The 44339-nt window shown below is 71.8% G+C and carries 44 protein-coding genes (1 of these 44 only partly in view); 31 read left to right on the top strand and 13 right to left on the bottom strand.

Annotated elements, in window-relative coordinates; all coding sequences use genetic code 11:
• Positions 1 to 2096 carry the 3' portion of an ATP-dependent Clp protease ATP-binding subunit gene (locus ACIBF8_RS23945; RefSeq protein ID WP_030327930.1) on the top strand. It extends 448 nt beyond the left edge of the window, so the window shows 2096 of its 2544 coding nt (coding positions 449-2544); the start codon falls outside the window, past its left edge; its stop codon occupies positions 2094 to 2096.
• A 253-nt stretch (positions 2097 to 2349) separates the two neighbouring features.
• Here ACIBF8_RS23945 and ACIBF8_RS23950 read toward each other — a convergent pair whose 3' ends face one another.
• Positions 2350 to 3261, bottom strand: coding sequence for an A/G-specific adenine glycosylase (locus ACIBF8_RS23950; protein WP_396785750.1), 912 nt, complete (start codon positions 3259 to 3261; stop codon positions 2350 to 2352).
• A 96-nt stretch (positions 3262 to 3357) separates the two neighbouring features.
• On the opposite strand from ACIBF8_RS23950, the gene ACIBF8_RS23955 reads away from it, so the two are divergent.
• The 3 genes from ACIBF8_RS23955 (at position 3358) to ACIBF8_RS23965 (ending at position 5256) form a co-directional block, all read left to right on the top strand.
• Positions 3358 to 3870 carry a glycine cleavage system protein R gene (locus tag ACIBF8_RS23955; RefSeq protein ID WP_396785751.1) on the top strand — a complete coding sequence of 171 codons (513 nt, stop codon included), beginning with the start codon at positions 3358 to 3360 and terminating at the stop codon, positions 3868 to 3870.
• Positions 3867 to 4433 (top strand): peptide deformylase, encoded by a 567-nt coding sequence (locus ACIBF8_RS23960; protein WP_396785752.1) that lies wholly within the window; start codon positions 3867 to 3869, stop codon positions 4431 to 4433. Before ACIBF8_RS23955 ends, ACIBF8_RS23960 begins: the two co-directional genes overlap by 4 nt.
• Before the next feature lie 118 nt (positions 4434 to 4551).
• Complete coding sequence (locus tag ACIBF8_RS23965; RefSeq protein ID WP_396785753.1) at positions 4552 to 5256, top strand: hypothetical protein; 705 nt, start codon at positions 4552 to 4554, stop codon at positions 5254 to 5256.
• Positions 5257 to 5262: 6 nt separating this feature from the next.
• Here the strand turns inward: ACIBF8_RS23965 and disA are convergent, their stop codons facing one another.
• The 4 genes from disA to ACIBF8_RS23985 form a co-directional block, all read right to left on the bottom strand.
• The gene (disA, locus tag ACIBF8_RS23970) at positions 5263 to 6447 is read right to left on the bottom strand and encodes a DNA integrity scanning diadenylate cyclase DisA (RefSeq protein ID WP_030327921.1); all 1185 of its coding nucleotides are present in this window, start codon (positions 6445 to 6447) and stop codon (positions 5263 to 5265) included.
• 131 nt (positions 6448 to 6578) lie between these two features.
• Positions 6579 to 8036 carry a DNA repair protein RadA gene (radA, locus tag ACIBF8_RS23975; RefSeq protein WP_396785754.1) on the bottom strand — a complete coding sequence of 486 codons (1458 nt, stop codon included), beginning with the start codon at positions 8034 to 8036 and terminating at the stop codon, positions 6579 to 6581.
• An 86-nt stretch (positions 8037 to 8122) separates the two neighbouring features.
• Positions 8123 to 8902, bottom strand: coding sequence for a hypothetical protein (locus ACIBF8_RS23980; RefSeq protein ID WP_396785755.1), 780 nt, complete (start codon positions 8900 to 8902; stop codon positions 8123 to 8125).
• Between the two features lie 140 nt (positions 8903 to 9042).
• Complete coding sequence (locus tag ACIBF8_RS23985) at positions 9043 to 9882, bottom strand: UbiA family prenyltransferase (RefSeq protein WP_396785756.1); 840 nt, start codon at positions 9880 to 9882, stop codon at positions 9043 to 9045.
• Between the two features lie 46 nt (positions 9883 to 9928).
• On the opposite strand from ACIBF8_RS23985, the gene ACIBF8_RS23990 reads away from it, so the two are divergent.
• The 4 genes from ACIBF8_RS23990 to ACIBF8_RS24005 all read left to right on the top strand — a co-directional run bounded on the left by ACIBF8_RS23990 (position 9929) and on the right by ACIBF8_RS24005 (position 13722).
• Positions 9929 to 10702: a class I SAM-dependent methyltransferase gene (locus ACIBF8_RS23990; RefSeq protein ID WP_396785757.1), complete on the top strand. Its 774-nt coding sequence runs from the start codon at positions 9929 to 9931 to the stop codon at positions 10700 to 10702.
• Positions 10703 to 10742: 40 nt separating this feature from the next.
• Positions 10743 to 11909, top strand: a complete 1167-nt coding sequence (locus tag ACIBF8_RS23995; RefSeq protein WP_396785759.1) for an acyl-CoA dehydrogenase family protein — start codon at positions 10743 to 10745, stop codon at positions 11907 to 11909.
• Positions 11910 to 12003: 94 nt separating this feature from the next.
• Positions 12004 to 13053 carry a type III polyketide synthase gene (locus tag ACIBF8_RS24000; protein ID WP_396785760.1) on the top strand — a complete coding sequence of 350 codons (1050 nt, stop codon included), beginning with the start codon at positions 12004 to 12006 and terminating at the stop codon, positions 13051 to 13053.
• A gap of 24 nt (positions 13054 to 13077) precedes the next feature.
• Positions 13078 to 13722, top strand: a complete 645-nt coding sequence (locus ACIBF8_RS24005) for a hypothetical protein (RefSeq protein WP_396785761.1) — start codon at positions 13078 to 13080, stop codon at positions 13720 to 13722.
• A gap of 10 nt (positions 13723 to 13732) precedes the next feature.
• On the opposite strand, the gene ACIBF8_RS24010 is transcribed toward ACIBF8_RS24005, so the two are convergent.
• Complete coding sequence (locus tag ACIBF8_RS24010) at positions 13733 to 14425, bottom strand: hypothetical protein (protein ID WP_396785762.1); 693 nt, start codon at positions 14423 to 14425, stop codon at positions 13733 to 13735.
• Positions 14426 to 14753: 328 nt separating this feature from the next.
• On the opposite strand from ACIBF8_RS24010, the gene ACIBF8_RS24015 reads away from it, so the two are divergent.
• Genes ACIBF8_RS24015 through ACIBF8_RS24030 form a run of 4 tightly spaced genes read left to right on the top strand, consistent with a single transcriptional unit; the run spans position 14754 to position 17529 of the window.
• Positions 14754 to 15239, top strand: coding sequence for a CarD family transcriptional regulator (locus ACIBF8_RS24015; protein WP_007073334.1), 486 nt, complete (start codon positions 14754 to 14756; stop codon positions 15237 to 15239).
• A gap of 56 nt (positions 15240 to 15295) precedes the next feature.
• Positions 15296 to 15991 (top strand): 2-C-methyl-D-erythritol 4-phosphate cytidylyltransferase, encoded by a 696-nt coding sequence (gene ispD, locus ACIBF8_RS24020; RefSeq protein WP_396785764.1) that lies wholly within the window; start codon positions 15296 to 15298, stop codon positions 15989 to 15991.
• Positions 15992 to 16007: 16 nt separating this feature from the next.
• Positions 16008 to 16490 (top strand): 2-C-methyl-D-erythritol 2,4-cyclodiphosphate synthase, encoded by a 483-nt coding sequence (gene ispF, locus ACIBF8_RS24025; RefSeq protein ID WP_396785765.1) that lies wholly within the window; start codon positions 16008 to 16010, stop codon positions 16488 to 16490.
• Between the two features lie 10 nt (positions 16491 to 16500).
• Positions 16501 to 17529, top strand: coding sequence for a tetratricopeptide repeat protein (locus ACIBF8_RS24030; protein WP_396785767.1), 1029 nt, complete (start codon positions 16501 to 16503; stop codon positions 17527 to 17529).
• Here the strand turns inward: ACIBF8_RS24030 and ACIBF8_RS24035 are convergent.
• Positions 17526 to 18692, bottom strand: a complete 1167-nt coding sequence (locus tag ACIBF8_RS24035; RefSeq protein ID WP_396785768.1) for a homogentisate 1,2-dioxygenase — start codon at positions 18690 to 18692, stop codon at positions 17526 to 17528. The two genes, ACIBF8_RS24030 and ACIBF8_RS24035, sit on opposite strands and share 4 nt — an antisense overlap.
• 94 nt (positions 18693 to 18786) lie before the next feature.
• Here ACIBF8_RS24035 and ACIBF8_RS24040 point away from each other — a divergent pair, with 94 nt between their 5' ends.
• The 6 genes from ACIBF8_RS24040 (at position 18787) to ACIBF8_RS24065 (ending at position 23439) form a co-directional block, all read left to right on the top strand.
• Positions 18787 to 19656, top strand: a complete 870-nt coding sequence (locus ACIBF8_RS24040; protein WP_396785770.1) for a hypothetical protein — start codon at positions 18787 to 18789, stop codon at positions 19654 to 19656.
• Complete coding sequence (gene fahA / locus ACIBF8_RS24045) at positions 19653 to 20849, top strand: fumarylacetoacetase (protein WP_396785771.1); 1197 nt, start codon at positions 19653 to 19655, stop codon at positions 20847 to 20849. Before ACIBF8_RS24040 ends, fahA begins: the two co-directional genes overlap by 4 nt.
• 175 nt (positions 20850 to 21024) lie before the next feature.
• Positions 21025 to 21234, top strand: coding sequence for a DUF397 domain-containing protein (locus ACIBF8_RS24050; protein ID WP_030327888.1), 210 nt, complete (start codon positions 21025 to 21027; stop codon positions 21232 to 21234).
• 143 nt (positions 21235 to 21377) lie between these two features.
• Positions 21378 to 21857 carry an SRPBCC family protein gene (locus ACIBF8_RS24055; protein WP_396785773.1) on the top strand — a complete coding sequence of 160 codons (480 nt, stop codon included), beginning with the start codon at positions 21378 to 21380 and terminating at the stop codon, positions 21855 to 21857.
• A 102-nt stretch (positions 21858 to 21959) separates the two neighbouring features.
• Complete coding sequence (locus ACIBF8_RS24060; RefSeq protein WP_396785775.1) at positions 21960 to 23216, top strand: PQQ-binding-like beta-propeller repeat protein; 1257 nt, start codon at positions 21960 to 21962, stop codon at positions 23214 to 23216.
• 100 nt (positions 23217 to 23316) lie between these two features.
• A complete protein-coding gene (locus ACIBF8_RS24065; RefSeq protein ID WP_396785776.1) occupies positions 23317 to 23439 on the top strand; it encodes a hypothetical protein in 123 nt (40 codons plus the stop codon).
• A gap of 232 nt (positions 23440 to 23671) precedes the next feature.
• On the opposite strand, the gene hisC is transcribed toward ACIBF8_RS24065, so the two are convergent.
• The 3 genes from hisC to hppD form a co-directional block, all read right to left on the bottom strand.
• Positions 23672 to 24775, bottom strand: a complete 1104-nt coding sequence (gene hisC / locus ACIBF8_RS24070) for a histidinol-phosphate transaminase (protein ID WP_396785778.1) — start codon at positions 24773 to 24775, stop codon at positions 23672 to 23674.
• Positions 24772 to 25737: an RDD family protein gene (locus ACIBF8_RS24075; protein WP_396785779.1), complete on the bottom strand. Its 966-nt coding sequence runs from the start codon at positions 25735 to 25737 to the stop codon at positions 24772 to 24774. The genes hisC and ACIBF8_RS24075 overlap by 4 nt, the downstream gene beginning before the upstream one ends.
• Positions 25738 to 25929: 192 nt before the next feature.
• Positions 25930 to 27135: a 4-hydroxyphenylpyruvate dioxygenase gene (hppD, locus tag ACIBF8_RS24080; RefSeq protein WP_396785781.1), complete on the bottom strand. Its 1206-nt coding sequence runs from the start codon at positions 27133 to 27135 to the stop codon at positions 25930 to 25932.
• A gap of 131 nt (positions 27136 to 27266) precedes the next feature.
• On the opposite strand from hppD, the gene ACIBF8_RS24085 reads away from it, so the two are divergent.
• The 5 genes from ACIBF8_RS24085 (at position 27267) to ACIBF8_RS24105 (ending at position 35763) form a co-directional block, all read left to right on the top strand.
• Positions 27267 to 27770, top strand: coding sequence for an Lrp/AsnC family transcriptional regulator (locus ACIBF8_RS24085; protein ID WP_396785782.1), 504 nt, complete (start codon positions 27267 to 27269; stop codon positions 27768 to 27770).
• Between the two features lie 78 nt (positions 27771 to 27848).
• Positions 27849 to 29288, top strand: coding sequence for a PQQ-binding-like beta-propeller repeat protein (locus tag ACIBF8_RS24090; protein ID WP_396785784.1), 1440 nt, complete (start codon positions 27849 to 27851; stop codon positions 29286 to 29288).
• Positions 29289 to 29413: 125 nt separating this feature from the next.
• Complete coding sequence (locus ACIBF8_RS24095) at positions 29414 to 31081, top strand: fumarate hydratase (RefSeq protein WP_396785786.1); 1668 nt, start codon at positions 29414 to 29416, stop codon at positions 31079 to 31081.
• 258 nt (positions 31082 to 31339) lie between these two features.
• The gene (locus ACIBF8_RS24100; protein WP_396785788.1) at positions 31340 to 34318 is read left to right on the top strand and encodes a BTAD domain-containing putative transcriptional regulator; all 2979 of its coding nucleotides are present in this window, start codon (positions 31340 to 31342) and stop codon (positions 34316 to 34318) included.
• A gap of 35 nt (positions 34319 to 34353) precedes the next feature.
• The gene (locus ACIBF8_RS24105; protein WP_396785790.1) at positions 34354 to 35763 is read left to right on the top strand and encodes a class II fumarate hydratase; all 1410 of its coding nucleotides are present in this window, start codon (positions 34354 to 34356) and stop codon (positions 35761 to 35763) included.
• Positions 35764 to 35784: 21 nt separating this feature from the next.
• Here ACIBF8_RS24105 and ACIBF8_RS24110 read toward each other — a convergent pair whose 3' ends face one another.
• Positions 35785 to 36075 carry a hypothetical protein gene (locus ACIBF8_RS24110; RefSeq protein ID WP_396785792.1) on the bottom strand — a complete coding sequence of 97 codons (291 nt, stop codon included), beginning with the start codon at positions 36073 to 36075 and terminating at the stop codon, positions 35785 to 35787.
• A gap of 343 nt (positions 36076 to 36418) precedes the next feature.
• On the opposite strand from ACIBF8_RS24110, the gene ACIBF8_RS24115 reads away from it, so the two are divergent.
• The 3 genes from ACIBF8_RS24115 (at position 36419) to ACIBF8_RS24125 (ending at position 38167) form a co-directional block, all read left to right on the top strand.
• A complete protein-coding gene (locus tag ACIBF8_RS24115; RefSeq protein WP_396785793.1) occupies positions 36419 to 37231 on the top strand; it encodes a Scr1 family TA system antitoxin-like transcriptional regulator in 813 nt (270 codons plus the stop codon).
• Complete coding sequence (locus ACIBF8_RS24120; protein WP_396785795.1) at positions 37222 to 37404, top strand: DUF397 domain-containing protein; 183 nt, start codon at positions 37222 to 37224, stop codon at positions 37402 to 37404. Before ACIBF8_RS24115 ends, ACIBF8_RS24120 begins: the two co-directional genes overlap by 10 nt.
• Positions 37405 to 37567: 163 nt before the next feature.
• Positions 37568 to 38167 (top strand): GNAT family N-acetyltransferase, encoded by a 600-nt coding sequence (locus ACIBF8_RS24125; RefSeq protein WP_396785797.1) that lies wholly within the window; start codon positions 37568 to 37570, stop codon positions 38165 to 38167.
• Here ACIBF8_RS24125 and ACIBF8_RS24130 read toward each other — a convergent pair.
• Positions 38134 to 38679, bottom strand: a complete 546-nt coding sequence (locus tag ACIBF8_RS24130) for a CGNR zinc finger domain-containing protein (RefSeq protein WP_396785798.1) — start codon at positions 38677 to 38679, stop codon at positions 38134 to 38136. The two genes, ACIBF8_RS24125 and ACIBF8_RS24130, sit on opposite strands and share 34 nt — an antisense overlap.
• Positions 38680 to 38764: 85 nt before the next feature.
• On the opposite strand from ACIBF8_RS24130, the gene ACIBF8_RS24135 reads away from it, so the two are divergent.
• The 4 genes from ACIBF8_RS24135 to ACIBF8_RS24150 all read left to right on the top strand — a co-directional run bounded on the left by ACIBF8_RS24135 (position 38765) and on the right by ACIBF8_RS24150 (position 42723).
• Complete coding sequence (locus tag ACIBF8_RS24135; RefSeq protein ID WP_396785800.1) at positions 38765 to 39736, top strand: EamA family transporter; 972 nt, start codon at positions 38765 to 38767, stop codon at positions 39734 to 39736.
• 176 nt (positions 39737 to 39912) lie between these two features.
• A complete protein-coding gene (locus ACIBF8_RS24140) occupies positions 39913 to 40644 on the top strand; it encodes an HAD family hydrolase (RefSeq protein ID WP_396785801.1) in 732 nt (243 codons plus the stop codon).
• Positions 40645 to 40742: 98 nt separating this feature from the next.
• Entirely contained in the window at positions 40743 to 42437 is a 1695-nt protein-coding gene (locus ACIBF8_RS24145) for a S8 family serine peptidase (RefSeq protein ID WP_396785802.1), read from the top strand.
• A 79-nt stretch (positions 42438 to 42516) separates the two neighbouring features.
• Complete coding sequence (locus ACIBF8_RS24150) at positions 42517 to 42723, top strand: hypothetical protein (protein WP_396785804.1); 207 nt, start codon at positions 42517 to 42519, stop codon at positions 42721 to 42723.
• A 6-nt stretch (positions 42724 to 42729) separates the two neighbouring features.
• Here ACIBF8_RS24150 and ACIBF8_RS24155 read toward each other — a convergent pair whose 3' ends face one another.
• The gene (locus ACIBF8_RS24155; protein ID WP_396785805.1) at positions 42730 to 43092 is read right to left on the bottom strand and encodes an endonuclease domain-containing protein; all 363 of its coding nucleotides are present in this window, start codon (positions 43090 to 43092) and stop codon (positions 42730 to 42732) included.
• A gap of 597 nt (positions 43093 to 43689) precedes the next feature.
• Between ACIBF8_RS24155 and ACIBF8_RS24160 the strand changes: the two genes are divergently transcribed.
• Positions 43690 to 43830, top strand: a complete 141-nt coding sequence (locus tag ACIBF8_RS24160) for a hypothetical protein (RefSeq protein ID WP_396785807.1) — start codon at positions 43690 to 43692, stop codon at positions 43828 to 43830.
• Positions 43831 to 44339 lie beyond the last annotated feature (509 nt).

Consider the following 44339-nt stretch of genomic DNA (forward strand, 5'->3'; position numbering starts at 1 on the left):
CCGCCGCGGCGGGCGCCGCGCCGGGTGAGGCCGCGCCGTCGACCAGCCTGGTGCTGGACCAGTTCGGCCGCAACCTGACTCAGGCCGCCCGCGAGGGCAAGCTCGACCCGGTCATCGGGCGCGAGAAGGAAATCGAGCGGGTCATGCAGGTGCTCTCCCGCCGTACCAAGAACAACCCGGTCCTGATCGGTGAGCCCGGCGTCGGTAAGACCGCCGTGGTGGAGGGGCTGTCCCAGAAGATCATCAAGGGCGAGGTGCCCGAGACTCTGAAGGACAAGCAGCTCTACACGCTCGACCTGGGCGCGCTCGTCGCCGGTTCCCGCTACCGCGGTGACTTCGAGGAGCGCCTCAAGAAGGTGCTCAAGGAGATCCGCACCCGCGGTGACATCATCCTGTTCATCGACGAGATCCACACCCTGGTGGGTGCGGGTGCCGCCGAGGGCGCGATCGACGCCGCGAGCATCCTCAAGCCGATGCTGGCCCGTGGTGAGCTGCAGACCATCGGTGCCACCACGCTGGATGAATACCGCAAGCACCTGGAGAAGGACGCCGCTCTCGAGCGCCGGTTCCAGCCGATCCAGGTGGGTGAGCCGTCGCTGGCCCACACCATCGAGATCCTCAAGGGCCTGCGTGACCGCTACGAGGCTCACCACCGCGTCTCGATCACGGATGCCGCTCTCGTGGCTGCCGCGACCCTGGCCGACCGGTACATCTCCGACCGCTTCCTGCCGGACAAGGCGATCGACCTGATCGACGAGGCCGGTGCCCGGATGCGGATCCGTCGGATGACCGCGCCGCCAGACCTGCGTGACTTCGACGAGCGCATCGCCCAGGTGCGTCGCGACAAGGAGTCCGCGATCGACGCGCAGGACTTCGAGCGCGCCGCGCAGCTGCGTGACAAGGAGAAGCAGCTGCTGGGTCAGAAGGCTCAGCGGGAGAAGGAGTGGAAGGCCGGTGACCTGGACGTCGTCAGCGAGGTTGACGACGAGCAGATCGCCGAGGTGCTCGGCAACTGGACCGGCATCCCGGTCTACAAGCTGACCGAGGAGGAGACCTCACGCCTGCTGCGCATGGAGGACGAGCTGCACAAGCGCGTCATCGGCCAGGAGGATGCGGTCAAGGCGGTCTCGAAGGCGATCCGGCGTACCCGGGCCGGCCTGAAGGACCCGAAGCGCCCGTCGGGCTCGTTCATCTTCGCCGGCCCGTCCGGCGTCGGTAAGACCGAGCTGTCCAAGGCGCTCGCCGAGTTCCTCTTCGGCAGCGAGGATGCCCTCATCCAGCTGGACATGTCCGAGTTCCACGACCGTTACACGGTCTCCCGGCTCGTGGGTGCCCCTCCCGGCTACGTCGGCTACGACGAGGGCGGGCAGCTGACCGAGAAGGTGCGGCGTCGGCCGTTCTCGGTGGTCCTCTTCGACGAGATCGAGAAGGCCCACCCGGACGTGTTCAACACGCTCCTGCAGATCCTCGAAGACGGTCGGCTCACCGACGGCCAGGGTCGGATCGTGGACTTCAAGAACACGGTCATCATCCTGACCACCAACCTGGGCACCCGTGACGTCGCCAAGGCGGTGTCGCTGGGCTTCCAGCAGTCGGAGGACTCCGAGTCCAACTACGACCGGATGAAGCAGAAGGTCAACGACGAGCTCAAGCAGCACTTCCGGCCTGAGTTCCTCAACCGGATCGACGACACCATCGTCTTCCACCAGCTGCGCCAGACCGAGATCCTCTCGATCGTGGACATCATGATCCAGCGGATCGAAGGCCAGCTGCGCAACAAGGACATGGGTCTGGAGCTGACCGACAACGCCAAGAAGTACCTGGCCGCGAAGGGCTTCGACCCGGTGCTCGGTGCCCGTCCGCTTCGTCGCACGATCCAGCGCGACATCGAGGACAACCTCTCCGAGCGCATCCTGTTCAACGAGCTGACCCCGGGTCAGATCGTCGTGGTGGACTGCGAAGGCGACCCGGACGACATCGACAAGTCCAAGCTCGTCTTCCGGGGCTCGGACAAGCCGGTCGAAGTTCCGGACGCCGTCCCGGCCGACCTCGGTGGCACTGCCGCTGGCACCGCCGCCGCAGGCGTGGACGAGTAGCACAACCAGCAAGAGGCGGGGCCCCGACGGCGCAAGCCATCGGGGCCCCGCCCTTTCTGCATCCCCCACAGGTCATGCCCGCCGCGCTGGCTCGTCGCGGTGGCCGACGCACAGGTCAGAGCCGCTGCGTTGGCGCGCTTGGCGCCGCACAGGCCATACCCGCCCCCGCGCGGTGCGTCGGCGACGGCCATTGGGTGCTGAGGGGTGCCCGTGCGCCGTGGGGCCCTTGGGTCCGGTGGGCAGAGTGGGGTCGTCAGGTGGTCAGGTCGGCGGTGGGGAGGGACGGATTGTCGCCGGCCAGCCGGAAGGAGTCGGCGCCGGCCGGTTCGACCAGCCCGTCCTGCACCAGGCCAGCGAGGGCGCGGGCGCGTTGTACGTCGTCGGTCCAGACCTGGTCGAGCCGCTGGTGCGGGACCGGCTCGGTGCTCTCCCGGAGCACTCCGAGCAGCAGGCCGCGTACCTGCCGGTCGGTGCCCGCGTACCGCTGGGGTCGGCGGCTTGGCCCCGTCGGCGCCCGCCGGCCGGACGCCCGCCACGCGCAGATCGCCTCGACCGGGCAGGCTGGGCAGCGCGGTGACCGGGCCGTGCAGATCACCGCGCCCAGTTCCATGAACGCGGCACTGGCCAACGCCGCCGCGGCCGGTTCGATCGGAAGCAGTTCTTCGGTGGCGACCAGGTCGGCTGGTCGGGTGACCGGCCCGGCGTCCGGTTCGCCGGCCACCGCCCGGCAGACGACCCGGCGCACGTTGGTGTCGACCACGGGGTGCCGCTGGCCGTACGCGAACGCGGCCACCGCCCGTGCCGTGTAGGTGCCGACGCCCGGCAGGGCCAGTAGCTGCTCCAGCCGGTCCGGCACCTGCCCGCCGTGCCGGTCGACGATCGCGACCGCGCATTCCCGCAGCCGGACCGCCCGACGGGGGTAGCCGAGGCGTCCCCACATCCGGATCGCCTCGGCCGGGGTGTCCGCCGCCAACGCGGCCGGGTCCGGCCAGCGGGCCAGCCACGCCTGCCAGGCCGGCACCACCCGGACCACGGGCGTCTGCTGGAGCATGACCTCGCTGACCAGGATGGCCCACGGGGTGACCCCGGGCTCGCGCCACGGCAGGTCACGGGCGTGTTGTTGGAACCATCGGCTGACCAGGGTGGCGAAATCGGGTGAAGTCATGGCGTCGTCGATGATGTCACGGGTGGCGTTCCCGTTGGGTGGGCGGCTCGGGCGGGGTGCCGCGTCGACGTTCGCCGGACGGGGGAGAATGCCCGAATGAACGAGCTCGCGATCACCGTCATCGGTCGGGACCGGCCGGGCATCGTGGCCGACGTCGCGGAGGTGCTGGCCGGACTGGGCGCGAACCTCACCGACAGCACGATGACGCGGCTGCGGGGGCATTTCGCGATGACCCTCATCTGCACCGGGCCGGCCGCTGCCGAGGTCGAGGCCGCGCTGGCGCCGCTGGCCGCCGAGGGCCAGCTGCTGGCGACGGTACGCGCGGTAACCCCGGATGGGGAGGTGCCTGCGGCGGGTGAGCCGTACGTGATGGCGGTGCACGGTTCGGACCGGATGGGGATCGTCGCGGCGATGACGCGGGTGCTGGTGGACGCCGGCGGGAATGTCACCGATTTGAGCACCCGGTTGACCGGTGCGCTCTACGTGGTGGTGGCGGAGGTCGAGTTGCCGGCGGGCGTGGCGGACACGCTGATCGACCGGCTGCACCGGACGGCTGCCGAGCTGGGCGTGGAGGTCACGCTCCGGCCGGCGGACTCGGACCTGTTGTGACCGGCGAGGGGCCGCCCGCCGGTCTGGGGGACTGGACACCGGAGTCGTTGGACGTGCCGGGCGAGGTGCGGGCGGTGGTGTCCGCGCCGCATCCGGTGTTGAGTCGGGCCGCTGACGAGGTCGACCCCACCGCGAAGGAGACGGTCCAACTCGCGGCCGACCTGGTGGCCACGATGAGAGTCTCGCCGGGTTGCGTCGGGTTGGCCGCGCCGCAGGTGGGGGTTGGCGCACGCGTCTTCGCCGTCGACGTGACCGGGCACCCGAAGGCGGTCACGGTGCACGGCACGTTCGTGCTGTGCAACGCCCGCGTGGTCGAGGCGACGCGGTGGAAACCGGGCCGCGAGGGCTGCATGTCCGTGCCGGACCTCACCGGGGACGTGAAGCGGGCCAGCCGGCTGGTGGTGGAGGGTGACCTGCCGGGCACCGGTGAGCCGGTCCGGCTGGTGACCGACGGCTTCGAGGCTCGGGCGTTACAGCACGAGATCGACCATTGCGCGGGGCTGCTCTTCCTGGATCGGGTGGCCGGCGCGCACGCCGTCTACCAGCGCAAGGTCTATCTGTGACCGGGTGCCGGGCGGTTGCGCCCTCCGTCCCTTGTGGAGGGTGGGGCGCGCGCCCGAAAGCGGCCCCGGCGCGTCGCGCCGCACTCGCGGCTGGGGCGCGACTACGGTGGAGGGCATCATGCGTCTGACGGTCGGCCCCCTGCCACCCGCCGTGTACTGGCGGCGTCGCGCCGTCGTACTCGGAGCGGGGTTTCTCTTCCTGATTGTCCTGCTCTACTCCTGCACCGGTCCGGGTCGTTCCGGGGGTCAGCAGCCGAAGGCGGGGGGTTCGCCGTCGGCGACGTCTGATCCCGGCGGACCGGTGCTGACACCGCAGACCGGGGGCCCGTCGACGTCCGCGTCAGCCGATTCGGGCCTGACGAATCCGACCCCCGCGATCACCAGCAACACGCCTCCGTTGAGTGCGGCCGCCGGTTCGGAGGACGACAGCACCTGCACCGACGACGAGATCAGCGTGGTCTCGTCGGCGAGTGCGACCTCGGTTCAGCGAGGAGCGGTGGTCGAGCTGGAACTGAAGATCAAAAACACGTCGGACCGGACGTGCAGTCGCAACGTCGGCGCCGATCTTCAGGAGATCTTCATCAAGTCCGGTGCCGAGAAGGTCTGGTCGTCGGACACCTGCGCCAAGGCCACCGGGTCGGACGTGCAGGCGTTCACGCCGGACTTCGTGCGTTCCTACCAGGTGCCGTGGAACGGGCGGGACACCAGCCGCTGTGACGGTGCGCTTGCCGGCGGACCGTTCGCGCCGGTCGGGTCGTACCAGGTGTTCGCCCGGGTCGGCACGAAGCTCAGCGACCCCGTGAAGCTCACCGTCACCGGCTGAGTCGGGTCAGACGTAGCGTTCCAGGATGGATGCCTCGGCGAGCCGGGACAGCCCTTCCCGGACGCCCCGGGCCCGGGCATCGCCCACGCCCTCGACGGCCTGCAGGTCTTCCACGGTCGCGCCGAGCAGCCGCTGGAGGCTGCCGAAGTGCAGCACCAGCCGATCGACCACCGCCACCGGCAGTCGGGGCACCTTCGCCAGCAGCCGGAAGCCACGCGGGCTGACGGCCGCGTCCAGTGCGTCGGACGCGGCCGGGTAGCCGATCGCCTTGGCCACCGACACCAGGTCGATCAGCTCGGTGGCACCGAGCAGGTCCAGCTCGACAAGCGCCTCGTCGAGGGTGCGCGACTTGCGGCCGACCGGGAGGTAGTCCCGGATGACAAGCGTCCGGTCGGCGTCGACCCCGGCCATCAGCTCGTCGAGTTGCAGGGCGAGCAGACGGCCGTCGGTGCCCAGCTCCACCACGTAACCGGCGATCTCGTCGGCGATCCGGCGAACCATCTCCAGCCGCTGCACCACGGCCACCGCATCCCGCACGGTGACCAGATCCTCGATCTCCAGGGCGGAGAGCGTGCCGGAGACCTCGTCCAGCCGGAGCTTGTAGCGCTCCAGGGTGGCGAGCGCCTGGTTGGCCCGGGAGAGGATCGCCGCCGAGTCGTCGAGCACGTGCCGTTGGCCGTTGACGTAGAGGCTGATGATCCGCATGGACTGACTGACCGAAATGACCGGATAGCCGGTCTGTCGGGCCACCCGCTCGGCCGTGCGGTGTCGGGTGCCGGACTCTTCGGTTGGGATGGACGGGTCGGGCATCAGGTGCACGGCCGCCCGGACGATCCTGGTGCCGTCGCTGGAGAGCACGACGGCGCCGTCCATCTTGCACAGCTCGCGCACCCGGGTCGCGGAGAACTCCACGTCCAGCGGGAAGCCGCCGGTGCACAGGCCCTCGACCACCTTGTCGTAGCCGAGCACGATGAGAGCGCCCGTGCGACCCCGCAGGATGCGCTCCAGACCGTCACGCAGGGCGGTGCCCGGGGCCATTAGGGCGAGATTGGCCCGCAGCGGATCCCCGGCGCTCCCGGCGGCTCCCGCGGTCACGCTCACGCTGATCGGGCGGGCGGGCGAGCCCACGGCGCCGGTGCGGGCCTGGGGCGGCGCGCCGGCTGGCTTGGTGGTATCGCGGTCGATCGGCACGGGCACAGTCTACGGACTGCCGTGCGGTGGGTGCTGTCGTGGTTACTGTGATGTGTCACGATGCCGCCCTTTCCAACGTTTTCCGCTTGCGACGTGCTGTCCGGTTTCGCCGCCCTCGTCGGCACGGTGGGTCACTCGGCGGACGCGCGGGCCGCATGGTGCAGCGCCGAACGGACGTCGGTGACCTCGGTCACCCGCATCTGCTCGGGGCCGGCGCCGGTGCTGGCCGGGCCGCAACCGGGCGGCACGAGGGCCACCTTGAACCCCAGCCGGGCCGCCTCGGCCAGCCGGCGAGGCACCGCCCCGACCCGGCGTACCTCACCGGTCAGCCCCACCTCACCGATCGCCACCAGGTGCGGCGCGATCGCCAGGTTGAGCCCGCCGGAGGCGACCGCCAGCGCCACCGCGAGGTCGGCGGCCGGCTCCACCACCCGGATCCCGCCCACCGTGGCGGCGAAGACCTCCCGGTCGTGCAGGGTCAGCCGCTCGGTGCGCCGTTGCAGGACCGCGAGCACCATCGCCAGTCGCGCCGAGTCGAGACCGGAGACGGTGCGTCGGGGAGAGCCCGCCACGGTCGCGCCGATCAGCGCCTGCACCTCGGTGACCAGCGCCCGCCGCCCCTCCATGGCCACCGTCACGCAGGTGCCCGGGACCGGTTCCGCGTAGCGGGTCAGGAACAAACCGGACGGGTCGGCCAGGCTGCTGATGCCGCCCTCGTGCATCTCGAAGCAGCCGACCTCGTCGGCTGCGCCGAACCTGTTCTTCACGCCGCGCACCAGGCGCAGCGACGAGTGCTTGTCGCCCTCGAAGTGCAACACCACGTCGACCAGGTGCTCCAGCACCCGAGGCCCGGCGACCTGGCCGTCCTTGGTGACGTGCCCGACCAGCACGGTCGCGATGCCCCGCTCTTTGGCGACCGAGACCAGCGCGGCGGTGACCGCGCGGACCTGGGTCACGCCACCGGGCACCCCCTCGGTGCCGGTGGTCGAGATGGTCTGCACCGAGTCGAGCACCAACAGGCCCGGCTTGACCGCGTCGAGGTGACCGAGCACCGAGGCCAGGTCGCTCTCCGCGGCGAGGTAGAGCTGCTCGTGCAGGGTGCCCATCCGCTCGGCGCGCAGGCGCACCTGACTCACCGATTCTTCGCCACTGACCACCAGCGAAGGGCTGCCAGCGCCGACCGCCCACTGCTGCGCCACGTCCAGTAGGAGGGTGGACTTGCCCACGCCGGGCTCGCCGGCGAGCAACACCACGGCTCCGGGGACCAGGCCGCCGCCGAGCACCCGGTCGAGCTCGCTCACCCCGGTGGGACGGGCGCGTGCCGGAGCGGCGCTGATGGTGGCGATCGGTCGGGCCGGCTCGGCCGGCATCCGGGAGCTGACCACCCGACCGGAGACGGTCGGGCCGGTCACCGTGCTCTCGACCACCGCCCCCCACTCGCCGCACTCTGGGCAGCGCCCCACCCACTTGGGTGGCTGGTGCCCGCAGGCGTCGCACTGGTAGGCCGGACGCGGCTCGCGGGCGGCGGACCGACCACGGGCGGCACCGGCCGTGCCGCCCCGCGGAGGGGTCGATCGGGAGGTGGTCACATCAGGACGCTAGTCCTCGCGTACGACGAAAACACCCCGGCGTGGTGGTCACCACGCCGGGGCGTTTGTCGATGTGCGGGGTCGGGTCACTCGTGGGTCGTGCCGCCCTCGTTGCCCTCGTAGCCACCCTCGCGCTCGATGATCGGCGACGGAGGGGCCGCCGGGGTGAGCGGCACCGCGATCGGCGCCTGGCCGGTGACCGTGTTGCCGTTGCCGAAGTCGAAGGTCACCACGACGTTCTGGCCGGAGCGCAGCGCCTCGGTCAGGCCGATCAGCCGGAGCTGACTGGTGGCCTCCGAGTTGAACTGGATGTAGCTCAACGGCGCCAGCTCGATCCGGGCCGGCTGACCCGGAGCGGCCGGGCTGGCCGAACCCGACGCCCGCGCCGACTCGGGGGCGGACGGGGTGGCCGAGGACGACCCGGTCTCGGAGGGCGTGGCCGAGGGGCTCGCCGAACCGGACGTCGAGGTCGACGGGCTGGCCGAGCCGGACGGCGACGGGCTCGTCGAGGCGGACTCGGAGGCGGACGGCGACGGGCTCGCCGAGCCGCCGCTGATCACCACCTCGCGGGCGCTCTCGGTGGTGACGGTGACCGTCACGGTCTCCTTGGAGTCGTTGTAGATCACCGCGCTGAGCCCGGCGTCCTGGCCGGTCCGGTAACCCTCGGTGCCCGGGAAGTCCACCAGCAGGCCGCGCACGGAGAAGGAGCCGTTGCTGGTCGTGAGGTTGACGCCCTGGACCGACGGCTCCTTCAACGCGGTCTCGGCGATCTGACCGGTGCCGCATCCGGAGGTCAGCAGGCTGGCTGCCGCAACTCCGGACAGCAACAGGGCCGCCCGCCGGGATCCCCTGATCGAGCGCGTCACGTCGGTCCTCCTCGTCACAATCCCCACCCGGGCCGTACGCCGGGCGCGGTGGCCATACCCGCGCAGACCGCGCTCCAGGGTAGTTGGGGCTGATCGAGGCCCGCACGCGGACCCGGCAATGCCACCTCACCGGGTGGCTGTCACACCACCCGACCGCTCGCCACCAGCAGAACCACGTCGATGAGGGCCACCAGCATCACCGCCCGGAAGGCCGCCACCGGCCGCCGGCCGGCCCGGATCGCCGAGCGCCCGGCGTACCAGCTCAGCGGCGGCACCACGGCGGCCGTGCCGACCGCCGCCCAGCCGATCGCCGACGGTGGCCCCGGAGGGCCGAGGGCCAGGGCCGCCGTCGCCGCGAGGAGGAGGCCGGCCGCGGCCACCCGGCTGCCGGCGGCGCCCAGCCGGTGCGGCAGGCCGCGCACGCCGGTCCGGGCGTCGTCGGCCAGGTCGGGCAGCACGTTGGCGAAGTGCGCGCCGGCGCCCAGGCACGCCGCCGCCACCACCAACCAGACGGGCGGGGTCGGCTGACCGGGCAGTGCCAGCACCACGAAGGCGGGCAGCGCGCCGAAGGACACCGCGTAGGGCAGCACCGAGAACAGGGTGGCCTTCAGCGGCCAGTCGTAGAGCAGGGCGGAGACCAGGGCGAGCGTCAACCAGAACGCCGCCGCCGGGTTCGTGGTCAGCGCCAGCAGCGGGCAGGCCACCGCGGCCGCCGCGGCGGCCCAGGCCGTGGCGCGCCGCCCGACCGCGCCACTGGCGACCGGCTTGTCGGTACGCCCCACAGTGGCGTCCCGCTCGGCGTCCAGCGCGTCGTTGGTCCAGCCGACGGCGAGCTGACTGGCCAGCACGGCAAGCACCACCGAGGCGATTCCGGCCGGTCGGTGGCCCACTCCCCACGCCAGCAGACCGGCCACCGTGGTCACCGCTGCGGCCGGTTCCGGATGGCTCGCTCTGACCAGCCCTAACACCCTCGACGACATAAGGGAAGTCTGGTCGTTACCGAGCAGTCGTGCCACGCTCGGTGCCATGCGAGACGTGGCTGCGGCCGGGGCATCCAGCGGTGCGAGGGTGCTGCCGCGAAACGATCCGCGTCAGTACGACGACCTGGCCGGTGAGTGGTGGCGACCGGATGGCGCGTTCGCGATGCTGCACTGGCTGGCGGAGGCCCGTGCGGCGCTGGTGCCACCGGCCACCCGCCCCGACGCGCTGCTCGTCGACCTGGGCTGCGGCGCCGGTCTGCTCGCGCCGCACCTGACCGGCAAGGGCTACCGCCACATCGGGGTGGACCTGACCCGCTCGGCACTGGTGCAGGCGGCCGAGCACGGGGTGCGGGTGGTCCAGGGTGATGCCACCGCGGTCCCGCTGCCCGACGGCTGCGCCGACGTGGTCTCCGCCGGAGAGTTGCTGGAGCACGTACCGGCCTGGCCGCGCGCGGTGGCCGAGGCGTGTCGGCTGCTGCGCCCCGGTGGCGTGTTGGTGTTGGACACCCTGAACGACACGGCGCTGGCCCGACTCGTCGCGGTACGGATCGCCGAGCGGCTGCCGACGGTGCCACGCGGTATCCACGATCCCCGGTTGTTCGTGGACGCGCGGGCGCTGGTGGCCGAGTGCGCCCGACACGGTGTCGACCTGCGGCTGCAGGGCATCCGTCCGCAGGTCGGCGGCATGCTCGCCTGGCTGTTGCGCCGCGCCCGCGCGGGCGGCGCGTCCGCTGCGACGCCGGCCGGTAATGCGCCGCGCATCGTGCCGACCCGGTCCACCGCTGTGCTCTACCAGGGCCGGGGGGTCCGCAAAGGATAGTCAGGCCGTGGCGGGGTATGGAACGCCGAGGAGGAACGAGATGACGGTGCACGCGCTTGAGGCAGCACGCCGGTTGGCACCGCGGTTCGCCGCGCGGGCGGCCGAGCACGACCGGGACGGTTCCTTCCCCGTGGACGACTTCGCCGACCTGCGCGAGGCCGGCCTGTTCGGGTTGATGGTGCCCCGGGCCCTCGGCGGTCTGGGAGCCACCTTCGCCGAGTACGCCGCGGTGGCCACTGAGCTTGCCCGGGGCAACGGTGCGACCGCCCTGGTGTTCAACATGCACGCCTCGGTGACCGGCGCGCTGGGCGCGGTCACCGAGGAGTTGGCCGAGGCGCTGGGCGTACCGGACGAGGCGTTGGCCGCCCGGGACCGGCTGCTCACCGCCGCCGCCCAGGGGTCCTGGTACGCGGTCGCGATGAGCGAGCGGGGCGCGGGTGCCCGGCTGTCCCAGCTGACCACGGCGTACGAGCCGACCGACGGGGGCTGGCAGCTCAAGGGCAGCAAGACCTTCTGCTCCGGGGCGGGGCACGCGGACGGCTACCTGGTGGCGGCGCGCAGCGCGGCCGATCAGTCCGTGGTCTCCCAGTTCCTGGTGCCGGCCGGCGACGGACTGACCGTGGAGCCGACCTGGGACTCGCTCGGCATGCGCGCCACCTCCTCCCACGACCTGCACCTGGATGTCAGCGTGCCGGCGGACCGGCTGCTCGGTGGGGTGGAAGGGCTGGCGCTGGTGGTCGCCCAACTGATGCCGCACTGGCTGGTGGCCAGCTACGCGGCCGTCTACGTGGGGGTCGCCCGCGCGGCGATCGACGCGGCGGCCGAGCACCTCAACGCCCGTAACCTCGCCGGCCTGCCGGCGGTGCGGGCCCGGTTGGGTCGGGCGGACGCGGCGACGGCCGCCGCGCAACTGGTGGTCGCGGAGGCGGCCCGCCGGGTGGACGAGGCCCCCGGTGACGAGGAGACCAACCGCTGGGTGTGGCGGGCGAAGCTGCTCGCCGGCACCACGGCCGCCGAGGTGGCGGCGTCCGTGCTGGAGGCGGCGGGCACGTCGGCGACCCGCCGTGGTCATCCGTTGGAACGGCTCTACCGCGACGCCCGGTGCGGCTCACTGCACCCGGCCACGTCGGATGTCTGCGCCGACTGGCTCGGCATCGCGGCACTGGGCGGCGACCCGGATCGTGACGGATCGGCACCGCGTTGGTGAGCCCGCCGTACGGGACTCGCACGGAAAACGGACCGGCTGAGGTGGCCGGTCGGACGGCCAGGGGGAGGACAGCATCTGACGAGAGGTGGGGATCGTGTCCGTACCAGTGATCGCGGGGCTCGGGACTGCGCAGCCGCCGACCGCTTCGCAGGACGAGTTGTGGGAGGGCTTCTTCTCCCGGCACTTCTCCGGCACCACCCGGTCGTTGGCCCAGCGAATCTTCGCCAACTCGGGGGTGACCCGGCGGCAGGCTGCGGTCAACCCGCTGCTGGAGGACGTTTCGGACTGGCCGACCGAGCGCCGGATGCGCCGCTACCAGGTGGAGGCGCTGCCGCTGGGCAAGGAGGCGGTGGGCCGCGCGTTGACCGCAGCCGGGCTGAGCGCCGGTGACATCGGGCTGTTCGTCGTCTGCTCCTGCACCGGGTACGCCACCCCGGGGCTGGACATCCTGCTCGCCCGCGACCTGGGGATGGCCGCGGACACCCAGCGCATGTTCATCGGTCACATGGGCTGTTACGCGGCGCTGCCGGGGCTCGGCGCGGCGAGTGACTTCGTCACCGCCCGGGGTCGTCCGGCGTTGCTGCTCTGCGCGGAGTTGACCAGCCTGCACATCCAGCCGTCCAGCGCCCGGGTGGACACCCAGCAGATCGTCTCCCACGCGCTCTTCTCGGACGCCGCGGTCGCCGCCGTGGTCGTGCCGGGTGGCCCGGGGTACGCGGTGCGCGAGGTCACCGCCGTCACCGACACCTCGACCGCCGACCACATGACCTGGGACGTCACCGACGCGGGTTTCCGGATGGGGTTGTCGCCGAAGGTGCCGCAGGTGCTGTCCAGGCACGTCCGTGGGCTGGTCGACGACCTGCTGGCCCGGCACGGCGTCGCCAGCTCCGAGGTGGACGGTTGGGCCGTGCACCCGGGCGGGCCGCGGATCCTCAACGTGGTCGAGCGGGAGTTGGCGTTGCCCCCGCAGGGGCTGGCGGCGTCCCGGGCGACGTTGGACGAGCACGGCAACTGCTCGTCGCCGACCGTACTGCTGATCCTGGACCGGTTGGGCCGGGCGACGCCGGCGGCTCGGCGCATCGTCATGCTGGCCTTCGGCCCCGGCCTCACCCTGTACGCCGCCCTGCTCGATCGACAGGACTAAACCTCCGGCCGGTACGCTCGGTGGGTGGACGCGACCTCGGACGACCGGCTCCGCTCGCTGGTCCTGTTTGGTGCGGCGGTGGCTGTCCTGGTCGTCGGCGGTTGGTGGTGGCATTCTGCCGCGCCCGCGTCGACAGTCGGGGCGGCTTCCTCTCGCACGGCGATGCCGAGCGCCGCGCAGAGCGTCAGCACCCCGTTGGAGCGTGCGCTGGCGGGGGCGGAGCCCGATGAGCGGGTGACGGTGCGGATGGACTCCAACACCGGCGAGGTCCTCCGGGTGCGTAGCGGCCCCCGGGCGGTGATCGACCCCGCGACGGGCTCGATCACCGACATCAAGGGCGACCCAGCGGTGCTTTTTCCGGCGGGTGACCTGCCGCCGTTCCAACAGACGATCTGGCGGGAGGAGCGGGCGCTGGCTCCTGGTGATGAAGTCTCCCGGCGGGCCGGCGACGACGGTGCCCGCTACCTGCTCCAGTACCGGTGCACCCGCCCTGGCACGATGGTCGTGACGAGCGCCGGGGCCGGAATCGTCGGCCGGTCGCGCATCGACTGCGACGGCATGATCGCCAATGCCGAGGTGCTGCCCGGTGGCGGGCCGTTCCGGGTGTCGCTGTCGGCCGTCGATCGGCCCATCGACATCCAGGCGCAGCTCGTCGCGTTGCCCCGGTAGGCGCGGCGGGTCAGGCGGCCAGGGCGCTGAGGTCGCTCCGGTAGGAGTCGCTGGTGCCCAGCTCGGGCAGCACCCGGGTCACGGTGCCGGCCCGGTCGACCAGCAGGGCGGTCGCGGCACCGGGACGGGCCGGTTGGCCCAGGAACGAGCGCAGCCCTCCGGCGGGGTCGGCCAGGGCACGAGCCTGCCGCTGGATGGTCGCCCCAGCCGGCACCGTCCGCCCCCCGGTGACGGTGACCACGGAGACCCCGGCGGGCGCGGCCGCCAGGGCGTCGCTGACCCGGTCCGGGCAGGGGCAGCCGTCCAGGAGGATGATCATGGCGGGTACCACGCCGCGCAGTGGCACGGGCGCGTTGTCCGCGTCGACCAGGTCCAGTGCGGGCAGCGCCCGACCGGCGAGAGCCGCGGGCGGCGAGTAGGGGGCCGGGGTCGGACGATCGGTGCCCCGGTTTGCCCGGGGCCAGGTGACCACCAGCAGGCCGGTCAGTGTGGTGACGACAGCCACCAGCAGGACCAGCAGCGGCAGGCCCAGAGCGCGGTGACCCTCGGGGCGGCCGCCGGCCCGGCGCAGCTCACGGCGAAGCTGGGCGGCCTCGGCGGCCAGCGCGGAGGCGTCGTCGGGAACCACCACCCGGCCCCATTCGGGCGGCAGGCCGGGCAGACCGTCGGCTGGCCCGTATCCCTCTGCGTCCGGCTTGCCCATCGGACCTCCTGGAAGCGTCTCGAGAGCGGAGTGCGGCTCGGTCTCCAGGGTCGCGCACCCGGGGCTCCTCCCGCTAGACCTGGGCGCGGTCCTGCTTGCCGGGCTACCATGGGAGGAGCGCATAGCCCTTGATCTCGACGTTCTGTTCACCCGTACCGGGCAGTCATTTGTGCGTTACGGAGCGTGTTCGAACCATCGGTTTGACCGCCTGTCAAGCTGAAGCAAGACCTCTCACAGGGCCCCTGAGCTGCGCCAACGGTCAGGACATCGGTGAGACATCGGTGCCTGACCGTGTTACCCTAGACACAGCGAAAGGGGTTTCGAACCTATGGTTTTCAGTGTCGGCGAGACCGTTGTTTACCCCCACCACGGGGCCGCACTCATCGAGGCAATCGAGACTCGGGTCATCAAGGGCGAGCCTAAGCAATACCTCGTCCTGAGGGTCGCGCAGGGTGACCTGACGGTCCGGGTGCCGGCCGAGAACGCCGAGATCGTGGGCGTCCGCGAGGTGGTCGGCGAAGAGGGCCTCGGTAAGGTCTTCGACGTTCTGCGGGCTCCGCACACCGAGGAGCCGACCAACTGGTCGCGGCGTTACAAGGCCAATCTGGAAAAGCTGGCTTCCGGCAACCCGCTGAAGGTCGCCGAGGTCGTGCGTGACCTGTGGCGCCGGGAGCGGGAGCGGGGCCTCTCTGCGGGCGAGAAGCGGATGCTCGCCAAGGCCCGCGACATTCTCGTCGGCGAGGTCGCGCTGGCCGAGAAGAGCACCAAGGACGAGGCGGAGACGCTGCTCGACAAGGTCCTCACCGAGGCCTAGTCCGCACAGCATCGTCGTACCCAGTTCGTAGTGAAGAAACCACCAAGGACCGCGACGTGACCGCGCAGCTCAATCCGCGCGGTGACGTCGCGGTCCTCGTGCCTGCGGCGGGTGCCGGCGTACGGCTCGGCCCCGGCCGACCCAAGGCGTTGCGCCTGCTCGCCGGTGAGCCGCTGCTGGTGCACGCCGTGCGTCGGCTGGCCGCCGCGCCCTCGGTGCACACCATCGTGGTGGCCGCGCCGGTCACCGAGGTGCAGGCCGTGCGCGAGCTGTTGGCCCCGGTCGCACCGGTGGTCGTGGTGCCCGGCGGTGCGGAACGGCAGGCGTCGGTGGCCGCCGCGCTGGCCGCGGTGCCCGCCGGCCCGACGATCGTGCTGGTGCACGACGCTGCCCGCGCGCTCACTCCGCCCGAGCTGGTCGAATCCGTCGCGGCGGCGGTCCGGGGCGGGTGTGCAGCGGTGATCCCGGTGCTGCCGGTCGTCGACACGATCAAGGAAGTCGGTGCCGGCGAGGTGGTGCTCGGCACCGTTGACCGTGCCGCTCTGCGCGCGGTGCAGACCCCGCAGGGCTTCCGTCGGGCCGTACTCAGCGCCGCACACGCCGCCGCCGGTGACTCCCTCACTGACGACGCCGGGCTGGTCGAGAAGCAGGGCGTCACGGTGAGCTGCGTGCCCGGCTCGGAGTACGCCCTGAAGATCACCCGACCGTTCGACCTGGCACTGGCGGAGCATCTGCTTGCCGCCGGCGGTTGACGCGTACCCTCTGCTCATGATCGTTCCCCGGGTGGCCATCGGCACCGATGTGCACGCGTTCGAGCCGGGCCGGCCCTGCTGGGTGGCCGGGCTGCTCTGGCCCGACCAGGACGGCCTGGCCGGTCACTCGGACGCCGACGTCGCCGCGCACGCCGCCTGCAACGCCCTGCTCTCCGCCGCCGGTCTCGGTGATCTCGGGTCCGCCTTCGGGATGGGCCAGCCGGAGTGGGCCGGCGCGTCCGGGGTGGCGCTGCTGACCGAGACAGCCCGCCGGGTGCGGGCCGCCGGCCTGGAGATCGGCAACGTGTCCGTGCAGGTCATCGGCGTTCGCCCCAAGATCGGCCGGCGCCGGGCGGAGGCGCAGGAGGTCCTCTCCGCCGCGGTCGGCGCCCCGGTCACCGTCTCGGCGGCGACCACCGACGGGCTCGGCTTCGCCGGCCGCGAGGAAGGGTTGGCCGGGGTCGCGGTGGCCCTGGTGTACGACGCGCCGGCCACCTAAGCTCGCCGCGATGTCCAACGACCCGACTCCCGACCAGTCCGCCGCCGACGGCTACGTCCAGCGGGCCCAACTCCTCGCCGAGCTCGGCCGCTACGACGAGGCGGCCGGAGAGTTGGCCTACGGGCTGGCCCTCCAGCCAGCTGACGTGAACGCGCTGACCATGCTGGCCCGGGTACACCTGGCCGCCGAGCGTCCGACCGAGGCGCTCGCTGCCGCCGACACGGCCGTGGCCGCCGCACCGGAGGCACTCCCGCCGGTGGTGGCCAGGGGGATGGCCCTGGCCGACCTGGAGCGTTACACGGAGTCGGCCGCCACCGCGGACCGGATCCTCAGCCTCGGCCCGGCCGACGCGTACGCCCAGCGGAGTGCGGCGGCGATCCTGGCCGGCGCGCGCAACGGTCAGCCGGCACTGAACGCGGCCTGGCGCGGTGTCGAGTTGGCTCCGCAGGAGCCACAGGCGCACCTGGTGCTCAGCCTGGTCGCCGCCCGCCTGGATCTGTTCGACCTGGCCGAGCGGGCCTACCGGGAGGCGCTGCGGCTCGACCCGCGCATCGCTGAGGCCGGGCAGGACGTGGGTGTCCTGCGGCTGGAGCAGCGCCGCTGGTCGGAGGCGTTGGAGCACGTGGCCGAGGCGGTGACGATCAGCCCGAGTCGGATCGACTCGCCACGGACCCTTGCGTACGGGCTGCACCGTCTCGTGCTCTACGGCGCGGGCTGGTCGCTGGTGGCGGCGGTGCTGGTCGCGTTCGCGGCGTCGGCGAACGACGGGTTCTCCCGCATCCTGGCGGTGCTCGCCGCGCTCACCGGTGGGGTCGTCGTCTGGCAGCTCGGGGCCCGGTTGCCGGGGCTGACCCGGACCGTCCTGCCCGCGATGCTGCACTCGGACCGGACGATGGCCCTGGCGGTCTACGCCGTGGCCGCCGCGCCGTTGCTGCTGCTGGTGTACGCGATGGTCGGCTCCCCGTGGCCCCTGGTGCTGGCCATCGCCGTCACCGCGGTAGCCGAGTTCGCCGTCTTCACACGTACCGCGATCCGCTAACCGCGACGCGCCCACGTCCAGGCGTACCCCTCGTCTTCGCAGGCGCTGGCGGCGTCGCAGAGATCCAGCGGGCGGAAGGTGTCGACCATGACCGCCAGTTCGTCGAAGTAGTCAGCGCCGATGGAACGTTCGGCGGCACCCGGCTGGGGGCCGTGGGTGAAACCGGACGGGTGCAGGGAGATCGAGCCCTGCTCGATGCCGGAGCCGCGCCGCGCCTCGTAGTTGCCCCCGGTGTAGAAGAGCATCTCGTCGGAGTCGACGTTGTGGTGGTTGTACGGCACCGGAATCGACTGGGGGTGGTAGTCGACCTTGCGGGGCACGAACGAGCAGATGACGAAGTTGGGCCCCTGGAAGGTCTGGTGCACCGGTGGGGGCTGGTGGATGCGGCCGGTGATCGGCTCGAAGTCGTGGATGGAGAACGCCCACGGGTAGAGGTGCCCGTCCCAGCCGACCACGTCGAACGGGTGGTGTGCGTAGACGTAGCGGGTCCACCCGCGTCGGTGCCGGACCAGCACCTCGACCTCCTCGCCGTCGACGAGCAGCGGGGTGTCGGGGCCGCGGACGTCCCGCTCGCAGTACGGCGAGTGCTCCAGGAACTGGCCGCGTACGGAGAGGTAGCGCTTGGGCGGGCCGATGTGCCCGGACGCCTCGACGGCGAGCAGCCGGACGGGCTGGTCGCCGGTGGGCACCAGCCGGTGGATGGTCGAGGTGGGGATGACGATGTAGTCGCCGGCGACCGCGTCCAGCACCCCGAACGGGGACTCGACCCGCAGGGTGCCCGCCTCGACGTAGAGGCAGTGGTCGCCGGTGGCGTCGCGGAACAGCGGTGAGGGCCGGTCGGCGAGGACGTACCCGATCCGCACGTCGTCGTTGGCGAGCAGGTACTGCCGACCGAGGATGGGGTCGGAGCCGCCGGTGTCCAGTTTGTGGGTGCGCAGGTGGCGGGGCTTGAGTGGCAGGTTCGGCGCTCGGGTGAACGCCGGCGGGGTGAACTCGTCGGCGGCCAGGATCGCGGTGGGCGCGTGCCGGTGGTAGAGCAGGGACGAGTCGGAGGAGAAGCCCTCCTGGCCCATCAGCTCCTCGGCGTAGAGGCTGCCGTCGGGCTGCCGGAACTGGGTGTGGCGCTTGCGCGGCACCTCGCCGACACTGCGGTAGTACGGCATCTCGCCTCCCGATATATCCCGTCCACCGGCCGAGGGCGTCCGATAATCGGACGCTGTTGTCCGTTCCTCGTAGCGTCCCGTACATTCTTGTTCCGTGTCAACGCAGCTGCCCGCGCTCCTCCACGGCCTGGTGGACGACGCCGCCGTTTTTCCTCCGGGTAGCGCCGAGCTGCACGACGCCCTGGCCGCCCACCGCCGGCACCGCGCCAGCTGGTACGCCGACCTGGTCGGCCCGCTGCTGATCCCCGCCTCGAAGGTGGCGGCCGGTGCGCTGACCGGTCTCGTCGACCCGGGCGAGGGCCTGGTGGTCGGCGTGATCGGTGACACCGGGATCGGGAGACTGCCGTACGCGCTGTCGTTCCTCGCCCCGGACGGCGTCACCGCCCGTCAGGTCGAGGTGGCGGTCGCCAAGCGCGGTGAGGACCCGCTGCCCGGCATCGCCGAGTTGCTGCGGTTGACCGACGCGCTACCGGGCGTGGAGGCCGTCTACGCCGAGCTGCCGCTGACCTTCGGGCTGATGGGGGCGCTGGACGCGCTCGCCGCCGCGCGGGCCGACGGGGTGCCGATCGCGGCCAAGTTCCGCACCGGTGGCCTGGCCGCCGAACTCTTCCCCACGCCGACCGAGCTGGCCGCGGTGATCTGCGCCTGCCGGGACCGGGGCCTGCCGTTCAAACTCACCGCCGGGCTGCACCAGGCGGTCCGACACCTGGACCCGGAGACCGGGTTCACCCATCACGGCTACGCCAACGTGCTGGCCGCGACGCTGTCGGCCGCCGACGGTGACGGGGTGCGCTCGGTCGCCGAACTGCTGACCGTCGTCGACCCGCGCCCCCTGCTGGAGCGCGCGACGGCACGGCTGGACGCGCCCCGCCCACTCTGGGTCGGCTTCGGCTCGTGCAGCATCCTGGAACCACTGACCGATCTGATCCGGCTTGGGCTGGTGAACGGGGGCTACGACGCATGACCTGGGTGACCGGCGCCGACGGTTCGCCGTACGGGGTGACGAACCTGCCGTACGGGGTGTTCCGGCGCAACGGCGGTTCGGCGCGGATCGGCGTACGGATCGGGTCCTGGGTCTTCGACCTCGCCGCGGCGGAAACCGCCGAGCTGGTGCTGGCCGCCGGCACGCTGTGCCGGCCGGTACTCAACGACTTCATGGCCCTGGGTCGTCCGCAGTGGACGTCGGTACGGCAGCGGATCACCGAGCTGCTGACCGACCCGGCGCACCGGGCCGCAGTGGAGCCCCTGCTGGTGCCCCTGGACGACGTGGAGCTGCTGCTCCCCATCGAGGTGGCCGACTACGTCGACTTCTACTCCTCCGAGCACCACGCGTCGAACGTCGGGCAGATATTCCGCCCGGGCCAGCCGCCGCTGCTGCCCAACTGGAAGCACCTGCCGATCGGCTACCACGGCCGGGCCGGCACGGTGGTCGTCTCCGGCACGTCGGTGACCCGGCCGACCGGGCAGCGGGCCTCCGCCGAGGGCCCGGTCACCGGCCCATCGGTACGCCTCGACATCGAGGCCGAGGTCGGCTTCGTGGTGGGCGTACCGAGTCGGTTGGGCGATCGGGTGTCTGTCGACGACTTCGCCGAGCACGTCTTCGGGGTGGTGCTGGTCAACGACTGGTCGGCCCGGGACATCCAGGCCTGGGAGTACCAACCCCTCGGCCCGTTCCTCGGCAAGTCGTTCGCCACCTCGGTCTCGGCCTGGGTGACGCCGCTGGACGCGCTCGGCGACGCCTTCGTGCCCGCCCCCGACCAGGATCCGCCGGTGGTCGACTACCTGCGGGACGTGCCGCATCTTGGCCTGGACCTGCGGCTGGCGGTCGAGTGGAACGGCGAACGGGTCAGCGAGCCGCCGTTCGCCACCATGTACTGGACTCCGGCACAGCAGCTGGCGCACCTCACCGTCAACGGCGCGTCGCTGCGCACCGGCGACCTGTACGCCTCCGGCACCGTGTCCGGCCCCGAGCGCGGCCAGGTCGGGTCCTTCCTGGAGTTGACTTGGGGAGGGGCCGAGCCGGTCAAGGTGGGCGACGAGAGCCGCACCTTCCTCACCGACGGCGACACGGTGACCATCCGGGCCACCGCCCCCGGCCCGGACGGCACCACCATCGCCCTCGGTGAGGTCACCGGCACCATTCGTCCGGCCCGCTGAGCGGGCGTCCGCCATCCGTCTCGTGCACGGGACCGGTGATCGCACCGGCTGTGCGATCACCGGCCCTGGTTGACCCGTTGATCGTCCGGATTCCGTTGCCACGCCGCGCGATCCGGGCCGGGCTGTGCCCGGTCGCCAGCGGTGGGGCATCCCGACGCACACGGAGGTAACGACGATGCACGATCTTGCGGGCGCGGTCTGGCGTACCAGTAGCCGTTCGAACGACCAGGGGCTCTGCGTGGAAGTGGCGGACAACCTGGTCGATGTCCATGGTCTGGTCGGAGTCCGCGACTCCAAGGACCAGGCCGGTCCCACACTCGCGGTCAGCCCGCCGGGGTGGACAGCGTTCATCGGCGCGATTCGGGCCGGTCGCTTCGAGCGCTGATCGGCGCTTCGGCACCGGACGACGACGACCGGTGCCGAAGCGACCGCCCAATCGGACAGCGTGGCCTCCGGTGGTGGAAATTCCGTCCCGGGGGCCCCGTCCGGCCCTCACTCCGCGTACCGTCGGGGACACGGGAGGGTGGCATGTCGACGGTGGCGATTACCGGATTCATCGAGGCGCACGCTGTCGACGTCTGGCGTCTGCTGACCGACCTGCCCGGCCGGGCGGCCCGGCTGACCGCGGCCGGCCCGGTCGAGGTGCTCACTCCGGGTTCGTTCGGGCCGGGCACCTCCTGGCGTGAGGAGCGGGTCCAGCCGGGCGGCGGCACGCTGACCGAGGAGTTCCTGGTGGTGGAGGCGCTCGCGCCGCAGCGACTGGTGCTCTGTTCCTCCGGTGCCGGCGCAGATTACCGGATCACCTGGAGCCTGCGGCCGGTCCGCCGTCGTCGTCGAGGCTGTACGGCGGTCACCGTCACCCACGAGGCGGTTCCGACCGCTCCGTACGGTCGGGTGGTGGCGCTGCTGCTCGGTGGCCTCGCCGCGCGGGCGGTCGAGGTGGCACTCCGGCGTGACCTCGCCGACCTGGCCGTCGCGGCCGGTGCGGGCTCCGTCGAAGCCGCCTGAGCACCGGCCGGTCAGCTCCGCCGCCGCCTCCACGCGTGGCCTCGGTTACCTGCGCGGGGTCCGGCCGGTTCCGCTGGGTAGGGTGCCGGGCGGAGGTGCGGCATGAGGTTCCCGAGAGGCCGGCGACGGCTCACGATCGCGGTCGCGGCGCTGCTCGCGACGGCGGTCGTCGCGGTCATCGTCTACCGGGTCCTCGCACCGGCAGAGGTGAGCACGGTGGCGCGGGCCGACTACCCGGCCCCGGCCCGACCGGCCGCCGGAGTGATCGGCCGGCTGCCGGTCGCCCCGTTGATCGTGGACGGGAGGCTGCGGGTGTACGCCGCACACCGCCAGGTCTACGCCGACCGACCGGTCGACGGGCGGCACCGGACCAGCCCGTTCTGGTCGTACCGGCGCTGGCCGGCGGAGCTGGTCGGGGTCGTCGCGAGTGGCAGCACGGTGGTCAGCCGCTGGTCCGACGGGCAACTCGTCGCGCTCGACGCCCGGACCGGCGGGGTGCGCTGGCGATCCGATGGCCCCGAGCCCCCCGAGAGTACGGCGGCGGTGCGGCGTACCGGGGCGGCGACCGTCTGGGATCCGCGCGGGCTCCAGCTCACCGACCTTCCCGACGGGCGGATCGTGCTGGTGGTGACCGGGGATGCTCAGGCGCGCGGCGTCGAGGTGAACGACGGTCGGGAGCTGTGGCGGGCCGAGCTGCCGGGCGGTTGCCGCAGCGATGTCGGCAGCACCGCCTCCGGGCAGCTGATTGCCGTGGACACCTGCGCCGGGGGGGCGACTGTCGAGTTTCGGGACGCGGCGACGGGCGCGGTGCGGGAGCGTTGGAGCCCGCCGGGCGGCCCGAACGAGTTGACGGTGACGCCGCTGGGCTGCCGTACCGGCCGGTCGGACTGCCTGGGCCTGCGGACCGCGGGACCGGGCGACGCGGGCGGCCGGGGTTGGCTGTTGGGCGCCGGCTCGCCGGTTGCCGCTCCCGCACTGGACCCGGCCGGCGCTGCCTTGGTCGGTGAACAGTCGGTCGCCGTGCTCGACGGGGTCGCGGTGGGTCGATCGGCGCGCACGGGCACCGAGCTGTGGCGCTCCGCGGGCCTGGGCGCGGCCCGGGTGCTGGCCGGGCAGCCGGGCCGGGTGCACCTGCTGACCGAGGCGAACGATCTGGTGACGCTGGACCCGGTGACCGGTAGGCAGTTGTCGCGCTTCGTGCTCAATGTCGGCTCGGACGGGACCGGCTGGGCACCCGGGGCGGTGACGGCCGAGGACGGGTTCGTCGCGGTCGAACGGCTCCGCAAGCCGGTCGACCCCACCGCCGACGACCGGCGTTACTACTACACCGGGGAGACGGTGATCCTCGCCGCCACCTGATGGTGGCGTCTTCGACCTCGGAACACCGAACCGATCCATTCCCTTTGTCCTAGAAGGGTAGGTCTTTCCTGGTTCAGGTTTCGGTGAAAGGGGCCGGCGCATGGCCAGGACAGCAGCCAACTACATCGTGGGCGGCACGCTCGCCGCCGCCGCGAGCCTGACGTTGGCGGTGCCGCCGGTGCTGGCGCAACACCGGCCGCCGCTCGCTCGACCTGGCCGGTGAGCTTCGGCTCAGCGACGGGCCGGGTGGCCTCGCCGCCGGCCCGGTCAAAGCCGAGGCGGGGGCTGGACCGAACGCACCGCCACCGGCGCCGTGACCTTCGGCCCGGTGCCCGCTGCGGCGAGCAGCGAGGACCAGTCTCGCCAGTTACTCACCGGCGGACTGGTCGCCTCGGGCCCGGTGCTGACGTTTCTGGTGGTGTACGTGTACCGCCGACGGCTGCGCACCCTCCGGGTCAGGCCAGGGCGGCCTCGGCCGCCGCGAGGAAGGCGTCGTTCTCGGCCGGGGTGCCGATGGTGACCCGAACCCCGTCTCCGGCGAACGGCCGCACGATCACCCCGCGTGCCTCGCACGCCTTGCCGAACGCCACCGCCCGCTCGCCCAGCGGCAACCAGACGAAGTTGGCCTGGCTCGTCGGCACCTCGGGTACGAGTTTGCGCAGCGCCTCGGTGACCCGATCGCGCTCGGCGACGACCAGGGCGCAGCGGCGCTCCATCTCGGTCGCCTGGGCCAGCGCGGCGAGCGCCCCGGCCTGGGCCGCCGTGCTGGCGGAGAACGGCGTCACCACCTTGCGGATGGCGGCAGCCACCGCCGGCTGGGCGACCAGCCAACCGATCCGCAGCCCGGCGAGCCCCCACGCCTTCGACAGGGTCCGCAGCACCGCCACGTTGGGCCGGTCCAGGTAGTCGAGACCGTCGGGCACCTCCGCGTCGGTGACGAACTCCCGGTACGCCTCGTCGATGACCACCAGCACGTCGTCCGGCACCGCGTCGAGGAACCGGTCCAGCTCGGCCCGGCGCAGCGCCGTACCGGTGGGATTGTTCGGGTTGCAGACCAGAATCACCCGGGTCCGGTCGGTCACCGCCGCGGCCATCGCCGCCAGGTCGTGCCCGTGCCCGGCGTCGTTGGGCACCCGCACGCTGGTCGCGCCGCTGGTCGCCACGATGATCGGGTACGCCTCGAACGACCGCCACGCGTAGAGCACCTCGTCACCGGGCAGGCAGGTAGCCCGCACCAGGTGCTCGGCGAGCGCCACCGAACCACAGCCGGTGGCGATCCGGTCGGCGTCCACCCCGTACCGCTGGGCCAGCGCGTCCCGCAGCGCGACCACGCCCATGTCCGGGTAGCGGTGCGAGGTGGTGACCGCCTCGGTGACCGCCTCCACCACGCCGGGCAGCGGCCCGTACGGCACCTCGTTGCTGGCCAGCTTGACGGCCTCCGGCAGGCCCAACTCGCGGGCCAGGTCCGCCGGGCTGCGCCCGGGCACGTAGCTGGGCAGCGCGTCCAGGTCGGCGCGGGTCAGCCGCAGCGCCGGCTGGTGACGTCCGGAGTCGGTCATGGGGTGTCTCCCGGGGGCTGGTTGCGGTCGTTCGAGGGGGCGGGTTCGGTGCGGTAGGGGACCTCGACGACCACCGTCTGCGCGCGCTTGTCGTGCAGCGCCTGGCGCAGGGGGTGATCGAAGAGGGGGGAGAGACTGTCGACCAGTTGCAGCACCAGACCGAGCCCGGCGCAATACCAGAGCAGAGTCGGCAGGCCCAGCGTGCTCCACCGGCTCAGCGCCCGGCGGACGCCCAGCGGCTGGTCGGCGGCCATCGGCACCGCCCGGATCCGCATCACCCGCTTGCCGACGGTCTGCCCGCCGGAGGCCATGGACGGCACCTCGTACGCCAGCCAGAGCGCGGTGGCGATCAGCAGGATCGCCACCAGCAGGGACCCGGCCTGCTCGCCGGGCATCGGCAGGCCGTCGGCGGAGGTGTCGCCACGCGCCGCGCGCCGGAAGACCTCCTGCCAGTACGGCGCCCACTCCTGCGCCCAGCGCCAGACGAACCAGCCGTTGACGACCACGTTCAGCGCGAAGACGAGGCCGAAGTCGATCAGCCGGGCGACGAACCTCCGGCCGTAGCCGGCCAGCCTGAGGCCGTGCGGTCGCGGCTCGGGCGGTCGTCCGGGCCAACCGGGGTGACCGGCCGGAGGCGCCCAGCCGGGCGGGCTGACCTGCGGACCCCAGCCGGGCGGGCCGGCCTGCGGACCCCAGCCCGGGCCGTGGCCCGGTTGCGGGCCGTACCCCGGGGGTGGGCCCTGCGGTGGCGACCAGCCCGGCGCGCCGGTCGCCGAGTCGGGGGTCGTCGACGCGGCGGGCGCGGCGGGGGCGACCGGTGCGGGCGGCGGTTCGACTGGCGGAGGGCCGTCCGGCGGGGTGGCGTCGACGGGAATGGGCGCGCCGAGCCAACCCTCGCCGTCCCAGTAACGCCGGGTCTCGGTGTCGGCGGGGTCGACGTACCAACCAGGTTGAACGCTCACGCCGTCGCTCCGCTTCGCTCGCTCACGGGGACACCTTAACGACGACTGTTCCCGCGAACCCGGCATGGCGGTACTGCGGGGCGTACCCGTGGGGGTGTGGGCCGGGTTGCGGCGCGACGCCGCCGGCGGCGGGCTGAGGCCCACCGACCGGCGGCGTCGGGTACGACGGAGGTTGCGTCACGCTGGCAAGTGTTACAGGTTGCCGCGGGCTTCCTGCTCCCGCTCGATCGCCTGGAAGAGCGCCTTGAAGTTGCCCTTGCCGAAGCCCAGCGAGCCATGCCGCTCGATCAGCTCGAAGAAGACCGTGGGACGGTCCTGCACCGGCTTGGTGAAGATCTGGAGCAGGTAGCCGTCCTCGTCCCGGTCGACCAGGATCTTGCGGGCCTTCAGCTCCTCGATCGGCACCCGCACCTTGCCGATCCGCTCGCGCAGCTCCGGGTCGTCGTAGTACGAGTCCGGGGTGTCCAGGAACTCCACGCCGGCCGCGCGCATGGCGTCGACGCTGGCGAGGATGTCGTTCGTGGCGACGGCGATGTGCTGCGCGCCCGGGCCCTGGTAGAACTCCAGGTACTCGTCGATCTGGGACTTCTTGCGGGCGATCGCCGGCTCGTTGAGCGGGAACTTCACCTTGCGGGTGCCGTTCGCCACGACCTTGCTCATCAGCGCCGAGTAGTCGGTGGCGATGTCGTCGCCGACGAACTCCGCCATGTTGGAGAAGCCCATCACCCGCTTGTAGAACTCGACCCACTCGTCCATCCGGCCCAGCTCCACGTTGCCGACCACGTGGTCGACGGCCTGGAAGAAGCGCTTCGGCTGGATGCCGGCGTCGATCATCGGCTGCCGGTCCACGATCGGGCCGCGGGCCACGAAGCCGGGCAGGAACGGGCCGGTGTAGCGGGACCGGTCGACAAGCGTGTGCCGGGTGTCGCCGTACGCGGCGATGGCGGCCATCCGGACGGTGCCGTGCTCGTCGGTCACCTCGTGCGGCTCGACGACGCCGGCGGCGCCCTGCGCGATGGCGTGCGCGTAAGCGGCGTCCACGTCCGGGACCTCCAGCGCGATGTCGCTGATGCCGTCGCTGTGCTTCGCCACGTGCTCGGCGCCGTCGGCGTCCGGGCGCACCGCGCCGGTCAGCACGAACCGGGCCGAACCGCTGGTCAGCACGTACTGGGCGTGGTCCCGGTAGCCCTGCTCGGGGCCGCGGTACGCGACACAGGTCATGCCGAACGCGGTGGAGTAGTAGTGCGCGGCCTGCTTGGCGTTGCCGACTAGGAAGTGCACGTGGTCGAGGCCCCGGACCGGGAACGGGTCGTGGCTGATGTCGTGGTCGACAGCGCCGACGAGCCGGTCGATGTCGACGTCCTCGGTCGACTGGGGTCGGTCGATCGCCTGGGTCATGATGGCCTCCCTCGCGTACCGGCCGGCCTCGTGGGCCGGTTCTTGGACCGAAGGATCGCGGTGCGGGCATCGAGTGGGCAACTGTCCGGGTAAATGCTGGTCAGGTTGTGCATTCGGTATGGTCAACGCTCATGAATGGTGAGCAGAATGTACAGCTCGACGCGCTCGACGTGCGCTTGATCGAACTGCTCGCCGAGGAGCCACGGATCGGCGTGCTGGAGTGCTCCCGGCGGCTCGGGGTGGCCCGGGGCACCGTGCAGGCGCGGCTGGACAAGCTGGTCGAGCGGGGGGTCATCCAGGGCTTCGGCCCCGAGATCGCACCGGCCGCGATCGGGTTCGGGGTGACCAGCTTCGTCACTTTGGAGATCAGTCAGCGGCACGGCCATGACCCGGTCACCGCTCACCTCGCCGCCATCCCCGAGGTGCTGGAGGCGCACACCATCACCGGCTCCAGCGACCTGCTCTGCCGGATCGTGGCCCGCTCCAACACCGACCTGCAACGGGTCATCGACCAGATCGTCTCGTCGGCGGGCATCACCCGGGCCTCGACCATCATCGCGCTGGCCGAGCAGATCCCCTACCGCACGCTCCCGTTGGTGCGCAGCGCCGTTCGGGCCGAGGGAAGGGTGCTGTAACACCTTCGAGCCCAGAAAGCGTGGCGACACGGCGGCGCGGGCGTACGGAAGATCCCTGATCGTGGCTACGGTGTGCGGGTGGCGAAGGGGAGCGTGCGCGGCGGGCTGCTGCTCGGCCTCGCCGTGGTCGTCGCGCTCGCCGCGACCGGCGTGTGGAACCCGTTCCCCGGCCTGTGGGACTGGGTGGACCGCAGCGAACCCATCTCCGAGCCCGACGTGGTCTGGCAGCAACGGGTCGGCGGCACTCCGCGCAGCGTGACCATCGCCGGCGACGCCGTCGTGGTCGAGCAGCGCACCCGGGTCGAGGCGCGCAGCCTGGCCACCGGCACCCAACTGTGGGAGCGCAAGGCGGACTGGGCGGCGGTCGCCGGTGGCGACCGGGACCCGGTGGTGGCCGTGGGCAAGCTCCTGGTCAAGGGGTACGAGCTGCTCGACCCGGCGACCGGGGTGACCCGGCGACGTGACGATGACGCGGTGGCCGTCTGGACGTACCGCAATCTGCTCCTCGACGCCCGGTGCACGGACGCCACCGACTGCACCCTGAGCGCCTGGGACCCGCGCGGCACCGCGCCGCTCTGGACGGCGTTCCTGCCCGGGGTGCACAGCGGACTGCTCGCCGACAACCCGGGGCTGCGCGGCACCCGCCGGCTCACCGCCACCCGGATCGACGACGGGGTGGCCGGGGCGGAGCCCGCGCCACCACTGCTCGGCTTCCCGGTGGACGGTCGGGTGCACGTGGTCGACACCGCCACCGGCCGGGTGTTGCAGAACGTCGAGCCGAGCCGGGACGAGCGGTTGTCCGTGGTGGGCGGCCGGCTGCTGCGGATCGCTGCCCGCTCCCAGGACGGCAGCTGTTACTTCGCCATCTCCGCCCGGGACTCGGCGACCGGGCAGGAGGCCTGGCAGCGGGCCGGCGTCAACCTGCGCACCGCCGACTCCGCCGGCTGCGTGCAACGCGAGGATCCGCAGGGTGCGCGGAACGTGCTCATCGGTGTCGCTCCGGACGGCCGCGAGGCGGTCGTCGACGGGTACGACGGGCGGCTGCTCTGGGTCGGTGAGTCGGGCACCAAGTTGATCGCGGTCGACGACCGTCTGGCGGTGTTCCGCGCCGCCGACAAGCGCTCGGTGGTCGCCCGTGAGCTGGGCACCGAGAAGGTGCTCTGGACGCGACCCGCCAGCGGCAAGGCCGGTGCCGCGCTCACCCCGTACGCGGCGGTGGTGGCCGACGAGAAGCCGTCCCGGCTGGTGGCACTGGACCCGCGCAGCGGCAAGGAGCTGGCCGTCCTGCGCACCTCGGCGAACGCCCTCGCCGTCGGGTCGCAAGGCATGATCATCGGCGAGGGGCGGGAGATCGGGTACGTCCGCTTCGTCGGCGCGACCGGCGGCTCGTCCACCCGACCGCCCGGCAACGGTGGGAACCCCGGACCGGGTGGCGCCGGCCCCGGCGGGCCGAACAACGGCGACTGCGGGCCGAAGGGCGAACTCTGCCCCGAGCCGGACGGCGGCAAGGACGGCTGAGCGGGCGGTTGCACTGCCGACCCGGACGGCGGCGGGGCCCGGCACGCTCGCCGGATGAGAGCGGCGTCCCAGGACCCGCCCGGCGGGTGGGAGTGATCGACCGGTCTGCCCTAGGCTTGCCGCTCATGAGCAGTGCCGCCGCATTCTCGTACGCCCCTCTGCTGCCGACCGGCCCGGACCAGACGGACTATCGCCTGGTCACCGACGAGGGCGTGGACGTCGTACACGGCCCGGGAGGCCGCCGGTTCCTCACCGTGGAGCCGGCCGCGCTCACCGCGCTGACCGCCGAGGCGATGCACGACATCGCGCACTTCCTGCGCCCCGCGCACCTGGCGCAGCTCCGGGCGATCATCGACGACCCGGCCGCCTCACCGAACGACCGGTTCGTCGCCCTGGATCTGCTGCGCAACGCCAACATCGCCGCCGGCGGTGTCCTGCCGATGTGCCAGGACACCGGCACCGCCATCGTCATGGGCAAGCGCGGTCGGCACGTGCTGACCGACGGCACCGACGCCGAGGCCATCTCCCGGGGCGTCTACCAGGCGTACACCAAGCTCAATCTGCGCTACTCCCAGCTCGCCCCCCTCACCATGTGGGACGAGCGGAACACCGGCAGCAACCTGCCCGCCCAGGTGGAGCTGTACGCCGAGGACCCGGACGGGCACCCCGACGCGTACAAGTTCCTGTTCATGGCCAAGGGTGGTGGCTCGGCCAACAAGTCGTACCTCTACCAGGAGACCAAGGCACTGTTGAATCCGACGCGGATGATGCAGTTCCTGGAGGAGAAGCTGCGGCTGATCGGCACCGCCGCCTGCCCGCCGTACCACCTGGCCATCGTCATCGGCGGCACGTCCGCCGAGTACGCCCTCAAGACCGCCAAGTACGCCAGCGCCAAGTATCTTGACGCGCTGCCCACCTCCGGCTCGATGAGCGCGCACGGCTTCCGCGACCTGGAGCTGGAGGCGGAGGTGCTGGAGCTGACCCGCAACTTCGGCATCGGCGCGCAGTTCGGTGGGCGGTACTTCTGCCACGACGTACGGGTGGTCCGGTTGCCCCGCCACGGCGCGTCCTGCCCGGTGGCCATCGCCGTCTCCTGCTCGGCGGACCGCCAGGCCGTCGCCAAGATCACCCCGTCGGGCGTGTGGCTGGAGCGACTGGAGACCGACCCGGCGCGGTTCCTGCCCGACGTCACCGACGATTCGCTCGACGCCGAGCTGGTCGTCCGGGTCGACCTGAACCGGCCGATGGACGAGATCCGCGCGGAGCTGTCGAAGTACCCGGTGAAGACGCGCCTCTCGCTCTCCGGGCCGCTGGTGGTCGCCCGGGACATCGCGCACGCCAAGATCGCCGAGCGGTTGGACGCCGGTGAGCCGATGCCGCAGTACCTGCGGGACCACGCGGTCTACTACGCCGGCCCGGCGAAGACCCCCGAGGGGTACGCGTCCGGCTCGTTCGGCCCGACCACCGCCGGCCGGATGGACGCCTACGTGGAGAAGTTCCAGGCGGCCGGCGGCTCGCAGGTGATGCTGGCCAAGGGCAACCGCTCGGGCCAGGTGACCCGCTCCTGCCAGCAGCACGGCGGCTTCTACCTCGGCTCGATCGGCGGCCCCGCCGCCCGTCTCGCCCAGGACTGCATCAAGCACGTCGAGGTGCTCGAATACGCGGAACTGGGCATGGAGGCGGTCTGGAAGATCGAGGTGGAGGACTTCCCCGCCTTCATCGTGGTCGACGACAAGGGCAACGACTTCTTCGCCGAGGTCACCAAGCCGGTGCTCACCATCGGCCGCCACTGACCGACAGGTACGCGAAGGGGCGCCGGGCGAATCCGCCCGGCGCCCCTTTTGTCGTCCGTGCTCTGCCGACATCGGTGCGCCCGCCCCGCTGGGGTGAGTCGGGCGCACCGCCCCCGTCGGATGTCGTCACCGACAACCCAGCGTGAGTCTGCTGTGCCCCGCTGTCGATCCACTCTCAGATCACTATCGCCTGACCGAGGCGATCCGTTACCGCCGGACTACTCTGCTGGAAGTTGCACCACCAATGCGGGAGAGCAGATGCGGTTCGGGATCCTGGGGCCCCTGCGGGTCGGCGGTGGCGACTCCACTGTCACCGCTGGTCGGGACCGGGTCGTGCTCGCCATGCTGCTGTTGCGGGCCGGCCGGTTGGTGCCGGTCGACGAGCTGATCGACGCGGTCTGGGAGGACAAGCCCCCAGCTACCGCCCGTGCCCAGTTGCAGACCTGCGTGTCGCGGTTGCGCCGCCGCTTCGCCGAACTCGGGCTGACGCCGGAGCTCATCGTCACCGATCCGGCGGGCTACGGCGTGCGTACCGGAACGGCCGACCTGGACGCCGAGGTCTTCGCCCGGCGCGTGGAGGCGGCCCGGACCGCCGGCGCGGCCGGTCATCTGGTCGACGCCCGTGCCGAATTCCGCGCGGCCCTGGCGTTGTGGCGGGGGCCGGCGCTCGGTGGAATCCCGAGCCGGAGCGTCCGCCGTCGTGCCCAGGCGCTCGACGAGCAGCGCCTCACCGCGCTGGAGGAGTGCGTCGACGTCGAGTTGCGCCTCGGGCGGGCCGCCGAGCTGATCGACGAGCTGACCGAGAGCGTCGACCAGCACCCGGTGCGGGAGCGTCTGCGTGGGCAACTGATGTTGGCGCTGTCAGCGGTCGGTCGGCAGGCCGACGCGCTCGCGGTCTACCGGGAGGGCCGGCGGTTCTACGCCGACGAGCTGGGCATCGAGCCGGGCGTTGAGTTGCAGGACCTGCACCAACGGGTGCTCGCCGGTGACCTGGCCCTGGCCGGTCGGAAAGCTCGGCCGATCGCTCCGGTCCGCTCACTGCCTCGGGCGATCGGCGACTTCACCGGCCGGCAGCAGACGCTGGCCCGCCTGGTCAAGGAGGTGGAGGCCGGTGTCCGGATCCAGCTCATCGACGGCATGGCGGGCAGCGGCAAGACCGCACTCGCGGTGCATCTCGCCACCGCTCTGGCGGACGACTACCCGGATGCCCAGCTCTACATCGACCTGCACGGGCACAGCGAGCGCACTCCTTTGACGCCGGCTGCGGCGGTGGCCACGCTGCTGCGGCAACTCGGCGTGCCCGATGAGCGCGTACCGGCGAACCAGGACGACCGGTTGGCGCTCTGGCGCACCGAGCTGGCCGGCCGACGGGCCCTGCTGGTGTTGGACAACGCGGCCAGTGCCGACCAGGTGACACCCCTGCTGCCCAACGGCTCGCACTGTCTCGTCCTGATCACCAGCCGTCGCCGGCTGGTCGGGGTGGACGAGGGGCGACCGTCGTCGCTTCCCCTGCTCGACCCCGACGAGGCGATCGAGCTGCTGGGGCGGGTGGTCGGCGTGGATCGGGTGGCGGCGGAGCCGGAGGCCGCCATCGAGGTGGTCCGACGCTGTGGTCACCTGCCGCTCGCCATCCGGCTGGCCGGTGCCCGGCTGGCGCACCGCCCCCGGTGGCGAATCGCCGACCTGGCGGAACGGCTGACCGCGCGGCGTGATCCGTTGGCCGAGTTCGAAGCGGGCGAACGGTCCGTGGGTCGGGCCTTCGCACTGTCGTACGCCCAGGTGTCACCGGCGGCGCAGCGCGCGTTCCGACTGCTGGGCCTGCACCCGGGGGTACGGTTCGACAACTCGGTCGCCGCCGTGCTCGCCGACCTGTCCCTGCCCGAGGCGCAGGACCTGCTGGACGAGTTGGTGGACGCGCACCTGGTGGAGGAGGCGGAACCCGGCCGGTACCGACTGCACGACCTGGTCCGGGAGTACGCCCGGACCCTGGTCGCCGAGCCGGAGCGGGCAATCGAGAGGCGCGGCGGCATCGAGCGTCTGCTCGATCACCACATGCATGTCGCCACGACGATCGCCCGCGAGAGGGAGCTCTCCTCGGCCCACTCGCTGATCGTGGTGACGGCGCCGATCCGCGCTGACCTGGTCGCGATCGCCGCCGCGCAGGGTCGAGCCTGGCTGGACGAGAACCTTGCCCTGTGGACCGCCCTGGTCCGGTTGGCGGCGACCGAGGGGTTCCTCCAGCACTGCTGGCAGTTGGCGAGGGCGTGCTGGCACGCCCAGTTCGAGGGCGGCCGCCTGGACGAGTTGATCGAGACGCACTCCGCGGGCCTGCGCGCCGCCGAGGAGTTGGGTGACGACCGGGCGGTGGCGACCATGCTCAACTACCTCGCCTCGGCCCACTACCGGCTGGGTGATTTTCCCGAGTCGATCCGGGTGATGGAGAGGTCACTCGAAATCTTCCGCCGGCTCGGTCTGCGCCGCGAGTTCCGCAACACCCTCGGCAACCTGGGTACCTCCTACGCCGCCAACTTCGAGTTCCGCCGGGCCCGGGAGTGCTACGGCGAAGCCAGGGCGCTGGCGACCCGGCTGCGCGACAAGGAGGCGCTGGCGAACGAACTCAACAACCTGTCGATGACCCTGCTGCTCTGGGGGCGGTACGACGAGGCGCTGCGCACCGCCCGACGGCACCTGGGGATCGCCCGCGAGGTCGGCGACCCGCGCCGGATCGGCAACGCCCTCGGGCACCTCGGCATGATCCGGCATCGGATGGGCGACGTGGTGCCGGCAGGCCGGTTGCTGCGGGTGGCGCTGCGCGTCAAGCGACAGGCGGGTGCCCGGTTCGGCGAGGGTGAGGTGCTGAACGAGATCGGGGTGATGGAACGGGAGGCCGGCCGCCCGGAACGGGCCGCCGATCTGCACCGTGCGGCGCTCGTCGCGATGACCGAGGTGGGCGACCGCATTGCCCAGTGCGGCTCGCGCAACCTGCTGGCCCACGCCATCCTGGATCAGGGAGATATGGCCAGCGCGCTCGACCTGCATCGTCGGGTGCTCGCCGATGCCACCGGGCTGGCCTGCCGGCAGGAGCAGGGCCGGGCGCTGGCGGGAATCGCCCGCTGCCTGTTCACGACCGACCCGGCGGCGGCGCGTGCACACCTGATCCGGGCACGGGCCCTGTTCACCCAGATCGAGTCGCCGGACCAGCACGAGGTGGAACGGCTGTTCAGCGAGTTGGGCTGACGGATCATCTGCGAGTCGGCCACGGGCGCGGCAGGATGGTACGCGTGACGACTCCAGAGGCGACCGGTTACCGGATCGAACGCGACTCCATGGGCGACGTCGAGGTGCCCGCCGAGGCGCTGTGGCGGGCGCAGACCCAGCGGGCGGTGCAGAACTTCCCGATCTCCGGTCGGGGCATCGAGCCGGCCCAGATCAAGGCTCTCGCGCAGATCAAGGGCGCGGCGGCCGAGGTCAACGGCGAGTTGGGCGTGATCGACGCGAACGTGGCCGCCGCCATCACGGCCGCCGCCGCGCACGTGGCCGATGGTGGCTACGACGACCAGTTTCCGGTGGACGTGTTCCAGACCGGCTCCGGCACGTCGTCGAACATGAACACCAACGAGGTCATCGCCACCCTGGCGAGCCGTGAGCTGGGCTCACCGGTGCACCCGAACGACCACGTCAACGCCTCCCAGTCCAGCAACGACGTTTTTCCGTCGTCGATCCACCTGGCCGCCACCCAATTCATCGTCGAGGATCTGCTGCCCTCGCTGAACCACCTCGCCGGGGCGCTGGAGGCCAAGGCGGCGGAGTTCGAGACGGTGGTCAAGGCCGGCCGTACGCACCTGATGGACGCCACCCCGGTCACCCTGGGGCAGGAGTTCGGCGGGTACGCCGCCCAGGTCCGCTACGGCGTGGAGCGGCTGGAGGGTTCGCTGCCCCGGCTGGCCGAGCTGCCGCTGGGTGGCACTGCCGTGGGCACCGGGATCAACACGCCGCTCGGCTTCGCCGCCGCCGTCATCGGCAAGCTGCGCGAGTCGACCGGGTTGCCGCTGTCCGAGGCGCGCAACCACTTCGAGGCGCAGGGTGCCCGCGATGCGCTGGTGGAGACGTCGGGGCAACTGCGGACCATCGCCGTGGGCCTCTACAAGGTCGCGAACGACATCCGCTGGATGGGCTCTGGCCCTCGCGCCGGCCTGCGTGAGCTGCGCATCCCCGACCTCCAGCCCGGCTCGTCGATCATGCCGGGCAAGGTCAACCCGGTGGTCGCCGAGGCGATGCGGCAGGTCTGCGCCCAGGTGATCGGCAACGACGCGACCGTCGCCTTCGCCGGCTCGCAGGGCGACTTCGAGCTGAACGTGATGCTCCCGGTGATGGGCCGCAACCTGCTGGAGTCGATCCGGCTGCTGGCCGCGGCGAGTCGGCTGTTCGCCGACCGCCTGGTGGTCGGCCTGGTCGCGGACGCCGAGGTCTGCCTGGGGTACGCCGAGGGGTCGCCGTCGATCGTCACCCCCCTCAACCGCTACCTGGGGTACGACGAGGCCGCGTCGATCGCCAAGGAGGCGCTGGCCAAGCAGACCTCCATCCGCGAGGTGGTGATCTCCCGGGGGCATGTCGACTCCGGCAAGCTCACCGAGACCCAACTCGACGAAACCCTGGACCTACTCCGGATGACCCACCCCTGATCCGGCCCGGCCCGGCCCCGGTCAGCGCAGGTGCCGTGGTCTCGCCCAGCCGAGGAAGCGGGTGAAGAGCGCAGCGGGGTCCGGGCCGTCGTGCGGGTTGAGTCGGTACAGGTCGCCCGCCGCCTCGTGCAGGACCGAGCACAGGTAGACGCTCAACCCGATCCGGTCGTGCGCGTACTCCTGGCGAAGGGTGAGCCGGGCGACCGGGCACGGCCAGGGCGCGGCGCAGACCCGGCAGAGCCAGAGCGGGCGTAGCGGCAGGTGCGGTCGACGGGGTGTCGTCGCGCGGTCGTCCAGGGCGGTCCGGGACATGGTGGTGCGGTCCTTTCGAGCTGACTCGTTTGTGGCATCACCCGCGCCGCCGCTCCGTGTGCGCAACGCCCCCGCTCCCTGTGTCCAGCGCCCCCGCGCCCCTGTTCCCTGCGGTCGGTCGGCCTGGGGTGGGGTGGGACCGCCCGGCACGGGGGATCGGGCGGTCCCGTGCGGCGCCGCCGACCCGGGGGACGGGGAGTGGTGCCGCGCTTCACAGTCTGGTGATCGGACGACTACGGTCGGAAGGGTTCGACCCACCTGTCGTGGCTGCCCTGTTCCCGGGCCGCGTCGGCTCTGTTGGTCGGGTGGAGTTGATCGTCGGCGGGTTGGAGAGTGGCTGGGCATGGCCGATGGACAGATGACGGCGGCGGCGTTCCTGATCGCGGAGCTGCGGCGGGCGCGGGCGCGGCGGGGCTGGAGCCAGGACGAGTTGGCCAAGGCGGTCAACTACTCGGCGTCGATGGTCAGCGCCGTCGAGTTGGGCCAGCAGCCGCCCACCGCCAAGTACCTGGAACTCGTCGACCGCGCCCTGGACACCGGCGGCCTCTTCGGCCGCATGTCCACCGAGCTGGTCAGCCTGGACCGGGCGCAGCCCTGGCTACGCGGCTGGCAGGCGATCCTCGCGGAGGCGCGGGCGCTGCGATGGTTCGACCCGCTGCACGTCCCTGGGCTGCTGCAGACCGAAGGGTATGCCCGCGCCATCTTCGAGTCGGACCGACTGCTCGATGCCGACGAGGTTGAGCGTCGGCTGACGGACCGGATGGACAGCCAGCGGGTCCTCTACGGAGATCGCCCACCGCACGTGGTCGCGGTGTTCGACGAGTCGGTGCTGAGGCGACGCGTCGGCGGTCGGAAGGTGATGTGCGAGCAGGCTCTGCACCTGGCGCGCTTGTCAACCGAGCATCCGCGGGTCCAGCTGCATGTGGTGCCCCGCTCGGCCGAGGAGTATCCCGGCCTGAACGGGCCATTCATCCTTGCCACCGTGGCCGACCATAGCGATCTTGCCTACCTTGGAGGCCAGATCGGTGGCCAAGAACTCGATCGGCCTGCGGATCTGTTGCGTCTACAACGGACTTGGGAAGCTACCCTCGGGCAGGCGTTGCCACCACAGGAGTCGATCGAGTTGCTGAGGGAAGTGGCGGAGTCGTGGAGTTGACCCGAGCCCGGTGGCGCAAGAGCAGCCGGAGTGGTTCCAATGACCAGTGCGTCGAGGTGGCGACGAATCTGGGGGGCGTGGTCGGGGTGCGGGACAGTAAGGACCCGGACGGACCCGTGCTCGTTGTCGACGCGTACTCCTGGCGGCTCTTCGTGGTCGCGCCCCCGCGCTGACGCGATCGCCTCGCCCGCGACGGTGGTCGGGTTTCCCGCGCAAGTTCGCCGAAGTTGCTGCCTCGGCGCGGCCTGAGGCAGCAGTTTCCCCGACGTTGCGCGGATCTTGGTGGCCCGGGTAAACGGCTCGACGAGGCCCTGAGCGGGACGGATGATCCGGTCTATGGGTGACGATGGCGCGGCTGTGCCGGCGGGGACCGAGCGGTTGCGGTTGCGGCGGCTGACCATGGCGGACGTGGACGCGCTGGTCGAGCTGGACAGCGACCCCGAGGTGATGCGGTTTCTCACCGGTGGCGTCGCCACCCCGCCGACGACCGTGCGGGACGAGCAGTTGCCGAGGTTGCTGGCCCAGTACGAGCGGCATCCCGGGCTCGGTCGGTGGGCGGCGCACGATCGGGAGTCCGGTGAGTTCCTGGGCTGGTTCGCGCTGGATCCGTCGGAGGACGGCACCGAGGCCGAGTTGGGCTACCGGCTGCGGCGCTCGGCGTGGGGGCGGGGGCTGGCCAGCGAGGGGTCGCGGGCGCTGGTCCGGTACGCCTTCGACACGGTCGGGGTGCGTCGGGTCTGGGCCGAGACGATGACGGTCAACGAACGGTCCCGGCGGGTGATGGTCAAGGCGGGGCTGCACTACGTGCGGACCTTCCACCTGCAGTGGGACGACCCGATCCCGGGCACCGAGCAGGGCGAGGTGGAGTACGAGTTGCGGGCCGATGAGTGGGCGGCCGTCGGTCAGGAGCGGCCGGCCGCCCGTCGGGCGCGGTAGGCGGTCACCGCGGCGCGGTTACCGCAGCCGGCCTCGCAGAACCGTCGGGACCGGTTGCGGGACAGGTCGACGACCACGTTGTCGCAGTCCGGGTATTCGCAGATCCGCAGCCGGCTCAGCTCCCGTGAACGGACCAGGTCGGCGATCGCCATGGCGGCCTCCACCGCGATCCGGGTGGCCAGCGGCGCGTCGCGGGGTACGGCGTGCAGGTGGTACGGCTCGTCGTCGTGCTCGATCAGCTGGGGCAGCGCCTTGTGCTCCAGCAGCAGGCCGTTGACCACCGCGACGATCTCGGGCGGTTCGGCGTACCAGATGCGGCGCAACTGGGGCCGCAGCTCCCGGACGGCCCGCAACTCAGCCTCGGTGTGTTCGTGCCGCCCGCTGTAGGCATGGCGGATGAAGAACGCGTCCAGCGCCGCGACGTCGGGCAGCAACTCGCCGCTCCGGCCCGCGGTGTTGACCAGCGCGGCGGCGGCGATCAGCGAACACTCGGTGTCATGAGCGAATAGCAACTTGACTCCTGTCATGGCTTCCGCTTAGCGTCATCAGCACAAGGATAGTTTGCTCATGACACGGTGCCATTGCGAGGAGCGCGACATGCACTCACGACCTGCTGCCGGCGTCGGGTTGGCACTGCTCTCCGCAGTCACCTTCGCCACCTCCGGCACCTTCGCGCGCTCGCTCATCGAGGCCGGCTGGTCAGCCGAGTCCGCGGTGATCGCCCGGGTCGGCGTGGCCGCCCTGGTGCTGGCGATCCCCGCACTGTTGTCGCTGCGGGGCAAGTGGGACGTGCTGCGGAGCAATGCCACGGCCATCGGGCTGTTCGGACTCCTCGGGGTGGCGCTGGCCCAGGTGTGCTTCTTCAACGCCGTGCGCTACCTGCCGGTGGGCGTCGCGCTGCTGCTGGAATACCTCGGCATCATCCTCGTCGTGGTCTGGATGTGGCTGCGGCACGCGCAGCCTCCACGCCGGCTCACCGTGGCCGGGTCGGTTGCCGCGCTGGCCGGGCTGGCGTTCGTACTCGACCTCGCCGGCACCGCCGACTTCCACCCGGTGGGCGTGCTCTGGGGGCTCGGCGCGGCGTTCGGCCTGGCCGGGTACTTCGTGCTCGCCGGCCGGGTCGACCCACGACTGCCCTCGGTCACCATGGCCAGCGGCGGAATGGCCGTCGGCGCCGCCGTGCTGCTCCTCATCGGGCTGACCGGTCTGCTGCCGCTGCACGCGACCTTCGGCGAGGTCACCTTCGCCGGGCAGCCCGCCAGCTGGTTGGTACCCATCGCCGGGCTCTCGCTGGTGGCCGCCGTCATCGCGTACCTGACCGGCATCGCCGGCACCCGGATCCTCGGCCCCCGCCTGTCGTCGTTCGTCGGACTGACCGAGGTGCTCTTCGCCGTGCTGATCGCGTGGCTGTTCCTCGATGAGCTGCCCACGGGGTGGCAGTTGTTCGGTGGTGCGCTGATCGTCGCCGGCGTCGCCCTGGTACGCCTCGACGAGCTGCGCGGATCGCCGTCGACACCCGCGCCGGCGCCGGCCTCGCCCGAGCCCGAGCTGGCGCTGGATGGTCGGTGAGGTTCGCGGTCGGTGGTGCTGGGCGGTGCAGGCCGACCCTGGTGGGTCTGGTCGCTGTGTTGGACGGCCGGTGGGCTCGGCGATCGGTGGGCTTGTCGGGTCGGTGGGCTCGGCGGGTCGGTGGGTTTGACGCTCGGCGGGTCGGTGGGCTTGGCGGTCGGTGAGAGAGTGGCGTCGTGCTGACGACTGTGGTGTTCGACGCTGACGAGACGCTGCTGGACCTGCGTCCCGCGGTGACCGGCGGGCTGGTGGCCGTCCTCGACGAGATGCGCCGACGCACCCCGGCGGCGGCCGGCGTGACGCTCGCCGAACTGGAGTCGGACTGGGGTGCGGTCTTCGGCGAGCTGAAGGCCGCCCCGGTGCTGGAGATCCGGCGAGCCGCGCTGGCCCGGTCGCTGGCCCGCGCGGCGCTCGCCGACCACCTGGACGAGATCGCGGACCTCTTCTTCGCCCGTCGGTTCGCCCTCACCCGACCGTTCCCGGACGTGCCACCGGCGCTGGCCACGCTGCGCGGCCGGTACACCCTGGGCTTCGCCACCAACGGCAACAGCCGCACCGAACGATGCGGGCTCGCCGGTGAGTTCGCCTTCGAGCTGTACGCGCACGAGAACGGCCTGCCCAAGAAGCCGGACCCAAAGTTCTACGCGGCGGTGGTCGCGGCGGCCGGCGTACCCGCCGGGCAGATCGTGTACGTCGGTGACTCGTGGGAGCACGACGTGGTGGCACCCCGGCAGGCCGGCCTGCGATCGGTGTGGCTGAACCGGCTCGGCCTGCCTCGCCCGCTCGATTGCACGCCCGACGCCGAGGTGTCGAGCATGGCGGACCTGCCGGCCGCGCTGGCGGGGCTGTGCGTCGACTCGGACGGTGCTCTCGGCGCGCGCGCCGACGTGGCCGATGCGCGCGCCTAACTGGACGGATTCACGGCCATAGCGGGCGTTCAGCTGGCGTAAACCGGAGCGTTGTTGTGTGATAGCTGCCACGTCCCTCAACGAGAGGATCTGATGTGGTGAGCAAGCGCTTCACCGCCCGTACCGTCGCGACCGCGGCAGTGCTGGCACTTACGGCTGCGGGGCTGGGTGCGCCGGCCAACGCCGCGCCAAGCAGTTCCCGTACCTTCACCGTTGTTGCCGAGGATGGCGTCGCCGCCGACACGGCCGTCGCCGCGATCCGGGCAGCCGGGGGCACGGTGGTGTCCCGGGCCGACGAGGTCGGCATGTTCCAGGTCAGCAGCGATCGGGCCGACTTCGCGGCCAGGGCGACCGCCGCGCCGACGCTGATCGGCGCCGCCGAGCAGAAGGCCATCGGCCGCAAGCCGAAGCTGGACCGGGTCGAGCAGGAGCACCTGCTGGCCGCTGCCGGCGCTCGTGCCGGTGCTGCCGGTGCTGCCAAGAAGGGCGCCAAGCTCGATCCGCTCGACGACAAGCTGTGGGGCCTGGAGATGATCCAGGCCGACAAGGCCCGCAAGATCGAGCCGGGCGATCGTCGGGTGACCGTTGGCGTACTGGACACCGGCGTCGACGCCAGCAACCCGGACATCGCGCCGAACTTCAACTGGTCGCTGTCGCGCAACTTCGCGCCCGACCTGACCGACGTGGACGGCCCCTGCGAGGTGGCGAGCTGCCTCGACCCGGTCGGCACCGACGATGGCGGGCACGGCACCCACGTGGCCGGCACCATCGGCGCCGCGGCCAACGGCTTCGGCCTCTCCGGTGTTGCCCCGAACATCTCGCTGGTCGAGCTCAAGGGTGGCCAGGACTCCGGCTACTTCTTCCTCGACCCGGTGGTCAACGCTCTGCTCTACGCCGGCCGGTCCGGGATCGACGTGGTCAACATGTCGTTCTACGTCGACCCGTGGCTCTACAACTGCACCGCCAACCCGGCCGACTCGCCTGCGGACCAGGCCGAGCAGCGGGCCATCATCAAGGCGGTGAAGCGGGCGCTGATCTTCGCGCACAACAAGGGCGTCACCCTCGTCGGCGCGCTCGGCAACAACAACGAGGACCTGGGCGCGCCGCGTACCGACGTCACGAGCCCGGACTACGGCGCGGACCCGTACCCCCGGCCCATCGACAACGAGAGCTGCTGGGACCTGCCCACCGAGGGCCCGCACGTGATCGGGGTGTCCTCGGTCGGCCCGTCCGGCAAGAAGTCGGACTTCTCCAACTACGGCACCGAGCAGATCTCGGTCGCCGCGCCGGGCGGTTGGTTCCGGGACGGCTTCGGCACGGACACCTTCCGCACCGACGCCAACATGATCCTCTCCTCGTACCCGAAGCATGTGCTTCAGGAGGAAGGATCGGTCGACGCTGACGGCAACATCGTCGCCGGCTTCGAGAACTCGGTCTTCAAGCAGTGCAAGGCCAACGGTGAGTGCGGCTACTACACGTACCTCCAGGGCACCTCGATGGCGTCCCCGCACGCCGCCGGCGTCGCCGCGCTGATCGTCAGCCGCTACGGCAAGGCGCAGGGTCGGACTGGCTTCGGGATGTCGCCGGACCAGGTCGAGCAGCACCTCTACCGCACGGCCGCCGAGCACGCCTGCCCGGAGCCGCGCCTGCAGCAGTACCGCAACGAGGGCCGGGACGAGACCTACGACGCCTACTGCGCCGGTGGGGTCAACTTCAACGGCTTCTACGGCTACGGGATCGTCGACGCCTACGCGGCGGTGAAGACCCCGCTCAAGCCGAACGCCCGCCCGTAGCACATCCCGTACTGCAGAGGTGGCCCAACGGCCACCGCCCCGGGGCCCGGTCGACAATCGTCGACCGGGCCTTGTCGTGGTGTCGGGCCTTGTCGTGGTGTTGGGCCTTGTCGTGGTGTTGGGCCTTGTCGTGGTGTTGGGCCTTGTCGTGGTGTCGGGCCGGCTGCCCGTCGTGCCCGGCCTTGCCGCCTTCCTCGGCCTGCCGCCCGTCATGATCGACTCGGATTCCCTGAAGGTGGGGTGTCAGCGCCTGGAGGAAGGCGCGGTTTCCAAGAACCCGAGATGATCCTGCTCAAGAGGACGCTCCCCGTCGCCAACCGCGGCTGACCAGCGCCTCGCGCACCTCTCGGAGCACCGCCGGGAACTCGCCGTGCAGCCGCCGGCTGGTCACGTGTAGGACCAGCCAACCCGAGGCGACCAGCAGGTTCAGCCGGCGACGGTCGCGATGCAACTGCTCCGCGTCGGAGTGCCACTGCCCGTCGTACTCCACCGCCACCCGGTATTGCGGCCAGGCCAGGTCGGGATGCAGGACAACGCCAGTGGGCAGGCGTACCGGATGTTGGACGACTGGGCGTGGCAGCCCGCCCAGCACCAACCGCACACGGAGGTGCGACTCCGGCGGAGACTCCGCCCCGCCGTCGGCCAGGTCAAACACCCAACGCGCTCGTCGCCCACCGGGCCGGTCGGCATTACGGGCAGCCAAGGCGGCCAGTGTGCCGCGATCGGTTAGCCCCTGCCCGAGCAGCGAGTCGACGATGGCGACTGCCCGGACCGGGTCGAGCCAGACGGCGGTCTCCCAAGCGGCCCGGCCCGGGTCGGATCGGGGGACCCGGACATATCGGTCCCATTTGGACCGGAAGGCGGTGGTCGCCCCCTGCCCACCGCTCGGTCTGGCGGTCGCCACACCGCCCGCCCGGACGGACACCGTTGCGGGCCGGGAGAGTTCGGGTGTCGCGCGTGGTGGCATTGCGGCACCAGGCGGCCGTCCTCCTCCCGGGGGTCGCACTGGATCACGCGAACGTGCAACGTCCGGCCGTCGGCGTGTGGCCGTCGGCCGACCTGGATCTGGCAGGCGGCCTGCCTCCGATGATCGGCTGGGGTCCAGCGGTGGGACTACTCCTGTCGGCCCGCCGGCGTTCGATGGCCGGCCTGCGTTCGATGGTCGGCCGGTGTCCGACGGTCGCCGTGGGGGTGATGAGCGTGCGGACGGCTCTGGCGTCTCGCCTCTGGCGAGCGAGGTGATGGCGTTGACGTGCACGCGAAGACCGCGCTGTGGGCCGATCCGCAGCGTTCGGGGCACGAGGACGTGGACATCGTCGGTGAAGCTTGCGGCGTGTTCGACGCCGTGCAGGTACGCCGCCGACGGGCCTCCGACCACCACTCCGGGCGGTAACCGAAGAAGGGTGGCGCGGCAGGCGAGGGCGTGGTCCCGGTCCAGCCGTGCGTCGGCGTAGATGTCGTGGCGCAGCCGCACCCAGGCGGCGCTGCGTAGCTGATGCTCGGTGAGCAGGCCATCCCGGACAGCGTCGGAGCCGCGGAAGACCTGCCAGGTCAGGGCATCGGGGCGGTGCGGACGTGGTGGCATGCCTAGCAGCCTGCCGTTCGCCGAGTGGCCACCGATACCCCTGTGGACAACCCGGCCAGGGCGTTCCTGCGGACCTGTGGACAACCACGAATCCGCCTACCGGTCGTGGTATGGCATCGCTCGGATCGGCCGACTCATCGGTGCTCCGGCCGCCGGACGGCGGTGATCCATTCGCGTTGACGGCGGTGATCCACTCGCGTTCCTGAAAGTCGGGCGATCGCTGGCGGCGGTTTCAAGCGGCGGTTGCAACCAGGTGTTTGTGGAGTACCTCGGCTGGATTCTGCCAGTCGAGGGTTTGGCGTGGTCGTCCGTTGAGT

The sequence above is a fragment of the Micromonospora sp. NPDC050276 genome, from assembly GCF_044459545.1.
Lineage (GTDB): Bacteria > Actinomycetota > Actinomycetes > Mycobacteriales > Micromonosporaceae > Micromonospora.

Bases quoted from the DNA above. Each gene is read 5' to 3' on its own strand.
- ACIBF8_RS24125 (WP_396785797.1), top strand. From the start codon at position 37,568: ATGGGTGACGATGGCGCGGCTGTGCCGGCGGGGACCGAGCGGTTGCGG.
- ACIBF8_RS24035 (WP_396785768.1), bottom strand. From the start codon at position 18,692: ATGCCGTACTACCGCAGTGTCGGCGAGGTGCCGCGCAAGCGCCACACC.
- ispF (WP_396785765.1), top strand. From the start codon at position 16,008: ATGATCGTTCCCCGGGTGGCCATCGGCACCGATGTGCACGCGTTCGAG.
- ACIBF8_RS24115 (WP_396785793.1), top strand. From the start codon at position 36,419: ATGGCCGATGGACAGATGACGGCGGCGGCGTTCCTGATCGCGGAGCTG.
- fahA (WP_396785771.1), top strand. From the start codon at position 19,653: ATGACCTGGGTGACCGGCGCCGACGGTTCGCCGTACGGGGTGACGAAC.
- ACIBF8_RS24060 (WP_396785775.1), top strand. From the start codon at position 21,960: ATGAGGTTCCCGAGAGGCCGGCGACGGCTCACGATCGCGGTCGCGGCG.
- ACIBF8_RS24085 (WP_396785782.1), top strand. From the start codon at position 27,267: ATGAATGGTGAGCAGAATGTACAGCTCGACGCGCTCGACGTGCGCTTG.
- ACIBF8_RS23990 (WP_396785757.1), top strand. From the start codon at position 9,929: ATGCGAGACGTGGCTGCGGCCGGGGCATCCAGCGGTGCGAGGGTGCTG.
- ACIBF8_RS24030 (WP_396785767.1), top strand. From the start codon at position 16,501: ATGTCCAACGACCCGACTCCCGACCAGTCCGCCGCCGACGGCTACGTC.
- ACIBF8_RS24135 (WP_396785800.1), top strand. From the start codon at position 38,765: ATGCACTCACGACCTGCTGCCGGCGTCGGGTTGGCACTGCTCTCCGCA.
- ACIBF8_RS23985 (WP_396785756.1), bottom strand. From the start codon at position 9,882: ATGTCGTCGAGGGTGTTAGGGCTGGTCAGAGCGAGCCATCCGGAACCG.
- ACIBF8_RS24050 (WP_030327888.1), top strand. From the start codon at position 21,025: ATGCACGATCTTGCGGGCGCGGTCTGGCGTACCAGTAGCCGTTCGAAC.
- ACIBF8_RS24055 (WP_396785773.1), top strand. From the start codon at position 21,378: ATGTCGACGGTGGCGATTACCGGATTCATCGAGGCGCACGCTGTCGAC.
- hisC (WP_396785778.1), bottom strand. From the start codon at position 24,775: ATGACCGACTCCGGACGTCACCAGCCGGCGCTGCGGCTGACCCGCGCC.
- ACIBF8_RS24105 (WP_396785790.1), top strand. From the start codon at position 34,354: ATGGTACGCGTGACGACTCCAGAGGCGACCGGTTACCGGATCGAACGC.
- ACIBF8_RS24015 (WP_007073334.1), top strand. From the start codon at position 14,754: ATGGTTTTCAGTGTCGGCGAGACCGTTGTTTACCCCCACCACGGGGCC.
- ACIBF8_RS23965 (WP_396785753.1), top strand. From the start codon at position 4,552: ATGCGTCTGACGGTCGGCCCCCTGCCACCCGCCGTGTACTGGCGGCGT.
- ACIBF8_RS23950 (WP_396785750.1), bottom strand. From the start codon at position 3,261: ATGACTTCACCCGATTTCGCCACCCTGGTCAGCCGATGGTTCCAACAA.
- ACIBF8_RS23955 (WP_396785751.1), top strand. From the start codon at position 3,358: ATGAACGAGCTCGCGATCACCGTCATCGGTCGGGACCGGCCGGGCATC.
- ACIBF8_RS24065 (WP_396785776.1), top strand. From the start codon at position 23,317: ATGGCCAGGACAGCAGCCAACTACATCGTGGGCGGCACGCTCGCCGCC.
- ACIBF8_RS24100 (WP_396785788.1), top strand. From the start codon at position 31,340: ATGCGGTTCGGGATCCTGGGGCCCCTGCGGGTCGGCGGTGGCGACTCC.
- hppD (WP_396785781.1), bottom strand. From the start codon at position 27,135: ATGACCCAGGCGATCGACCGACCCCAGTCGACCGAGGACGTCGACATC.
- ACIBF8_RS23995 (WP_396785759.1), top strand. From the start codon at position 10,743: ATGACGGTGCACGCGCTTGAGGCAGCACGCCGGTTGGCACCGCGGTTC.
- ACIBF8_RS24010 (WP_396785762.1), bottom strand. From the start codon at position 14,425: ATGGGCAAGCCGGACGCAGAGGGATACGGGCCAGCCGACGGTCTGCCC.
- ACIBF8_RS24095 (WP_396785786.1), top strand. From the start codon at position 29,414: ATGAGCAGTGCCGCCGCATTCTCGTACGCCCCTCTGCTGCCGACCGGC.
- ACIBF8_RS24110 (WP_396785792.1), bottom strand. From the start codon at position 36,075: ATGTCCCGGACCGCCCTGGACGACCGCGCGACGACACCCCGTCGACCG.